Below are 57,051 nucleotides of genomic sequence, written 5' to 3'. Positions count from 1 at the left end.
TCTTGGTCGAGAACCCATCTACCAGGAGCTTCGTCGTTCCGTACAGCCCACACCGACCAACACCACAGCCCCACCGTCAGGTTGAAAAAGGCTCAGTGCCTCGGCGACGGCATCCCGTTCCATCCGCTCGTCTTCCAGGCGCCGAACAGCAGCGCGAGTGAGGGCGGAGACGCCGTGGATTCGTTGCACTGGAACATATCTACGTGGCCGCCATCGCTCAGCGCGGACAGCCTTGGGACGCCTACGCGGCATCGGCCTTTCGGATCAGCATGCCGTCATCCTGCCACGGACTGATCAGCATCCGCACGTGAGTACCGTGAGCCCTACCGGGCCGGGTGTTCCTACTTCCCACCGACATTCATGCGCTCTCCGGACGACGAGTGCTGCCGGAACCCACCAACAACTGTTCCTGCTTGTGGCCTACGCAGCCAATGCCGCGAGAGTCGGTTTGTGCAGTCCGGCGATCGCGGCGGCAAGGTCCCGGTCACGGGCCTTGCGGCCGTGGGCTACGTACGCGTTCCGGGCCGCGGTGAGCTCCGCCGGGCGTGCCGCGTTCAGCTCCAGCATCACCAGCCACCGTCCAGGCCGTCCCCGGCACCAGTGGACGGTCTGGGACGGGGCGCCATCCCGCGCTACGGGACGAGCTCGTCTCGTACCGGTGGTGTCTTCAGCGCAGCTTCGATTGCCTCTACGGCATCTGCGAGGCGGCGGTAGATCTGCGTCGAGAGTCCCGTCCGCTTCAGGCCGTGTTGGAGCGGATCGCGCATGTGCTTCTCGCAGACGACGAAGTCGGCGTACCCGGCCGCACAGGACAGATAGACCATGTCCGTCAGATCGTTCGGGCGCCACGTGGTGCCCTTGTTCAGGTGCCGGCTGTGCAGCATCTCCCGGAAGAGCCCGAGGGCCGGCGACCCTCCGATGGCTCGTACCAGCCCTTTGAAGCCCCATTCTCGGAACAGTTCCTTCGGAACGTCTGCCGCAGCGGCCTCCTCGACCAGCTCCCCTTGTAGATCCTTCAAGAGGTGGACATCGATGGCCCTGCGCTTCTGCTGAGCGTCCTGCTCCAGCCCGTCCAGCCAGTCGCTGAACCGCTGGCTCAGCGCCGTCCACCCGGTGTCCGGTCCTGGCTCCACCTGCTGGGTGTCGAGCATCGAGTCGATGGAAACGGCGGCGGCGAGCAGTGCCTCGTACTGGAAAGTGAACCCGCGCTGGAACCGCGGCGGTCCATCGGGAGCAGCGCGCCGGGTGGGAGAGAAGAGGGCATCGGGGTCGAGGGTGATGACCGGGGCGGAGCGCAGGCTGTCGGAGCGGTTCATGCGGTGGCAGAAGGCATCGTGAAGCTCGTTCCGCCGGACCTGCAGTGGATCGCGCATCTGCCAGCCACGGCTGTACTGCAAGATCGTCAGCCCCAGGGCGTATCGCTTCTCCGTGCTGAAGCGCTTGCTGGTCTCGTAGTAGTGGCCGGCAGAAGCGGGGAGGACGATGCGGCGTTGGTCCACCCAGCCCCTGAGCTTCCGGGCAGCGGCTCGATCCGCCTCGCTGCTCTTCTCGCTGCCCCGGTCGGCATTGCTGAGCAGGCTCCACTGGTTCTGGTCGAGGTACACGACGAGTCGCCCTCCGAGCTGGTCTCCAACTCCTTCCATCGGCAACTCGAACAGAACTCGGTCCCCTGTCAGGGTCGTGGCAAGGAGGGCTCCGTATGCCGGGGTGAAGTCCAGCCTGGCCACGACGCTCGTGTCTTCGAACATGGAGGTGTCCAACGGAAACTGCGCCTCCTTCCCGTCGGAGCGGGTGAAGACGGTGCAGGCCGCTGCGCGATCCATGGTGATCAGCCTGATGGATAGGGTGCTCTCGTTTGCCACGAGAGCAATCCTGCGCCGATTTCCTCAGGATGTGACCTGGTTTGTTTCCGAGGCCTTCGCCGAGCGAGCACGAGGCACCAAAGGCGCCGCCGACTTCGCAGCCGCCTGGTCGAGTCTTGGGGGCAGGTTCGTGTGGGTGTCCGATGGGGCCCACAGTGCTCCGCAAGCGAGCGGCGCACACCGCGGTATAGCCGGTCCTCCCCTGCCACACACGTTCGACCAGGCGGCTTAGTCATCTCAATGTCAGTGCCTCATGCGACGCTCACGACATGGACGAGTGGGATCCGGAGAACGCTGATCCGAGCCAGCAGGTAGGTGCACGGCATCACACGGTGCCCGCTTTCTATCTGCGCAGGTTCGCCAACTCTCAAAACCAGCTGTGGGTCCGCGACCGTAGGTCTCCCAAGCCCGGGCTGCGTAGGGAAAGTGATCTGGCGATCCGAGATTTCTACACGTTCCAGAACGTCCGTGGCGAGCCTGACGGGCGCATGGAGCTACTCCTGCAAAGGGTCGAGGACCGTGCAGCGAGGGCGTTGCGCCGTGTGACTTCCTCCGTCACCTGGGGACAACAGATCACGCCCGCGGATAGGGCAGACCTCTGCATCTTCGTAGCCTTCCAATGCGTCCGGGGGCTCCGCAAACGTCGCGAGATCGAGCTCATGTCAGACCTCTACGTCCGCATCATGCAATTGAACAACCCGGTCGGCTCCGGGCGCCGTGAGGTTGCCGCGTACCGGGACATGCTCCGTGACTTCAGAACTCTCGAGGTGACCAGCCACCCCAACGACCATGTGGGCCTTCTGGGGAAGCTGGCTGAACCCCTCTGTGAGCACCTGCTGCGCAGGCCACTCACGGTGATCGGATTGACCGCCGGGGCATTGCTTACTTGCGACGAGCCCGTCGTCACCTTCGACGACCAGGAGGATCCACCCGTCCCGGTGATCCCTCAGGCGCGACGCCGGACCCGCAGCCGTCGGCGCCGGGGACAACGAGAGATCCAGCAGATGAGATCCCTCATCCAGGTTCAGAGCACCCGGAACCGGGGACTGGCCGGAGCAGATGAGGTGGTCATGCCTGTGGGCCGACGCACCTTGCTGGTCTTCAGTCACCCTGCCGCCAGCATGTCCTCCCATCTCCGGCTGGCTCCGGAAGAGAGCTACGAAGCGGCGAAGGAGGTGAACGAGGGCATCCTGGCCCAGGCGTACTTCATGGCCTTCGCGCATCCCGATGACCGGCATCTCCTCGCCAGCCCTCTCCCCGAAGTCGGCCCGCTCTATCGCCTCGGTGGTGTCCATCCCGAGCAAGCCCGTGTGGCCGGCGCGGCTCCGAGCCACCTCAGACCAGAACTGTTTGGCCGCAACTGAGAAGATTCGAGGCCCAGCAGACAGGCTCACTTCGTCCGCTCCGCCGCAACGCCGAGCGAGGGTCGCGCCCAGTCCACGCTACGACGCAGCGTCGCCTGCCATCTGGGACTCGCGTCGGAGATGTCCTTAAATATCTTAATCGTCAAATTTTGGCTGTAAGTCCCTGATTCGGGTACGGACCCAACATGGAGTCGGCGGGGACCTACTTCATCGCTGCCGAGGGCAGAGGTTGCCTGATGCGGCAGGGGGCCCGGCGCGAGGCTTGGGATTTTCGGCGAGGACCAGCAGGTCACCGTCGCCGGATGATTCTGTGACCGCGTGCCCGAGCTGCACCAGCAAGCCTGAGACCGCCACCTGGACGATGCCATCATCCTGTAACCCGAACCTGCGGAGTGCTTCGAGGGCAGCGAGGACAAGCCGTCGGAAGCCGTCCGATCTGAGCCGCCCGGCCCGCTCGCCGTCGGACAGCACGGTGGCTAACTGCATGGTTTACCCCTGGCGCTGCGACAGCGGCGCCTTGGCGCGGCGGGCGTTCTGGTGTCGGGAGCGCGTCGGCGCGGTCGCCGCCCTGGGCAGGCCCGACTCCGCAGGAGCCGGTGAGACACTGCCCTCCCTCGCAGGGGCGGTGGCCGGTGCCTGTGCAGTACGTCTTGGCCTGGAAAGCCACCTTCGCCGGCTCGCCGTCGGGTAAAGAGGGTGCCAGCGGCTGGGGCCGGTGGGGCTTCCTCTTCGCGGCGGCCGTGCCGCCGGGTCCGGGGCGCTGGGACACGTCTTGTCCGGGCAACGTGGCCAGGGCGCGGTCGCTTCTCGCACCAGCTCACAGGGGCCGGCAAGGGCTACGGCAGAGTCTCGCCGAGGATCAGCTGGCCGACTGCTTCACTCAGGGCGGAGCGTGCCTGGTCGTCGAGTCCGTCGTCCGAGACGTAGTAGTCGATGTCCGAGAGGCTGATGAACTGGCTGAGGCCCACTACGCCCCATTTGGTGTGGTCGGCGACCAACGCTACCTGCGTGGCGGAGGCGATCAACGCGCGGTTTGTCTGTGCCTCGGCGAGGTTTGGGGTCGTCGCACCGGCGCGTTCAGAGACCCCGTGGGCGCCGATGATGAGCAGGTCCACCTGGAGTGAGCTGATCGCCTGATCGGCCAAGGGCCCTACCAGGGAGGCCGACTTCGTCGGGGAGCCGCCGGTCAAGAGCAGGGTGCGCCCTGTGGAAGGGGATTCCGCCCCGTGGGGTCGCATGAGCTCGGCGATGGGTAGGGAATTGGTGACTACGGTGAGGCCGGGCACATCGAGCAGCCGGGTCGCCACCGCGTAGGACGTCGTCCCTCCGGAGAGGGCGACAACGCTACCCGGTTTCACGAGCGCGGCTGCGGCCTCGGCTACTGCTGCCTTGGCTGTCGACTCGAGACCTGCCTTGGTTTCGAAGGGTGGTTCGTCCCCGGTGGTCATCGAGGCCTTGATGGCGCCGCCGTGCACCTTTGACAGTGAGCCGCCGCGGGCCAGCACATCGAGATCACGGCGGATGGTCATATCGGAAACGCCCAGTTGCTCCACGAGCTCGGCCACTCGCACGGCCCCGTCGCGGCGCACGATGTCGAGGATCAGGGCCCTTCGCTGGGGTGCGAGGCGCGCTATTTCCGTCACAGTCTGGGCTCTCTTCTTGCTTGCCGTGCGAGTTTTACCGACACCGACACACGGTAACCCACTTAATCCAACAGTCTACGTTTCGGCGACTTCTCGTTCGATGCGCCGGGCACCTCTTGCCGGGGATACCGGGAACAGGTTCGGTTCTCGATAGCCGGCCGTACGGAATGCTCGGGTCACGGAGGCGCCTATCGCGGCTGCCCGGTCCTCGGCCACCAGCGCGATGACGGATCCGCCGAAGCCTCCGCCGGTCTGGCGTGCGCCGAGCCCGCCCGCGTCCAGGACGGTGTCCACCACCAGGTCGCTCTCGGCACAGGAGATCCGGTAGTCGTCACGCAGCGATGCGTGGCCTTCGGAGAGGATCGGGCCGATCGCTGCGATGCGCCCCGCCCTCAGGTGTGCCACGACATCGGCGACCCTCGCGTTTTCGGTCACGATATGCCGGACGAGGGGCACCAAGTGCGCGGGGAGCGCCCGCCCTGCAGCGGGCAGGTCTGCCGGGGTGATGTCGCGCAACGCGGCAACACCGAGCAAGCGAGCGGCTCGCTCGCATCCGGCCCGTAGTGCCGCGTATGCACCGTCTCCGAGATCGTGCTTGACCCGTGTGTCCACGATCAAGAGGCGCAAGCCCTCTGACTCCGGGGCAAACGGTACCTGTTCGTGGCTACCAGCACGGATGTCCAGGTGCAAGGTCGCTCCGGCGGTGCAGCAGGAGGAGGCCAGCTGGTCCATGGCTCCGCAGGGCACGCCGGCGAATCCGTTTTCTGCCCGCTGCGCGAGCAGGGCGAGCGTCGGTGCGCTGAGGCCGAGCCCGTACAGGTCGTTGTAGGCAAAGGCGACTGCGCACTCGAGCGCGGCCGAGGACGACAGACCGGCCCCGACGGGCACCGTGCTGTCGATGTGCAGGTCGGCGCCTCCGACGCTGTGGCCGGCTTCGCGCAGCGCCCACACGACTCCGGCAGGGTAGGCCGCCCACGTGGTGACCGCTCCGGGCACCAAGTCGGCGAGGGCGAGGTCGTGGACAGGGCCGTCGCCTTGGGCGCTGTGCAGCCGCAGCCGTCCGTCGTCTCGGCGGCGCGCCGCAATCAGTGTGGTCTGCGGAATGGCGATGGGCAGGGCGAAGCCGTCGTTGTAGTCGGTGTGCTCGCCTATCAGATTGACTCGGCCTGGTGCTGCCCAGATTCCGTGTGGTTGGGTGCCGAAGATGCTTCGGAATGCCTCTTTCACGCGAGCTCCTTAAGCGCGAATGCCCAGGCGTCGGCGACGATGGTGTCCAGGTCTGTTCGGCGTGGCTGCCAGTTAAGGCGCTGGCGGGCGCGGTCGGCGGACGCGACGAGCACGGCGGGGTCGCCGGTTCGGCGCGGGCGGACGCGTTGGGAAACCGTGCGGCCCGTTACCCGGCGGACGGAGTCGATCACCTCTCGGACGGTGAAACCTTCCCCGTTGCCTAGGTTGCAGATCAGGTGCTCGCCGGGACGGGCTGCTTCCAGGGCCAGCAGATGGGCTTCGGCCAGGTCGGCGACGTGGATGTAGTCGCGTACGCAGGTGCCGTCGCGTGTCGGGTAGTCGTCGCCGTAGATGTCGATGTGTGAGCGTCTGTGCAGTGCGACTTGGAGGAGAAGCGGAATGAGGTGCGACTCCGGGTCGTGGCGCTCGCCGTGGCTGCCGTGGGCGCCGGCGACGTTGAAGTAGCGCAGGGAAACGGCGGCGAGCCCGTGGGCGGCGGCCGCTCCGCTGATCAGATGGTCGACGGCTAGCTTGGTGGCGCCGTAGGGGCTGGTCGGCGCGGTTTTGGCGTCCTCCGTGATCGGAACGTGGTCCGGTTCGCCGTACACGGCTGCGGTGGAGGAGAACACCAGGGTTCGCACGCTGGCCCGGCGCATGGCGGCGATCAGCTCAAGGGAGCCGACAACGTTGTTGCGCCAGTACTTCTCCGGGTCGCGCACGGATTCGGCTACCTGTGAGGATGCGGCGAAGTGCAATACGCCGGCATATCCGGGGTGCAGGAGGGTGGCTGCCTGGGCCGCGTCGCCCTTGACGAAGTCGGCGCCTTCGGGAACGGCCTCAGAGGTGCCGGTGGTCAGATCGTCGAGCACGGTCACGCGGTGGCCGGCGGAGAGGAGGCTGGCGGCAACCACGCTGCCGATGTATCCGGCGCCGCCGGTAACGAGGTATCGGCTCATGACGCGACGTCCCGCAGACGCTGGGCGGCAGTTTCGGGGACGACATCGTTGACGAAGGATTCCATGCCGGATTCGGCCCCGGCGAGGAACTTGAGCTTGTCCGCCGACCGTCGGGGGGTGAACAGTTCCAGGTGCAGGGCCAGTTCTTGGCCCCCGGTCTTCGGCGCCTGGTGCCAGGCAGATATGTACGGGGTGGGCACCGGTGCAGAGGTGTCCTCCTGGCGGTGGAACAGGCGGTCGAACCTGCGGAGCAGCTCCAGGTATATGCCGGGGAACTCGGCCCGCTCTGCCTCTGAGAGGTGGGTGAGGTCCGGGACGCGGCGGTGGGGGTACAGGTGCACCTCGTAGGGCCAGCGGGCTGCGAAGGGAACGAATGCCGTCCAGTGCTTCCCGGCTATGACCACCCGGGAGGTGGCGGCACGAGCCTCGGCCAGCAGGTCCTCGAAGAGGTTTCCTCCGGTGGCCGCCCGGTGGGCGTCAGCGACGGCGACCATCTTGGCAGTCCGTGGCGGTACGAAGGGGAAGGCGTAGATCTGGCCGTGCGGGTGCGCGAGCGTGACGCCGATCTCAGCGCCGCGGTTCTCGAAGCAGTAGACCTGCTCGATGCCGAATTGGGACGAGAGCTGTTCGGTCCGGTCCGTCCAGGCTTCGAGGACGAGGCGCGCTCGGTTGTCGGTCAGGTCGGTGAAGCTCGCATGGTGATCGGGCGTGTAACAGACCACCTCGCAGCGTCCTGTGGGACTCGCCAGGGAGGGAAAGCGGTTCTCGAAGACGGCCACCTCGTAGTCCGCCGCGGGGATTTCACTGTGGCCTTCGTCCCGGGAAGGACACAGCGGGCACGCGTCGGCCGGCGGGTGGTAGATGCGTCCCTGCCGGTGTGAGGCAATGGCGACCCAGTCGCCTGTCGCAAGGTCCAGGCGCAGTTCAGGCCTGGACTGGACGGGTTCCAGCGGACGCTGGTCGATTGCCTCACGGTCGGCGCTGTTGTCGAGGTCGTAATAGATCAGTTCGCGGCCGTCCGCGAGCTTCGTAGTGGTCTTCTTCACGGAACGCCCGTCTCTTGAAATGGGGGCTATCGGGCCCACAACAAGAATAAACACTAATCAACTATAGTCAACGGCTTGGGGTCGCCCCTCGGCGGAACTCGCACGGCTGACGCCGAGCTGGTGCCGCTCGTACCGTGCCGCGACGCGTGGATCGACAGGCGACAAGGGGCTGCAGCCAAAAGGTGCGCTATGGCAGCTGGCGGACGGTAATGACCGTCCAGTCATCCGTGCACGGCTGGGTTCGCCGTCGTTGCGCCAGAGAAGCGTCACACTCGCCGAGTCATCCGTGCGCATGCAGCGAGGCCCGCCCCTCAGGGGCGGGCCTCGCTGCATGCGCTGTGCCGAGCAGCGCGTGTGGAGTAGCTGATGGGCTGGCGCGTCAGTGTGGCAGTCCGACGGCGCGTTCCCCGCTGCGACGTTGTTGGATGACGACCGCGGCGACGAGGAGGGCGCCTTGGGCGACGTTTTGCCAGAAGGTGTTGATGCCTTCGACGGTGAGGCCGTTCTCCAGGGCGCCGAGCAGGGCGACGGCCAGGAGGGTGCCGCCGATGCCTCCCTTTCCGCCCTTGAGCGCGCAGCCTCCCAGCGCAGCTGCGGTGATGGCCTTGAGCTCGAGGCCCTCGCTGCCTGAGACGGGCTGGCCTGAGCCGGTCCGGGCGGTCAGCAGGATTCCGGCGATGGCTGCGACGACACCGATCAGGGCATATACGGCCACGAGGTACTTGTTGATGTTGATGCCCGCGAGCCGAGCTGCGGTGTCGTTGCCGCCGATGGCGTAGAGGTTGCGGCCGATGTCGGTGTACTTGAGGAGGATGTGCACCGTCAGTGCCACCACCGCAAGGATCCAGATCATCACGGGTATTCCGGCGATCTCGCCGCGCCCGAGGAAGATGAACAGGGGGTCGTTGAGGACGTAGCCCTGCGCGCGGCCGCCGGATACGAGCTGGGCCACTCCCTTGTATGCGGCGAGGCCGGCGAGTGTGGCGATGGTCGGGTTGACGCGTCCGTAGACGATGGCGACACCGTTGACCACGCCGACCAGGATCCCGACGCCGCATGCGGCAAGAATCCCGATATATGGGTTGGACCCGGTGGAGGTGAAGACCATGGCACTCACGACCGAGGCCAATCCGGCCTGGGAACCGACTGAAATGTCCAGACCACCGCAGATGATCACGACCGTCTGAACGATGGCGAGGAGTCCGGTGATCGTTGCGGCCTCACCGATCACCTGGATGTTGGAGAGGCTCAGATAGTTGTCGTTGAGGGCCCCGAACAGGGCCATTACCAGCACGAGGGCACCGATGAGGCTGAGATTCTGACCGCCGAGCGAGGAGAGGAGGTCCTTTCGCGGCTTCGCCACGGGGGCGGATGCGCTCTCGTTGGTAGCTGGGGTTCGGGTCGTGGTCATCGAGCGTCTCCATCGGCGGAGTCGGGGTTCGGTCGGTCTGAGGTGACGGAGGCAAGGTCGTCGGCCATGGCGAGGTTGAGGATGGCTTCCTCGGTTGCTTGCGAGCGGCTGAGCTCGCCGGTGATGCGACCGTTCTGCATCACGACAACCCGGTCGGCGAGTCCCAAGACCTCGGGGAGTTCGGAAGAGATCACGATCAGGGCGACCCCTTCCCGGGCAAGGTCGGCGATGATGCGGTAGATCTCCGCCTTGGCACCGATGTCGATGCCGCGCGTAGGTTCGTCGAGGATGAGAACCTTGGGCTTGCGCAGAAGCCACCGAGCAAGGACGACCTTCTGCTGGTTGCCCCCGGAGAGTTTGCGCACTTCGTGCTCGATCGAGGGCGTACGGACACGCAGCCGGTCGGAGAACTCCTGCGCCACCGCCTTCTCCTGCCGGCTCCGGACGAAGCGCCAGCAGCGCATCCGGTCGAGGCTCACCAGGGATGTGTTGTCCCTGATGGAGCGATGAAGGAACAGCGCCTGGGCTTTGCGCTCCTCGGGGGCGAGGCCGATGCCGGCCCTGATCGCGTCCTTGGGGCTGCGCAGGCGCACGGGTCGGCCGTTCATGAGGACGCGGCCGGACCGGATGGGCTGGTCACCGGCGAGGGCGAGGGCGAGCTCGGAACGTCCGGCACCCATGAGGCCGGCGAGGGCGATCACCTCTCCGGCGCGGACCTCAAGGTCGATGCCGGTGACATCGTCCGTGGTAACGCTTTCCAGGCGCAGGACCACCTCATCCCGGGCAACGTCCTGCCGCACGAAGAGCGTGGACAGGTCGCGGCCGACCATAAGGCGAACTACTTCACCCTCGTTGGTCTTGGAGGCTTGCAGCACCCCCGCAACCGTGCCGTCGCGCAGGACGGCAATGCGGTCTGCGAGGCGGAAGATTTCCTTCATCCGGTGGGAGACGTAGATGATGGCGATGCCCTGGTTTCGGAGCCGCTCGATGAGGGCGAAGAGCGCTTCGACCTCGTTCTCCGATAGCGAGGAGGTGGGCTCGTCGAACGCTATGACCTTGGCGTCACCCGTCAGGGCCCGCAGGATTTCGACCAACTGGCGCTGGGCTGGGGTCAGTTCGGAACCGAGCTGATCGGGGTGGATGACCTTCTCAAAGCCGAGCCGGGCCAGGTCGCCGGTGATGCGGCGCCGCAGCTCCGCTCGGTCGAGCCGGCGTCCCATGCCACGCGGGAGGGCGCCTGCGTAAACGTTCTCGGCGACGGAGACGTGCGGAATGATCTCCGGCTCCTGCGGGATGATGCGGATCCCGGCCTTGCGGGCGTCGTGCGGCGAGGACAGGGCCAGTCGACGTCCGCCCCAGAGGATGCCCCCCTCGGTGGGCTGGTGGTCGCCGGTGAGAATCTTGAGGAGTGTCGACTTGCCGGCGCCGTTCTCACCCATGAGGGCGGTCACCTGGCCTCGGGGGAAGGTGAGCGTGACGCCGCTGAGCGCCTGCACCGCACCGAAGCGCTTGGTGACGTTCTCCACGGAGATATCTTCGCCAGGGCCATCGGCGGAGGCGGCAGCTGATTGCCGCGTGCCGACTGTGGTCATGGAAGCCTCGCAACCTGGGAGTACGTTGCCGGCTCAGCAACGATGCTGGTCGGCGGGATCGTGACAGGGAACGGAGGACGGGTACGGTGCCGTTAATTGCGGGGCCGTACCCGTCTAGCCGCGGGTTGGAATCAACCGCAGGTGACGCCCGCGTCCTTCCAGTTGGACGCGTCGACCATCTTGGTCGGGGCGAAGGCTTCCTTCGGGAAGTCCTTGCCGTTCTTCAGCTTGTCGTACATGGTCTGGACGGCCAGGGCGCCGACGTCCTTGCCGTTGATGAAGAGAGCGGCCTTCATGCCGGACGGCTTGCCCGTCCCCCAGTTCTTGCACGCGAGGTAGGCCCCGAGGCCAACGCCGATCACGTCGTCGGCCTTGTAGCCGGCGTTTGCCAGGGCGGTCACACCACCCTGGACGTTCTCATCGTTACAGCCCCAGACAACCCAGTGCTTCACCGACGGGTTGGCGGTGATCGTCGCGGCGATCTTGTCCTGCGCGCCCGTCGGGGAGTTGTCCGTCGGAACGTCGATGTTCTGCACCGCCGCGCCAGCGCCGGCCGTGAACGCCTTCTTCGAGGCGTTCACACGGTCGGTGCAGACGGTCACGTCCTGCTTCCAGGCCGAGATGGTACGGGTCTCCGCGGGGTTCCAGCCGGCCTTCTTGTACTCCTCGGCGGCCCGCTTGCCGACCTCCCCGCCCATCTGCTCACCACTGAACCCGATACGGGGCACCAGGGCGTCGGGACTGCAGGAGGACGGGTCCGGCCCGGTGCTGCAGATCTGGTCGTCCGACGTCAGGAGCGCCACGTTGGCGTCCTTCGCCAGCTGCACGACCTGCGGACCTACCGCGGGGTCGGGGACGACGAGGATCAGCCCGTTGCTCTTCTGTGAGATGGCCGCCTGCGCCTCGCTGACGGTCTTGTTCGCGTCGGTGCCCAGGTTCACCACCTTCAGGCTGATCCCGAGTTCGTCCGCCTTCGCCTTCGCGCCGGCGGCCTCGCCGATGAAGTACTCCTGGTCCCCCTGCTTCTGGAGGTAGGTCAGGGATATCTTCCCGTCGATCTTGGCCACGCCCGTGGTCTCGCTCTTGGCCTCCTGGCCACTGGAGCATGCCGCCAGGACAAGCATCGTGGCCATGCCCAGAGCCGCTGCAGCTACCGGTCGGCGGTGGTGGTGAATAGACATTTGGTTCCCTTTGCTTGGGCGATCGCGTGGGGGCGATCAGTGGGGCACGCGGGGTGGGATGGGTGCCGGGCGGGCTGTCATCGTGTTCGCCACGCCAAGGCTGCAGGCAGGTCAGTTCCGTCGAGATGGAGGTCTTCCATCTCCTCGGCGACGCCTACTCTCGGCGAGAAACTCGCCAAAGTCGCTCCGTTTCAAACCTGATGCAACAGAGAAAAGCTTTATTTCCGCCACAAGTCAACAGGACGACGCTCGGGTCCTCGATTGATGCCACCTCGTGACCTTCGACGGGGCATCGACCCCACGACGGCGGTCCTGAACTGCATCGGCCCAGTAAAGTGGCGTCAGCCAGCCGGACTTCACCGGAGCCGGTTGGTATACGCAGGCCCCAAAGCATCACTGGGGGGGCGGGTGAGCGCTCTCCTCTTTGCGTACGCCATAACTGTTTAACTCTGTTGGGTTCATAGTGGCGCGCTCGGCTCGACCGATGCGCTCCATCGGCTGCTTTGGCCGGCCGCCGCCGGGATCCGACCGGAGGACCTCGCTGTACCGCCGCGGCTACCGTGGCGAGCGGTGGGTGACTTCGTACTCGCCAGCGAAGTCCCGCAACGAAATTCTCCGTGTGCAGGCAAACAGAGCGGTGATGCGCTTTCGGAGTCGCTGAGTGGGCATCCGTCCCCGGGGGGCCTGGCTTGATCCCAGCCTCGTATCCCGGTCGGCCGCCAGGTGAGGTGGGTGCCAGTCTCGTCAGTGGGACCAGAAGCCGCGCAAGGCCGCCGACCGTGGGTCCCATGGTGCGAAGGAACTCCTTCATTGCCCTAGGCCGGAGACGTAGGGACCGCGAGCGGCCTGCCCCCGCTGGCGGCATTGGGACAAGACGGGGCACCGCTGCCGGCCCTGAGCCGCCCGGTCGGTCGTCTAGCACGGAGGCACCAGGAGAGTCACTTGCGCCGAACTGAGTTGGATCCTCGCGCCTCTGCGATGCCTCGTAGCGTGTTCCGCTCGCGCATCTCGGAGTGCCTCTTCGACTGCCTCCGACTCAGATCCGGCCGTCACCACGAAGGTCTGGCGTCCCATCCGGCCATCCCACGTGGTGAAGTTCCACGTCACCTCGTACCTGTCCCAATCCACGCAGCGCTCCCCGGCGCCTGGACGGAGCGCCAGGACCGCCAGGGAATGCGAGAGGTGGTTGGAGCGCGAAGCCTGGTCCTTCGGCGTAAGACGGGTGGGCTGGGTGAGCTGGATTCGCTCGTTCGACATGACGACTCCTCGATGCGGGGCGCCTTAGACGGTTGTCATGCCGCCGGCTTGCTGCCGCGTCCTCTCTAGGCCCCTGCCCGCCGTGCCAAGGAACCTGCAAGGGGGCGGCGGGAACCGATCAGACGCGGATCCAGACCGTCATCCAACATGTGACGTCTGATGTCTAAATCGACATTTCCGATGACCTGGCCCGATTCTGAGCGCAGACACAGCTAATTGCAAGCTTTTCAAGGGCTAGAGATCTGATGAATTGACCAGGATGGCGTGAGACATCGCATGTCTTAGATCACGCGGCGCTCTCGGAAGGACGCGACGCGGAACAGCGGCTGGCAGGTCCTTGAAGTACCCGGCTGTCGAGATCGCCTGCTGCGGCGGCTCCCTCCGCGGCAGGGCATCACGGCTCGGGCTCCGGGAAGCCATGCTGGTCAGCGCCTGCTTTCACCGATGTCAGGGCCTCGCACGCTCAGCCCAGGAAGGACGCCCCCCGCCAGGCCGCCCCGCCCGCGAAGAGGAGCACGCCGGTGATCGGCTACTCCCACATCCGCTCCGCCCTCGACGACCACTTCTACCGCCTTGCAGCGAAGCTGACGGGTGACAGTAGACCGCCGCCGGCTTCTGGCAGCCGCCGAACGTCTTCTCGCGTCCCGCGGCAGACAGCGCCCGTGAGCGAACTGCCTCGGCCGGGTCCGCAAGGGTGGTGCAATGACGATGCAGACGGACGGACGCCCTTGAGCCGATAGCACGTACCGAAGGACGCCTGATGGATCTTGCGTATCCGGGCCGTTGGGCTGGGCGCTCGACGCCCGAAGGTATTCGCGCATCCGCAGGCCGCCGCAGTACCAGACGCTCGCGCGGGGGATCCCGAGGATGCCGCAGAGCCTCGGCCGAATCGGCGCCGGTGATCGCCCATGAAGGAGCGGTTCACCAGCACGTCCCTCTGGCGACTCACCGGGGCGCCGCGCCGAGGATGTCGCGTTCTCTTGCAGCTCGCGATCCTCTTCCGCGCGGTGGCCCACTCGGCCGGGAGAGGGTCACCGCCAAACCACGTAGCGGTAGGAGGTGCACAATCGGCGCCGGAACGTCGTCCGTTGACGGACCGGATCCAGTTCCGCAGGGCTTCGGCATCACCCCGAGATCAGTTTGACCGAGTTGATCGTCGCTCCGGCTGAGACCAGTACAACGCGACCGCGATGGGTGAGGTCGTGCTTCGTCCCCACTGGGACGCCGTTCACCCTGGACCCTCAAGGCCCGAGTTTCTCGGGTGTTCAAGGCCATGGATTTTAGCCGGCCCTCGTCGAGCCGTCACCATTCGGCCAGGGAGCCATCGCTGCGACGCCAGACCGGGTTACGCCAGCGATGGCCGGTCTCGGCGGCGCGCTCCACTGCTTTAGCGTCGACGTCGATGCCCAGCCCGGGTTCGGTGAGCAGGGCGACGTGGCCGTCCTTGTACTGGAATACGGAGCGGTCGGTGAGGTAGTCCAGTAGATCGGATCCGGCGTTGTAGTGAATGCCGAGGCTCTGCTCCTGAATCAGGAGATTGGGGGTGGCGAAGCCGACCTGGAGGCAGGCGGCCAGCGCGATGGGACCGAGCGGGCAATGGGGAGCAAGGGAGACGTCGTAGGCCTCGGCCATCGCCGCTATCCGTCGTACTTCGGAGATTCCGCCTGCGTGCGAGAGGTCGGGTTGGGCCACGGCGATGCCCTGCTGGAGTACTGCCTTGAAGTCCCATCGAGAGTAGAGGCGTTCTCCGGTTGCGATGGGGATGCTGGTGGAGCGTGCGACTTCGCCTATGTGGGCGCTCATCTCGGGAACCACGGGTTCCTCGACGAAGAACGGCAGGTATGGCTCGAGCAGAGGCAGTACGCGCCGCGCCATGGGGAGGGTGAGGCGGCCGTGAAAGTCCACGGCGATGTCGAAGTCGTCGCCCACTTGCGAGCGGACGCTTGCCACCCTTTCGACGATGTCGTTGACGGCCCGCGGCGTGTCGATGAGTTCCAGCTGGGGAGAGGCATTCATCTTGATGGCCGTAAAGCCCTCGGCCTTGCGGGCAGCAGCTTGCTGCGCGACGTCGGTCGGCCGGTCGCCACCGATCCAGCTGTACACCCGTGCCCGGTCGCGAACGTTGCCGCCCAGGAGCTGCCACACAGGCACGCCCAGGGCCTTGCCTGCGATGTCCCACAGGGCCTGGTCGATGCCGGCGACCGCGCTGGACAGGATGGGACCGCCGCGGTAGAAGCCACCCTTGGTGAGGACCTGCCAGTGGTCCTCGATACGCATTGGGTCCTGGCCGATGAGGTAGTCGGAGAGTTCCTCGACGGCGGCTGCGACGGTGTGGGCGCGGCCCTCGATGACCGGTTCACCCCAGCCGGTGATGCCTTCGTCGGTGTCGATGCGCAGGAAGCACCAGCGGGGGGCGACCAGGTAGGTCCGCAGGGATGTGATCTTCACTTGGATTCCTTCTTGACGGCCCAGCCGCCGTCCACGGTCAGGTTCGTGCCAGTGATGTAGGAGGCGTCATCGGAGGCGAGGAAAGCGACGGCGGCCGCCACCTCGTCGGGGTGGCCCAGTCGCCCCAGCGCCGTGGCGCGGGCGGAGAGCTGGCGGCCTTCCTCGTCCACGTCGTGCCAGTTTTCGGTGAGGATGGGGCCGGGTAGTACGGAGTTGAACCGCACGTCCGGTCCGTATTCGACCGCGAGCTGGCGGATGAGCGCGCAGATGCCTCCCTTAGCCGCGGCGTAGGCGGGGTAGCCGGGCAGGCTGGTCAGCGCGTGCACGCTGGATGAGGCGACGAACGATCCGCAGGTGGTGCGCAGGTCGTCCAGGAAGGTGCGCACGGCCAGGTAGGGCGCTTTGAGGTTGACCGCCATCTCACGGTCCCAGCTGGTGCCGGTCAGCTCATGGGCGGGTGCCTCGGTGTGGGTGAAGGCGTTGCTGTGCACGATGGCCACGGGGCCGAACAGCGTGTGGGTGTGGTCCCTCAGACGGAGCCAGTCCGGCTCGGAGGAAACATCGCAGTACACGAACTCGGCGCGGCCGCCGGCATCGCGAATTCTCTGCGACAGGGCGGTGCCCGCCTCCATCTCGATGTCGGCGAGGACGACGGCGGCTCCTTCGGCCGCCAGTCGTACGGCGCTGGCTGCCCCGATGCCGGACGCGGCGCCGGTAACGACGGCGGTTCGCCCTGTGAATCGCTTCATGGTCGGTCCTTGATCTGCTGTGCGTTGGAGTACCGGTGAACAGGGAGTGTCTGTGTCAGCGGGCGACGTCTTGGCCGAGGAGCAGGTCGAGCTCGGCGCGACGGGGCAGGCCTTCCCAGTCGCCGTGGGCGGCTACGGCGAAGGCTCCGCAGGTGGCGGCGAGGTGTAGGCGGGTGGAGAGGGCAGCGCCGTCGAGGTGGCCGGTGAGGTATCCGGCGACGAAGGCGTCTCCTGCTCCGATCGGATTCACCAGGGTGATCGGGACGATGTTCTGGACGGCCTCGCCCTCGTCGGTGACGGCGTGCGCGCCGTGGGCGCCGAGTTTCAAAACCGCCTCGCGTGGGCCGAGTTCGAGCAGGGCGCGTGCCATGGTGGCGGGGTCGGCCTCGGGGACGATCAGCGTGGCTTCATCTGGGCTGGCGAAGACGATGTCGGCGCGGGTGACGAGGTCGGAGAGTTCAGCTGCGGCGTCCTGGCGGGACCACAGTTTCGCCCGGTAGTTGAGGTCCAGGGAGACGGTCACGCCCGCTTGGCCGGCGAGTTCCACTGCGTGTCGGATCGCGGCGCGGGGGCCCGCGCCGAGGGCGGGGGTGATTCCGGTGATGTGCAGTATGCGGGCGTGCGCGATGAGTTCGGGGTCGATGTCATCAGGGGTGAGGCGGGAGCCGGCGAGCCCGTGGCGGTAGTAGGTGACGCGTGTGTGGTCCTGGGTGCGGCATTCACGCAGCATGAGACCGGTCGGAGCGCTGGCGTCGACACGGGCACGGGTGACGTCTACGGCCTCGCCCCGCAGTCCTTGGAGGATCATCGTGCCGGCGCTGTCAGCTCCGACCCGTCCGGTCCAGGACGCGGTGTGTCCAAGGCGGCTGACGCCGATGGCGACGGTGGCTTCCGCTCCTGCGAACGCCAGGTGAAGGGCTGCGCCTGAGGTGAGGGGGCCGGGCCGCTCGGCGGCGACGACGGCCATGGCCTCTCCGATGGTGACCAAGGCGGTCATGAGCGGATGCCGTCAAGGAGCGTTGCGGCCCGCTCGCGCAGCGCGTCGAGGTCTCCGCCCTCGCATGCGTCTCCGACCAGAGGGCTTCCCATACCCAGCGCATGCGCGCCGGCTGCCAGGTAGGCGGGGGCTTGGTCGAGCCCGATGCCTCCGGTGGGGATGAGCGGGATGTAGGGCAGGGGTGCCCGGACGGCTCTCAGATAATCCGGGCCTCCGATGGAGGCGGGAAAGAGCTTGACCATGGTCGCGCCCTCCCACCAGGCAGCCAGGATCTCGCTTGGTGTCAGGGCGCCGGGGAGTACGGGGACCCCCAAGCGGCGTCCTTCCCTGATGACGTCCAGGCAGGTGGCGGGGGTGATGAGGTAGGTGGCGCCTGCCTCTACCGCGCGCGCCGCGTCAGCGGGGGTCATCACGGTTCCCGCGCCAAGGGCGAGCCCCTCGGGCTTGGACTGCGCGTACTCGCGTAGAGCGGGCAGGACGTCGGGGGTTGTGAGGGTGAATTCGACGGCTGCAATGCCCGCTTGGTGGAGGGTGTCGGTGGTGGCGGCGAAGTGGCGGGGCGTGTGAGAGCGCAGGATGGCTATCACGGGTGCGGCGGCCAGTGCGGTAGCCAGGTCGGTCATGGTGTGGTACCTCGCGGGGTGGTCGAGCGGCTCAGGAACGGTGTGGGGGCGTCGGCGAAGGGCGAAATGGGGAGCCCTTCGGCGCCGGGGCGGCAGATGAAGAGGCGTCCGGCAAGGGGCTCGGCTGAGAGCTGTCGGGAAGTCAGTCCGTCGGCAGCTGTAGTGATCACCAGGAGGTCGAGGGCTGGACCGGCGAATGCGCAGCTGGTCACCTGGGAGACGGGGACCGTGATTACGGCGTGGAGGGCACCGTCAGGGGTGTAGGCCCTGACCTGCCCGGCGCCCCACATGGCCACCCAGACCCGGCCCTCGGTATCGACGGCCAGGCCATCGGGTACGCCGGTGTCGCCGGTGTCGGTGAAAGGCCTGCGGCCCCAGAGTGTGCCGGTGGCCGGCTCGTGATCGAAGACGTCGATGCGGCGGGTCGGGCTGTCCGCGTAGTACAGCAGGCGTCCGTCGGGGCTCCAGCCCAGACCATTGGAGATGGTGACCGAGTCGAGCACGGTCGTCACGGTGCCGTCGGGGTCCAGGCGGTAGAGCGCGCCAGCACCTGGTGTCGTGTCGTACGCCATGGTGCCGGCGAACAGTTGTCCGCCGGGGCCGCACTTGGCGTCGTTCATCCGCCGCGGCTGTCCGTCGTCAGGTATGTCAGGTGCGGCAAATTCCGTGTCCCACCCAGTCTCGTGGATGTAGTGGAAGGCCGTGCCTGCGGCGGCCATGAGGCCGCCCGACGTACACACCGCGACCGCTCCCACGGGTCGGTCAAGGCTCACGGTGCTTCTGGCGCCCAGGTCCGGCAGCCCACCGCGGTCCTCTCGGGCCACCAAAGGAGCCCGGTGGACGAGCCCGGCAGTGATGTCCACCCACAGAAGGTTCTGTGATTTGGCGTGCCAGAGGGGTCCTTCTGTCAGGCGCCCCGGTGGAGGTGAGCAGGGCAGTGCAGACAGTTGCATGGGTTGGCTCCTTGCGTCCGGCGAAACTCTATGACTTCTTCTAACTGATGTAAATACTCGTAGTCCAACCCTTGGAATAAACTGACGCCGAGGGCGCCGGTCTCTGCGGCGTCAGAGTGGAAGGGACCCGCCCCATGGCTCCAGGCACCGCCCAAGACATCCGTCAGCGCAACCGTTTTGACGCGCTACGGGCCGTTTTCGCAGGCCCTGTGAGCCGGCAGGAAATCGCCGCGGCAACCGGGCTGTCCTTCGCGACGGTGGCCAATCTGGTCGCGGAACTCCTGGAGGCCGGAGTCCTTCTGGAGTCCGGGCACGAGGAGTCGAAGGGCGGACGTCCGCGCGCGCAACTCGCGGTCAACGCCCAACGGGGCGCCCTGGTCGGCATCGATGTCGCCGAGACATCCGTACGGGTCGAGCTGTTCGACTTGGCGCTGACTGCGCTGCGGAGCGTATCGCTGCCCCTGCCTCAGGCCGGCGTGAGCCCGGAGGAGGTCATCGCCACCATCGCGGCCGGGGTCGAGGCCCTGATGGACGACACGAACTCTCCCCCGCCCATCCTGGGAGCGGGCGTCTGCGTCCCGGGGCTCGTCGAGCGCGAGGGAGGAGTGTCGGTGTTCTCCCCTTACTGGTCCTGGCGCGACGTACCAGTACGGTCCCTGCTCGCCGAGCGCCTACCCATGCCCCTGTATCTGGACAATCCACTCAAGGCCAGCGCTGTCGCGGAGATGTGGTTCGGTGCCGGACGCGAAGTCGAGAACCTCCTAGTCGTCACCCTGAGATCAGGCGTCGGCGTGGGCATCGCAGTTGACGGAGCGCTGTACCGGGGCGCCACGAACAGTGCCGGCGAGTGGGGCCACACCTGCCTGGTCCCCGGGGGGCGAGAGTGCAGATGCGGTCGGCTGGGTTGTGTGGAGGCGTACGTCAGTACGCGCGGCATCGTCGAGACCGTAAGGGAGCTGGACGAGAGGAGTCCTCTCCTAGATCCCGAGGAGGCGACCGTCGTCAGCTCGGTCGCCCGTGCCTGGACCGAAGGCAACCCCGTAGCCGTGGAGACCGTGACACGGACCGCCCGCTACCTTGGCCTGGCCTCAGCGGATCTCCTCAACCTCTTCAATCCGCAAACGCTGGTACTGGGTGGCTGGGTAGCGGACTGCCTGGGCGAGCCGCTGCTGCGGCAGACCCGCGAGGTCATCGCGGAGCGGGCGCTCCCGGCGACCCTGCAGGCGCTCACCCTGCAGCTGAGCAACGTACCGGGCCAGCCGGTCACGCTTGGTGCTGCCACATTCGCCTTGGAAGGTTTCCTGAACGACCGCGCGACCTTCGGCGCCGTTGCGGCAGGACGCCGAGCCGCGCGGGCGGCCAAAGGGCGGACGTCCTGACAACACGTGCGGTCGAAGCCCGGGCTGCGGCCATCGACTTCAGCGCCTGGGTCTGCGCCACACTGCGCTGCCCGTCGGTGTGCGGGTGCTTTCCCGTAGTCCACCCAGCTGATCCGCGGGCGACCTGTTCAGGCAGCTCGGCGTCGCACCAGGCGGGCTCCGGCCACGTACAGGCTGTCGCTGCTCAGGGTGGTGGCGCGCTCGGCGTACGGGATGCCGGACTTCACGAGGCGCTCCATCAGGGCGAACGGAAGGGCCTGCTCGGCGTCGTCCTCGCGCAGACGGATCAGTGCCGTGTCTTCAGGCCGAGGTCGACGAAGGGACCGGTCTGTACTCGGGTGTGATGGTGGTGTGCATGATGGGCTTCCTTGCCTGGAATACAGGTCTTCCCGATGAGAAGGCGGGCCGGCCCGGACACTCGCCCCAGCCGGCCCTCCGTGCCGTCAACCGTCCCCTCGCCATCGGTGGCGTCGAGCATGCGGAACCGCCCGGGAGATCTCCTTCCCGGGCGGCCTGCATTGCGGGTGTCAGGCGCAGTTCACCTTGGCGTTGGCCCAGTCGGCATGGTCTGCGCTGTTGCTTCCGTCGGCGTTCTCGACGACAAGCTCGAGCAGGTGCGCGCTGGTGATGTCGGCGTCGATGGTGGCCGCTCCGCCGCTTCCGAGGAGCGTCGCCGTCTCGGCCTTCTTGACGCCGTCGGCGTGCACCTTGAACTTCACAGAGCCGGAGTCTCCGACCTCGTCGTCGACGCCGACGGTTGCCGTGAAACGGGTGCACTGGCCTGCGAGGTAGACCAGGACGTTGCTGGCGGCGTGAGTGCCCAGACCGGTGGTGTAGGTCTGACCGGCGATCTTGAGCTGCTGGCCGTCAGCGGCGGCTCGGTTGCCGTTGCTGCGGTTGCGTTCGACCGGTCCGTAGCCGTTCTCCTCCCTGAGGAACGTGAGGGAGCTGACGTCGGTGTCCGACGTCGGGCCCTGAAGGACGATCGAGGGGTTCCGGATGATTCTGGAGTCGAGGATCTGCCGGTCGGTTTGTTCCTGGCGGTAGGTGGCGGTCGTGGTGATCTTGGCCAGGGGCGGGAGTGTGCCGCCCGGTGCGGTGACGTTCCAGGTGGTGGTCATGGAGGCGCCTGCGATGAGGTTCGTTGCGGTGGTGGCGTTGGTTGCCTGAGCCGTCCAGCCGGCCGGCAGGTTAAGGGCAAGGCTGATCCCGGATGCGGCCTGCTGCCCGGCCGGTACGGAGAAGTCCGCCGAGATCGGGAAGGTGGTGGAGGCCTTGGCAGTGTCGGGGGCGTTCAGGGTGAGTGCGGCGCCGGGCGCCGCGGGCATGGCGTAGGTCGTGGCGTTGTAGCCGGGGCCGGCGACCAGGGCGGGGTTCAGGCTGGAGAGGGTGGTGCCGAGGTTCTCCAGGGTCACGGTGCCCAGGCCGCCGGTGGTCTTGTCCTCGTTCCACAGGGCGATGGCGATGGTGTTGTCGCCGTGGGGGTCGAGGAGGCCGTTGGGGAGCGGGAAGACCTTCTGCGGTCCCTTGTGGTTGATGTAGTTGCCGAGGAGCCAGCCGTTGACGTAGATCAGGGCCCGGTACTTGCGGCTCGGATCGTCAGCGATCTTCAGGCCGATGGAGGTGTCCTGGCCGGCGGGCAGGTTGAGGGTGGCCTTGGTGCGGTACCAGGAGACGCCGGGTGTGGTGTCGCGGGTGGCGAGGCCGGTGGTGCTCCAGCTGCTGTCCGGGAAGCCGGGCAGGGTCCAGCCGGCCCGCTCGCCGTAGAGGCCGCCGGTGTTCATCGGGCCGCGGGCGACGTCGACGAGGTCCTGTCCGCCCCGAGCGCCCTGGAGGCGCCAGGTGATGGTGCTCGACGAGCCGCTGACGAGGGCGCCGGTCAGGCCGCGCGCCTCCTTGTTGTAGTCGTTCATGCCGGGGTTCTGGTTGTGGCCGTTGTTCGACACCAGTACGGACACCACGTTGTCGCCAGTCGGCTTCAGGGCGGCGGCTGGGAAGGCGAACGTCCGGGACTTGCTTTCGCTGCTGCCCAGGAAGGTGCCGTTGAGCCAGACCGAGTACACGCCTCCGCCGCCGGGCTGCGCGAAGAGGCTGATGCTGTCGGTGCCGGCGCCGGCCTTGAAGCGGCCGCGGTACCAGGTGTCGCCGTAGTGGTAGCCGTAGTCATCAGTGAACAGCACCGGCAGGGTGACGGGCTTGGTGATGCTGTGGGAGGTGGTCTTGTCGGCCACCTTCCAGGTGGAGTCGTCGAAACCGGGCTGTGCCTCCGGCGACTCCGCCGCGTGCTTCCACTGAGTGAGCGCGGGCAGGGCGGCCGGAGCCGGGCCCGGCAGGTTGCCGACCGCGGAGCCGCCGGCGCCGGGCTGGGTGGCCAGCGGCGTGCCGTTGAAGGTGATGGGGTCCGAACCGTTCGCGAAGACCTCGATGGGCTGGGCCTTGGCGCTGTCTCCGGTCAAGTCGAGGCGTCCGGATTGTGCGGTGGCGGTGCGCAGCAGGTCGCTGCCATATACGAGGACCGGTCCGCTGGAGCTGCCGGCCTTCCAGAACTTCTTGGCGTTCTGGTCGTCGCCCAGGAGCAGCAGGAGGGGCTGGGGGCCGCCGGTGATCAGGACGCGGGCGAGGCCGTTGTGGGTGTAGTTCAGGCGCAGGTCGCCGGTGGCGGGGTCCCAGGTGTTCTCGACGTTTCCGGCCAGGACCTGAACGGTGGGCCGCTGGGGGTAGTTCAGGACGGTCTCGCCGGCTTGGCCGTTGCGGCCGTAGAGGACGGCGGTGTCGCGGCCGTCGATCTTGGCGTGCGTCATGATCTCGGAGGTGGAGTACTGGAGCTGGGAGTCGCCGAGCCGGTAGTCGGCGACAAGGGTCTTGGAGTCGCGGCCGGCAAGGGTGATCGCGGTGTCGGCCTTCTGCGGGACGGCGGCGTAGACCCGCCCGTTGGTGACGTCGATGGCGTCGAAGGAGACGTTCGCCCCGATCGCGGCGGCGTTCTTGGTTCCGGTGACCACGATCTTCAGCTCGTGGGCCCCTGCCTGGAGGCCGTCCTTGCTGAAGAGAACCTTGTCCTTTACCTCCGGACTGCCGTAGCCGTCGACGGAAGTGACCTTGACGCCGTCGAGGTAGACGTCGGCGAAGCCGTGGTTGGCTGCCAAGGAACCGATCCAGCGCACGGCGGTGCCGGTGAAGGGCACGGTGATGCTGTCGCCGGCCGTGGAGGAGAAGGACTCTGTGCGCAGGTACTCGCCCACTGTGTATGGGGCCTCGGCGCCGACGTGCTTCCAGGTGCCCGTGTACTTGATCCGCTCGTCCGTGTCGTCGTGGGTGTAGCCCGTGTGGTTGCCGCTGACGTTCAGCGACATGCGGGCGGACGCGGTGGCGGCGGACGTGGAGTCGGTGTGGCGCAGGATGTGGAACTGGGTGTTGGTGTCGGGGTTGACGCGGGCGGTGCCGGTGATCGCAGGGTTGGTCAGCTTGCTCGCGGGTGCGGCGTCGGTCTTGTTGATGGGGCTGACGCTCTGCAGGAAGTAGCCGATCAGCTTGTTCTGCTGGTAGCGGTCGGTGAGCTGGCGGGGCTCGGTGATGGCCGCGCCGTAGTCGTAGGAGGTGTAGGTGCCCGAGACGGCCTGGCGGCCCCAGTTGGTTCCGCCGTACAGCATGTAGAGGCTCTGCAGGGTGGCGCCGGCGGCGATGTTGTTCTTGTAGAACACCGAGGCGAAGTCTGCGCCCATCTTCTGGCGGCACATGTCGCCGTCCGCCCCGCCCCAGTAGTTGATCGAGCCGCCCTGGAACTCGGGGATGTACAGCGGCTTGCCCGGCCGACGATATCCGGCCATGTTGCTCTGGACCGGGCTCCAGGCCGGGTCCTTGCAGTTGAAGCCGAGGGGGTACTTGTCGACGCCGTCGATGTCGAGGGCCCCGGTGCCCTCGTTGTAGGAATCGAAGTTCGGCGGGTTGGCGTTGAAGTGGATGTGGTTTCCCGTGAGGGGCACGGTGATGCCGTCCGCGCGGGCCTTGTCGCGGATGTGGGCCACGTAGGTGCGGTCGGCTTCCGTGTACTGGTAGAACTCGTTCTCGACCTGATAGGCGATGACCGAGCCGGTGCCGTTCTCCAGCTGGTGGCGGGCGATGATCGGGTTGATGTGGTCGAACCACTGGTCGATGGCGGCCAGGTGCTCGGGGTCGGTGGTCTTCTCCCGTCCCGGTTCGACGTTCAGCCAGGCGGGGTAGCCGCCGCCGTCGACCTCGGCCTGGATGTAGGGGCCGGGCCGGGCGATGACGTAGATGCCGACCTCCTGCGCGATGTCGAGCAGCTTGTCGACGTCGCGCACTCCGGAGAAGTCGTAGACGCCCTTCTTCGGGGAGTGGTATGCCCAGTCGAAGTAGAGGGAGACAGCGTTGAACCCGCCTGACTTCATCTTCTGCAGCACGTCACGCCACAGGTCGGGGCTGGGGAGACGGAAGTAGTGGAACTCGCCCGCCCAGATGTAGGTGCGCTTGCCGTCGATCTTGAGCGAGTATCCGTCGTAGTCGACATCTTGGGCGGAGGCCAGGTTCGTGGGGAGGGCGGCCGGAGCAGCTTGGGCGGGCACGGTGCCCGCGAGGCCGCCGACGGCTATGGATACGCTGACCAGCAGGGCTGATATCGCCCTGGGACCAGTTCTGGGCATCGGATCTCCCATAGATCGGGTCGGGTGGGACCGCCCCTCGCGGGCCGGCAGCTGCTCCGCCCGAGCCACGCCCTCGGAGCTGGGCACGGCCCTGCGACGGCGTGGCGCGATGGAGCGGTCAGAGGAGCGGTCAGCCCCGCCGGCTACCGGTGCGGGGCTCGAAGAGCCTTGCGGGGCTACAACGCCTGGGTTCTGTGGAACCGCTGGATAGCCGCAAGAGCAACATGAAGCACCATGTCCGCTCATTTTCGAACAGAATGGGCCCAGGAAACAACCTGCGTCAAGGCTCAGCGCACCGGAAACCTTCTACCGCTCCACGAGCACTGCCCACTGGGGGGCCAGCCCGCCGCCTGGACTATGAAAGGCACGCCGGCCTCCACGGAGAAGGCGATGAGACCCTCCGCTCGGCCGAGAAGCCTGTCGGACGGAGTGTCGGGGCGGATGGAGCGAACGCCGTCGTCCAGGTGCGAAAAAGGGGCCCACAGGCCTTGTCTCTCGGTGTAGCGGCGCCACGTGACCTGGTGAGAGGCGAGCTCGAAGCCTGCGCCGAACTGTTTCAACTCCTGCATGGACCGAGCGATTACGGGTGGATATCGAAGCGGAGCGCTTCGGTCTGAACCCTTGACAGCTACGGAACCGGACGTTTACCTGTGCGTCACATAGTTTGAAAGCGATTGATTCTGAGTAATCATGTTTATTTGATGCTCAGGGCAACTGTGTGTCGCTCCGAGACTCCGCTAGTGGCGGGCAGGGACCACCTACCCCTGGCCGGGACAAGCTCTCGGCGGCGCCCCCCATCGGTCTCGACCCGCTCCACAAGGTGCCGGAAGGCCATGATCCCTCTCAGCAGTCACGGGGATCCTGGCCGGAGAGCACCCAGGCGAGCGGCACGGATAGCCATCGGATGGCCACCTTCAGGCGGTAGTCCGAACCATTCGCACCACGCACATGGGAACGAACATGAGCAGACACCGCACCACGGCCGGCCGGCGAATCACGGCCGCAGCATGCACGATCATGATCGCCGCCGCTGGTCTCTTGACCGCCACGGCCCTCCAAATAGCCGTCGCCCCTCCGGCCGCGGCGCTCGACAACCAGCTCGGACGCACTCCGCAGATGGGCTGGAACAGCTGGAACGCCTACCGCTGCGACATCAACGAGGACAAGATCAAGGCAGCGGCGGACGCCCTCGTCGACAAGGAACTCAAGGCAGTCGGCTACACGTACATCAACGTCGACGACTGCTGGCAGGCGGGGCAGCGCGGCGCGGACGGCAATCTGCAAGCCGACCCCGTTCGCTTCCGGTCAGGCATCAAGGCACTCGCCGACTACGTCCATGGCAAGGGGCTGAAGTTCGGGCTGTACGCGACCCCCGGCAGCCGGACCTGCGCCAACATCTGGGACCACTATCCAGGCCAGCTGGGCAGCCTCGGCCACGAGGAACAGGACGCCAAGACCTTCGCCTCGTGGGGTGTGGACTACCTCAAGTACGACTGGTGCAGGGCGAACGAAGACAACGTCGACGCCGAGCAGGCTTTCACCAAGATGCACGACGCTCTTACCGCGACCGGTCGGCCCATCTTCTACAGCATCCACCGCGAGCCCCAACTGCCCGTCGATCCGTGGCGCCCCGCCGTGGCCAACTCTTGGCGCACCACGTCCGACATCTTCGACAACTGGCGCAGCATGATCGGCAAGGCGCACGCCAATCAGCCGCTCGCCGATCTGGCCCGCCCGGGCGCCTGGAACGACCCCGACATGCTCCATGTCGGCAACGGCGGCATGACCACCGCTGAATACCGCACCCACATGAGCCTCTGGGCCGAAATGGCCGCTCCCCTCCTGATCGGCACCAACCTCTCGAACGCCAACCAGTCCACCCTCGACATCCTCGGCAACGCCGACGTCATCGCTGTCGACCAGGATCCCCTTGGCCGACAGGGGACCGTCGTCTCCTACACCGGCGGTCTGGTGGTCATGGCCAAGCCGCTGGCAGACGGCTCCCGGGCCGTCACGCTCACCAACGAGGGCGAAGCACCGGCCACGATCACCACCACGGCCAAGGCGATCGGCCTCGGCGGAGCCTCCAGCTACCGGCTGAAGGACCTCTGGTCCAAGGCGGTCACCACCTCGACCGGCAATATCAGCGCCACGGTGGCACCACATGACACCGTGATGTACCGGGCCACACCTGAGAGCAAGGTGGCTCCCCCCGCCGGAGTTCACCAGCTCTCCGAGCTGGGCTGGGCGTCGGCGGTGACCGGGTGGGGGCCGGTCGAGCGGAACCTGAGCAACGGTGCGAAGGGCGCCGGGGACGGCCGGACACTGCAGATCAACGACACCACGTACACCAAGGGTTTGGGCGTCCACTCCAACTCCGACATCACCTACTTCCTCGGCGGCCAGTGCACCTCTCTGACCGCCAAGGCTGGCGTGGACGACGAGGTCGCAGCCCGCGGCTCCGTGATCTTCCAGGTCCTGCGCGACGGAGCCAAGGTCGCCGACACCGGCAAGCTGACCGGTGCCGACCCCGCGAAGGCCATCTCCGCCGACCTCACCGGCGCGCAGGAGGTCACCCTGCGCGTCACGGACGCCGGCGACGGCCTTTACTACGACCACGCTGACTGGGCTGACCCTGTCATCAAGTGCGGCCCGGGCTCCGGAACTCACGACCTTTCCGAGCTGGGCTGGGCGTCGGCGGTCAACGGATGGGGCCCGGTTGAGCGGAACCTGAGCAACGGTGCGAAGGGCGCCGGGGACGGCCGGACACTGCAGATCAACGACACCACGTACACCAAGGGTTTGGGCGTCCACTCCAACTCCGACATCACCTACTTCCTCGGCGGCCAGTGCACCTCTCTGACCGCCAGGGCGGGCGTGGACGACGAGGTCGCAGCCGGCTCCGTGATCTTCCAGGTCCTGCGCGACGGAGCCAAGGTCGCCGACACCGGCAAGCTGACCGGTGCCGACCCCGCGAAGGCCATCTCCGCCGACCTCACCGGCGCGCAGGAGGTCACCCTCCGCGTCACCGACGCCGGCGACGGGACCTCCAGCGACCACGCCGACTGGGCTGACCCCGTCATCACCTGCGGCGCATAGCGTCCATGAACCCCGCGCCGTATCACCGTTCCCCCGACGGTGGTACGGCGCGGCTTGCAGCCGGGGCAATGCCGCAACCGACGAGAAAGCCAATGAACTTGGGTGATGCCGGCTCTGTTCGCCTGACGCCGGGTCAGAGGCAGATCCACGGGCATCACAGTGGCCGCCCAGCAGGTCAACGGCAGAGTTCGGCCATACCACCACACCCCGCTGACATCATTTTCCGTGAGCCTCCACAAAATGTGGACCAGAGCCCGTTCTCGCCTGCCTAGCCAGGCACCCGGGTGACAGTCGGCTTCTTGAGAGTGCGGGCGACGTGGTGCTCGAAGGTGGGTGCCGACAAGGCGGGATCCTTAGCGATGTCCTGGTTCGCGGCACGGACAGCAAGCAGCCGGTCGACCTGCTCCTCGCGGCGAACGCTCTTGTCCGTAGGGCGGCCGCCCCCGGCGGAGAGGCGAGCCGACCGCTATCGCTGGACCTGCTGGCAGCATGCGGCGTCGGAGATGGCACGGAAAAGCAGTGCATATGTCGTGAGCACGTTCCAGCACCTGAAACGCTTCGGACACCGCCACACCGAGTTGAACGCGGCAAGCCTGCTCCGCAACGCGAGCGGCCACTCAGGCGTCGCTTCTTCTGGCTGCGGTGTGGACTGGACAGCCTCAGGAAAGCCCAGCTCGTCCAGCAGCGCGTCGAACAGCTCCTCCACGAAGGGCTCCTGTGCGTGCAGCAGTTCCTCGATTCGAGGCAGCTGCGCCGCTGCGGCTGACACCAGCTGCTGACGCCCACATGAGGGCGCCTTCGGCATCGGCCGGCACTCCGCATCGAGCTCTGCACGCTTGTGTCCGATGGCCTCTTCGATGTCCGGGTGGCTATCCACAGGCTCACGTCGTCCACGTCCTCGGGTTCCTCGACGAGGGGGCCCACGGCGTTGTCCAGGTTGAGCCATGCCTGCCAGCGGCGCCCATCGGTGTCCAGGCCGGTCACGAGGGCGACACTGCTGTCGGAGACATCAGCGACGCAAGCCGGCGCGCCAGTCCATTCCACCAAGGCGATCAGGTAATCGTCCTCCCAGACGCCATGCTCCAGCTGCAGGGTCTGCCAGCCGCCCGGTCGCGGCTGCCACTCGTGCACGTCGTCCCTCAGCCCTGGAGCGGTACTGCCGAACAGGGGTGCTTCCAGCAGCGCGCGCTCGCTGCGCGCAGAGATCAGGTTCTCTCTGATCAGCCCATCGACCGGTGCCCCGTGGCGGATTCATTCCTTCACCGCTCCTGCGGTGAGGCCTCGGACGATGTGTGTGCCTGCGAAGGCGAAGAGCACCATGGTGGGCAGGATCGTCAGGACGGCGGCCGCGGACATGAGACTCCAGTCGATGTCGAAGCTGGAGATGAATCCGCTCAGCGCTGGGGGCACGGTCTTGTTGTCATCGCTGTTCATCAAGGTGACGGAAAGGAAGAGTTCGTTCCAGCACGTGACGAAGTTGAAGATGAAGGCCGCCGTGATCCCAGGCTTCATCACCGGCAGCAGGACGCGGAACAATGCTCCGGTCCTGGAGCAGCCGTCGATCATTGCCGCTTCCTCGAGGCTGTCCGGTACGTTCTCGAAGAAGCCGCGGAGCATGACCGTGCAGAACGGGACGCAGAGCGCGATGTAGACCAGCATGAGGCCGAAGCGGTTGTCGACGAGACGCAGGTTGGTCATCAGGAGGTAGAGGGGTCCCAGGGCGATGAAGGCGGGGATCATCTGCGTCACCAGGGCCGCCATGAGCAGGGTCCCTCGGCCTCTGAACCGGAACCGCGCCAGCACGTACGCGGACAGCGTCGCGGCGGCGGTGGCCACTGTGCCCGCGACGGTCGCTACCAGGAGGCTGTTGACGAAATAGGTGCCGAAGCGCGCCTTGTCGAACAGCTCGGTGTAGCTGTCCAGCGAGAAGTGGCGCGGCCAGTAGTCCAGCGGGAAGCTGAGCACCTCGCCCGGGCGCTTGAACGAGGTGATGGCGATCCAGTACAGCGGGAAGATGGTGACGAGGAGCCAGAGGGTGAGGAAGACGGCTTTGAAGGCCCTGCTCAGCGGGGACTCATAGCCCAGCGGTGCCTCGTGCCCGCTCATGCTTTCGCCTCCTTGCCGCGGGTAGCGGTCAGGAAGAAGACGGAGAACACCATGAGCGCCGCGAGGACAAGCAGGGCGAGGGCGGATGCCTTGCCGTAGTCGCCTTGCTGGGTGATGGCGATCATCCAGCTCGACACGATGTGGGTTTCGTTGTTGGGACCGCCGCCTGTCGTTCCGAAGATGATGTCCGGAAAGTTGAAGATCCAGATCACCCGCAGGAGCACGGTCAGCACCAGCGTCGTGCGGATGTAGGGGATGGTGATGTGGAGCAGGGTTCGTGCCCTGCCGGCGCCGTCGAGCGCCGCGGCCTCGTAGATCTCGTCGGGGATCGACTGCAGTGCGGCGAGGATCATGATGGCGAAGAATGTGACGCCGTACCAGATGTTGGCGATGATCACGGCCGCCATGGCGGTTTTCGGGTCGGCGAGCCACGGTACCGGTTCGTCGATGACGTGAGCCTTCATCAGCAGGTCGTTGACGACGCCGAACTCGCTGTTGAACATCCAGCGGAACAGGATGCCGATCAGGAAGCCGGAGATGGCCCAGGGGAAGAAGACCAGGGCCTGGTAGAGGCCACGGAATCGGAACTTTCGGCGCATGTACAGCGCCAGTGCGAAGCCGATCACCAGCTGCGGTAGGAGCGATGCGATCACCCACAGGGCCGTGTTGGCAAGGATGGTTCCCCAGGTGGGGTCGCGGAACAGCGCGGCGAAGTTCCCGAAGCCCACGTAGGAGGTGTCCGTCAGGTCGTTGAGGTTCCAGCGCCGGAATGCCATGTGCGTGCCGGCCAGGACCGGATAGTAGGTGAAGGCCGCGACGAAGATCACCGCCGGCGCCAGATACAGAGCGATCAGCGCTCCGTGCCGCGGCGTGAACTCGCGCTTGCGCCGTCTCCCGGCTGCGGGCTGCGCGAGGGTTGTGCCGCTCTTGTCCCTGGGAGGTTGCCGCTCATCGTGCGGAGGAGTCTGGCGCCTGCGCATGTCAGCTCTGCTCGCTCTTCCATTTGGCGGTCCAGTACGCGTCCCAGTCGGCGAGCATTGTCTTCGCTGTCGTCTTGCCGAGGAGCAGTTTCTGGACGTCGGCGTCCCCCTTCTGCGTCCACTCGGTGAACCACGGCACGTCGCGGGGCTGCGCCACGGTCAGGTACGTGCGCGGGTTCTCGTTCATGGTCACGTAGCTCGCCCAGGGGCCGGTCTTGTAGAAGGGGTCGTCGGCCGCCTGCTTCAGGATCGGGATGAGGCTGTTCTTCCGTGTGAAGGTGGCCGATGCGTCTCCTTCCGAGAGGAACTTGACCAGCGCGACGGCCTCGGCCTTGTGCTTGCTTCCCTCGGCGACCCCCCATCCTGCGGTGGCGAGGGGCTGCACCGCCTTCCCGGTCGGGCCGGTGAGGAGCGGGGCGGTCGTCCACTGTTTCGGCGTGATCGAGCTGGATTCGCGAAGGGTCGCGATCACTTCCGGGTCCTGGAGCAGGAAGGCAGTGGAGCCGTTGGAGAAGCCTTCGACCATTTCGGGATATCCCCAGGCCACGGAGGACGGCGGTGAGCCCTCCTTGAAGAGCCGGAGGTAGGTGGCGAGCGCCTCTTCGGCCTCAGGAGCGGAGAAGATGGTGCTGCCGTCGGACAGTTTGTAGCCGTTGGCCGGGTCGATACGGTCGGCGACGTACGCCTCGATGATCGCCGCGGCGTTGCTGACGGCACCGGGGCCGCCACGGAAGGCGTAGCCGTAGCGGCGTTTCCCGGTGTCCTGGATGGTGCTTGCCTGTTCGAGCAGTTCGTCCCACGTCTTCGGCGGCTGGTCGTAGCCGGCTTCCGCGATGAGATCGGTCCGGTAGAAGAGGCTCAGGCCGTAGAAGCCGTACGGTACGAAGTAGGTTTTACCGCGGGGGTCGGTGGCGGCTTCGGTTGCGGCCGCGGTCAGGTTCTGCCAGCCGGACCAGCTCTTCAGGTCACCGCCCATGTCGTGCAGCCAGCCGTTGTTCGACCACGACCCGACCGTGATGTCCCGGACCTCCAGCGTGTCGACACTGCTGCCTGACTGCAGCATCTGCTGGATCTTCTGGTCCGCCTGCGACGTCGGGGGCGACACCAGATTGACCTTGATCTTGGGATTCTTCTTCTCGAAGTCCTCAAGGAGGTTCCTCAGCACCTCGGTGCGTGCCGGGTTGGTCAGGCTTTCGACCATGTTCAGGGTGACGGTTCCGTCGGCCGTACCTTCACCCCCGGAGCAGGCGGTGGCCGCCGTGGTGAGTAGGAGAGCCAGGGCGGCGGCCGTGATCTTGTGTTTCATGACTGGTCTCCATGGGATGCGGCATAGGCCCACGCCTTCAGGACGGGGACGCAGCGGTCGGCGAAGTACTCGAAGTCCGCTGCCGTGTTGTAGACGTGAGTGGAGATGCGCAGGTAGCCCTGCCCACCGAAGCTGGTGAACGCCGCTGCCACGTTCAGCTCGCGTGCCACCCGGTCACGCAGCGCATCGGCTTCGGCGTGCGTGGCGGCCAGTGGGGCGGGCACCCGCACGAGCCGCAGAGCGTTGACCGGCATGCCGACATCCGTGCGGCAGTCCTCGCCCGTCGCCTCCGACAGAGCGGTGGCGACGGTCTGCTCCGCGTAGTCGGCGAGCTGCCGCATGTAGGTACGTGCGGTCGTCCATCCCCACGCGTCTTCGATGAAGTCGATGGCGGCCGGCGCTGCCAGGTAGCTGGTGGCGTCGCACGTCCCCTGTGAGTCGAAGCGTTCGGGGAAGGGAAGCTTCGCCCCCCAGGAGTCGATGAGGGGAAAGAGTTCATCGCGCAGCCGGGAGCCGGCCACCAGGACCGCGGCACCGCGGGGCGCGCAGGCGAACTTGTGCAGGTTGCCGATCCAGAAGTCGCAGTCGACACCGTTGACTGGCTCTTCGGCCAGACCGGGCACGTGAGCGCCGTCCACCAGGACCGGGATGCCTCGCCGGCGGCCCTCTGCGGCGATCCGCTCCACCGGCATCCACCGGGCGGTCGCAGAGGTGATGTGGTCGATGACGATGAGACCGGTGGCCTCGTTAACTGCTGAGGTCACCGCTTCGTAGGCAGTGTCGGCGTCGGCGTCGAGTGGCACGTGGGCCGTGCGCAGCGAACCTTGCCAACGGCGGGCGAGACGCTCGGCCCCCATGGTCACCGCGCCGTACCCGTGATCCGTGACCAGCACCTCACCTTCGGCACGAACGGGCAAGCTGGTATAGACCACACTGGCGCCCCCGCTGGCGTTCGGGACGAATGCCAGATCGGCGCTGCGCGCCCGTAGGAACCTGGCTACCTTCTCGCGCGCGGCGGCGATCTTCTCGGGCAACGAGGGGAACCACTCCCCGGGGGACGCCTCCATCTGACGACGCAGGATGCTTTGCTGCGCTTGGGCCCGGAGTGGAACCGCACCGTACGAGCCGTGATTCAGGTGCGTGATCTTCGACGACAGCGACCAAGCTGCCGCGGCCGGCCGGCCGTCGGCCATAGCCAGCGGGCTCGGCGCCGTCACGCGATTCGGCAGGCTCACGAGACTCCTCATTCGCCTTGACATCAGACGTGCACCAAAAGACATGTGATGGTATCTGGACAGCATGGGACAAGCGGTGCCAGCGTGGCAACAATTTGGCCACATTCATCAGATGAATCATAAATGCGTATGATGACTAGAGGAGCAAGTGGGGATCGCACCGGTTTGGAGAAGGCAGACATGTCCGCAGTCGACAGAGCGTTCCACGGCCTGCGCCACATGATTTCCAGTGGCCGTCTCGGGCCCGGGGAGCGTTTTCCCCCCGAGGGTGACCTGTGCGACGAGCTGGAGGTGTCGCGTGGCTCTCTTCGGGAGGCGGTGCGCATGCTGGGGGCTCTGGGCGCGGTCGAGGTGCGGCACGGCTCCGGCACGTTTGTTTCGCAGCTGCGGCCGGAAGACCTCCTGGGGCGCCTGTCCCTGACCGTGGAGCTCCTTCCCCTCGATGGGCTGCTTGAGCTGTTTGAGGTCCGGCGTGTGCTGGAGGCGCATGTGATGGCCAAGGCTGCGGCGCGGATCACGCCCGAGGAACTCCAGGTTCTCTACGGTTTCATCGAAAAGATCGAGGGGTCTGAGGATCCTGTGGAGTTCGCCGACGCGGACCATGGCTTCCACGCGGAGATCGCCCGGATCGGTGGCAGCCGTTCGATGGAAGCCCTACTCACTGTCTTCCGTTCCCGTTCGCGTCACTACCGGGTCTTCGCCCTTCCTGAAGGCCCGGAGTTCAAGCGCGGCGGAGATGAGGACCACCGGGCCATCATGGCCGCTCTGGCCGACCGGGACCCGACCGCCGCTGCCACAGCTGCGGCCGCCCACATCGCTCGCAGCGAGCGCTGGCTGCGTACCACCCGGCCTCCTGTCATCGACGACGACGCCCGGGACTAGCGCAGGTACGAGCGACCTCCGGGCAGAATCGTCGTCCGATCCCACCCGGAGGCGCCGACGTCACCGCCCTGCGGTCAGCACGTCAGCTTGGCGTCGACCCAGTCGGCGTGGTCGTAAGCCGTGCCGTCGCCGGCGTCGGTGACCACCAGACGCACACTGTGTGCTCCTGTCACGTCCGCGGTGACCGGCTGCGCGGGCATCGAGTTGTCCACCACACCCGTGGCGGCGATCTTCCGGTCGTCAGCCCAGACCTCGTAGGTGACGGTGCCCTTCGTCCCCGTCTCGTCGTCGAGACCAACCGACGCCCGGAGCGTGGAGCATTTGCCTCCGAGGTAGAGGTGTACGACGCTCGGGGCGTTGGCGCCCAGCCCCTTCTTGTAGGTCTGGCCGCCGATCGTCAGCGGCTTCCCGTCACGTGCCTCGCGTCCACCCACGCTGAGATCCCTCTCGACCGGACCCCAGCCGTTGCTGCTGCTCACCCACGGCATGTCGCTGACGTAGCTGAGGCCGGCCTGCGGTGGTACGACAACACTGACCCGCACCGGGTATTCGCTCTTGACCTTCCCCTCCTGAGAGCCGTACGCGGCGGACAGCACGAGGTCGTAGTCACCGGGCCTGGTGCCGGCGGGCGCCTTCACCTTCCAGCCGGTGGTGAAGGTGATGCCGGTGGACAGCTTGCCGGTTCTTGTCGGTGTCGTCGGGCGGATGTCCCACCCCTGCGGGCCGGACAGCTGCACCGAGACCGCCCGCGCCTTCTCGCGGCCATGGTTGGTCAGCGTGGCGCTCACCTGGGCCGGCTGGTCGGTTCGCGCGAACCAATCACCTATGGGGCCGAGCTCCACCGCGGGCGGATAAAACTCACCCCGGCGCTCGGGTGAGATGCGGAGCAGCACGGTGCCGTGCGCGGGCACGGTCGCAGCGATGGTGCCGGCCGAGCTGGAGTCGCTGTGGGCCCACAGGTCGCGCACGCGGTAGTTGCGCGCCTGCGGAAGTCCAGCGGCCAGGGCGCTGGTCTCGATGCGCTGGGGCCGGTCGGACTCGTTGAACAGCGCGACGGCACGGCTTCCGTCGGACAGCTCCTTGACGACGACCCACCGGCCGGCCTCGGAGCTGATGACCGCGCCCTGCCTGCCGAGCGCGTCCTGGTCTACGGCGATGACCTCTCGGTTGGACAGGATCTCGAAGGTCGCGGCGTCCGCCTTACGCAGATCGGTCCCGATGAGCAGAGGGGCCGCCATGACAGACCACATGGAGAACTGGGTGCGGTACTCCGTGTCCGTCATCCCGCCGTTTCCGACCTCGAGCATGTCGGGATCGTTCCAGTTTCCCGGCCCGGCGTAGGCGTGGAGCGGCAGGTTCCTCTTCATGATCGACAGCGTGGAGCCCCAGCTGTCATTGATGTCACCGGTCGTGCGCCACAGGTGACCGACGCCCGCGGCCCATTCCCAGGGCCTGGACTCTCCCCACTCACAGATGCTGAAGACGATCGGCCGGCCGGTCGCCTTCAGGGCGTCGTGCATGGTGGTGTAGCGCTTCTTCGCGTCGACGCCCGTGTTGTAGCAGTTGTCGTACTTGAGGTAGTCCACGCCCCAGTCAGCGAACTGGCGGGCGTCGCTGTACTCGTGGTTCAGCCCGCCCGGGAAGCCGAGCTTGTCGCACGTCTTCGTGCCGGCGCTGGTGTAGATGCCGAACTTCAGGCCCTTGGAGTGGACGTAGTCGGCGACCGCCTTGATCCCGTTCGGGAAGCGGACCGGGTCCGGGACGAGCTTGCCGGCCGCGTCGCGCTTCGGCAGGGCCCAGCAGTCGTCGAGGTTGACGTACTCGTACCCCGCGTCCTTGAGCCCCTTCGTGACGAAGAGGTCGGCGACGCCCTTGATCATGGCTTCGTCGAACTCCGCCCGGCAATGGGTGGAGTTCCAGTTGTTGAAGCCCATCGGGGGCGTCAGGGCCAGGTCGGTGCCTGGGGCGGACAGACGTAAGGGGCTCGGCGGCGCCGGGGCCGGCTCCGCGGCTCCGGCAGGGGCAGCCTGGACCGCCCCGACGAGGGCTGCGCAGGCCACACCGAGCACAAGGCCGCGAACGCGGACAGAGGGAAGTGCACGCACGGATGTTCCTCCGTTCGTGAAGGTTGGGGGATGCGCTTGAGCGCGGCGCCGACAGTACGGGCCCTGGCGGCCCGCGCGCTACACCTCAGACCAAAATCAAACAGATAACAGCGTGACTTTACGGTCGAATCTGTGGCTTCTGAGGCCTCCCGCGCGTCGCTGACCTGCGGCAACCGCCATCCCTCTCGCACCCACCACGCAGCGGAGACATATGATGTTCTGCATGACCAAGGACAAGTCATCCAATGTCTAGCCAGAAACTCTTGTAAACGAGCCCGCTGCAGCGCAGAATCGAGGCCTAGTCATCCTAAGTGTTGACAAGACGTCTGACCTCCAGTGGGAGAGCTGAGCCGTATCGACGGTTGCAGCGCCCTCACTGGTCGCGCGCTACGTCGGGTGGGAGCCTCGAGGCGCAGGCGCGGGATAACAGGTCAGCGGCACAGCTGCCCGGGGGGCCTGCACCGAGGAGTCGCCATGTCGAACAAACTGACTCGGCTCGCTGAACCCACTCATTACGCTCCGGAGAGCGAGACCCGGCACTCTGCCGATTTCTCGCGCCTCACAGAGGGCGGGGCACTGCGCCAATATGCCGTGTGGTACGTGGAGAAGTATGAGGTGACGTGGACGTTCATCACTCCGGACGGTCGGGCGGGGTGCCAGACGTTCGTGGTGGCGGCCGCATCACATTCCGAGGCGCTCGGCGAGGCACTTCGCGAGGCACGAACGGAACGCGCCGTAATGCATCGGCAAGGGGCCAAGATCGATCCCTACGGCGCAAAAGTCGCCCACCTGCAGCCCCTTCTGTAGCAAACGGTGCTGCACAGATGCACAGCACCGCTCCGGGGCCGTCGGCGGGACGAGCTGAACCTGCACATGGGCCGGGCCCCGCGCGGTTCGGCCGCGCGCATCCCTGGAACGGGTCGTCCGTCACCTCCGGTCAGAGCCGAATGCGGCCAGCCGCATCAGTTCCCGTCCTCGGAGCGCCGGCTGTGCGAACTCGCCGACGTACTGCCATCGCGCGCTGCTGCGCTGTCGGACGGCACCCTGTTGCCTCCAACTGCCGCGGAGCGGGCGGAAGTCACAGCAAGGTCTCGAAGTAGGGCGATTCGCCTGAAAGGCTTGACGAACGTCCAAGCTGAGCCTTTACGTGTGTGTCATACGTTTGAAATTTGATCGATTCTGGGTGATCGTGTTGTTGGGCCCGGGACGAGCGCGTCACAGGAGCCCTCCATGCACTTCCCGCGAATCCATTTGGCTGCCGTCGTCGGAGTGGGCGGCACACTGGGGCTTGCGGCCTCCCCCACGGGCCGCAAGCCCACCGCCTCTCCGTCATCCGGGGGCGAAGGTGCCAGGACAAAGGCTGCCGAGCTGAGTATTAACCTCAAGGTCGCCAGCCTCGGCAACGACGCCGACAGGGCCATCGGTGGGGTCCAGGACGAGTTACCCACAAGTCGAACGGCCTGATCATCGTGATGCTCGACCGGGCAGTAGGTCAGCAGATTGTGCAGCCGCCACGGGTGGGGACGTCCTCCTCCTGACGTCCCACGACCAGATCTGCTCGACCGGCCCATCACCCACGGGCTGCTCCAAGAACCTTGATTCGTGGATCGGGTTCAGCGGAACCTTCGTGAGCGACAAGGTAGGCACGGCCGCGAGGAGTACGTGAGGGCCGGATCGAATGGGTGATCGACAGCGCGTTCTGTAAGGCTGCGGGGCGAAGAGCCAGAAGTTCGACGTCGCCGCGGACAGGACCTCCACCCGGTTGATACGACAGAGCCGTTGCCACCTTCCCCGCGACCCCGATGTGAAGAACGGGATTGTCCGGGCGGCAACAGCGGGAACGTCCGGGGCGCCGTCACCGCCTTTAGGACGCCGGCGTCAAGACCGACACATCATCGGCTTGGGCTTGGGTGCCCACTTGGCCTGCGGGAACGGGAGTCTGGCAAGCTCTCCGGCAAGAAGGCTGCGCTGGTCATCAACGGCAATAGCGTTGGTGTCATGGCCGTGGATGTACGGCGAGCTCAGAGTCCCCAAGCCGTTCCCGTTCGGGGCTTTCGTCCCCCGCTGTGATCGACGTCAGCCACAGCTGGTGGATCGCCGGCACCACCTGTAGCTGACCACGCATCACTTTCGGGCCTTCCCTGGCCCATGTGCCGCCGACCGGGATCCCGGCTGGCGGCACCTCACCTCCCGCTCGACCGAGGTCACCATCATGAGCAGAGCGCACGGCTCGCAGGACGGCACGTCCGGCAACCGCCTGGATGCTGCTGGGATTCCTGACCGGAGAGCATCCCGCATTTGTCCGTCGTCAAGAATGTTCCGCGCGCTCTCCCGCCGGAGAGAAGTGAGCGCCTGGACCTCCGTGAGCCGGCCCGCCTTATTACCGGCCGCCCTGACACCGGCTTGCCGCGTCACCACAAGCGGCAAGCCAAACTGACGGTCACTCGCCCCGACCGGCGATCTGGGCCTGCACGGCGACCGGCCCGCCGCCGTGCTGCCGGTTCCCCGTGGCACGGCAGCACCCTGTTCACCCAGTCCCGCTTCCGCTGAGCCGCTCTAAGAGGGGTGCGTCCGCGGAACGCTGGTGCATCTCTCGCAGGAGGCAGGACACAGGAAACCAGTAAGGGGCAGGAGAACACCGGCGTGGGCCCGACGAGGCCGCTCTCACCCATGGGCGGAAATTCAACGGTGGTCGTATTCCTTCTCCCGTGAGCTGACGTCAGTTGATCTCCGGAGTAACGTCCCTGACTTTCTGGCGACTGCCGAGCCCCTTCGATAGGGCCGCTCAGTGCCCCTCCGAGAGAGGGCCTCGCGCGAATTTCGTCGTCTGCTCGGGACAGATGACGGAATGATCCATTCCGCGAAAGTCATTTCGTCATCGAACCAGTACCGTCACCCCCCTTGACGATGACGGTTAACGCAGATTTCATGTGTTGCAACCCGAGTGGAAATGTTCGTTCCTGTGGGTTTGGCTTGCCGAGTTGGACCACGTCATGACGAGGTCAACCCTGGTTACCCCTCCCCCGGCGGCTGCCAGATCCAGAGGCGGCATACCTCCCCCCATCCCGGGCTGTCAATCACAGCTGTGCCCCTCCCACATTTCAGGAGCTTTAATGAGCAGCTTGATCCCCTCTGGCTTCGCCAGAAGCAGCGTCGGTCTTCCGGCCCTCGCCACCGTAGCGGCGCTGGTCTGTTCGGTTGCCGGCGTCCAGATCGGCGCCGCCCCCCAGGCCGGGGCCTCGACCCTCGCCGAAGAGGTGGCCACTCCCCCGATGGGCTGGAACACCTGGAACTCGTTCGGCTGTGACATCGACGAGGAGCTCATCAAGGCGAGCGCCGATCGCATCGTCACCTCGGGGATGAAGAGCGCCGGCTACGAGTACGTCGTGGTCGACGACTGCTGGATGGACCCCGAGCGCGATGCCCAGGGCAACCTCCGCGCCCACCCGGATCGCTTCCCCAATGGCATGAAGGCGCTGGGCGACTACATCCACGCCAAGGGGCTCAAGTTCGGCATCTACCAGGTTCCCACCGAGCGGACCTGCGGACAGCGCAACAACCAGTTCCCCGGCTCCACCGGCAGCTTCGAACATGAGGTTCAGGACGCCAAGAGCTTCGCGGCCTGGGGCGTCGACTACCTCAAGTACGACTGGTGCGACTACGATTTCGCGCTCTCCAAGGCCTCTGACCCCTCCAAGAGCCAGCAGGAGAACCAGCAGGCCGAGCTGGCGTACCAGAAGCAACGCTTTACCATCATGCGCGACGCCCTCGCCGCCGCCACCGCCGGCGCCGCGGCCGCCACCGGTAGTCCCGAGCGGCCGATCGTCTACAGCATCAACCCCAACAGCTTCCACAAGGACAAGACGGGGGCCACCTTCGACTGGAGCGGCATCGCCAACCTCTGGCGCACCACGGAGGACATCAAGCCGGCCTGGGACACCAACAAGGTCAACGGCTACGCCATGGGCGTGCTCAACATCGCGCGCATCAACGGCCCCCTCGGGGGCCAGGCCGGACCGGGGCACTGGAACGACCCTGACATGCTCGAGGTCGGAGTCCGGAAGGGCACCGAAAGTCTCACCCCGGCCGAGGAACGCAGTCACATGTCTCTCTGGGCCCAGATGGCCGCGCCCCTCATGGCCGGCAACAAGCTCACCGAGATGACGCCTGAGGTTCAGCAGATCCTCACCAACCCAGACGTGCTCGCGGTCGACCAGGACAGCCTCGGCAAGGCGAGCAGGACCGTCGTCAGCTCCGGGACCCAGCTGGTGACCATCCGCGAACTGGCGGGCGGCGACCAATCGGTGACTCTCACCAACCTCGGCGCGGGAGAAGCCACCGTGAGCACCAGCGTCGCCGAACTCGGCATCGCTGGGGCGCCCTCCTACAGCGTCAAGGACCTGTGGACCGGGGCAACCACGACGACCACCGGAGATCTCTCCGCCACCCTTCCCGCACACGCCACCGCCATGTACCGCATCACACCCAGCGGTGCGATCAGCGCCAACCAGGCCCTCCCGGGCAGCGGCACCTATGAGATCGCCTCGGCGACCGCCCTCGCCCAGGTGCTCGACAACCCCGCTTCCTCCACCGCCAACTTGACGCAGATGGTCACCTGGCAGCGCAAGCACTCCACCAACCAGCGCTGGGCCCTCACCGCCAACACCGACGGTACTTACGCACTGAAGAACAGCGCCTCCGGGAAGTGCCTGGACGTCGACAATGTGTCTAAGACGGCCGGGGCGAAGATCATCCAGTACACCTGCAACAACCAGTCCAACCAGAAGTTCACCCTCACGCCCGCCGGCAACCACACCTACAAGCTGATTGCCAAGCACAGCAACCTCGCCGTCACCGCCTCCGGCACCATCGACAAGTCCGCCCTCACCCAGCAGGCCCCCGCAGCCAACCAGACCTGGTCCCTCACCCGCACCAGCTGACACCCCACGAGTACGACCAACCGGCGGTGGTCTTCAAGGACACAACAACCTTGAAGACCACCGCCGTCACCGTACGCCGAGCGACTGAAGCGCGTCCGACCTGCTACGGATCTACATCAGCGGTGAACGCCTGCCCCGCAGTGGGAGGCGTTCACTGAGGACGGACCGACTGCCAGAACGCTGTGAATTCGGCGCGGTCAAGGTCACCGTGGACTGGGCCGGAGCTGCCACTGCCCGGCTGTTGACCAGGGCCTTGGCCCAGCTGACGCACTCCGCCAGAGCACCGATCACGCCCCCAGCGGGTCGGCGTCATCGGCCGTTTCATCTACTTGGAAAACACGGAAGGAAAGTCGTGGCCGCGAACCCCGGGCTGCATGCCGTCACGGCAGCCACTGTTACCGCAGTCGTCCTGGTGGCTCGATACTGGGCGACCCGCAAAATGAGGCAAGAACAACAAGGCGCCAGTCGCGCCAGAGCCTACGGACGCCAGACGACGCCCGCAGCCACCAGCACAGACACCAAGCACGAGCGCACGGCCCCATTGCAGGCCTCGCTGCTCGACCCGGCTCTGCGAGAGACAGACGCCTACCTCGAGCAGTACTGGAAGAAGATCAGGTCACTTTACCCAAGCCCACGGGGAGAGCGCTGGCACCGTGAGCCCGGCTGAGGACCTATTCCCGCACGTCTAGGACAGGTACGCCCGGGTGTCGAGTTCGGTAAGGAGAACTTCGGGACTGATGGGTCCTCGGCGTCCTGGCCCTCCCCAGGGGAGGATGCTGCGCGGCACAGCCCGTCCACCCTCCAGCGGACCGCCCCTCGGCATCGAGCGCCGCGCCACACAGAGGACACCGTTCACCGGGCACCTGCGGGCATGTCCGGCGCGAGGTGGCGCAGTGTCAGTGGCCAGTTCTGATTCCCCGCTGGCGGCCACTTAGCGGGGAGCTATCTGGCCGCGATTGTCGCAGTGGGTGATCAGCATGGCGGAGCCAAAGCGGCAATACGCGTCGAGCGCGATCAGGCTGACTGGCCGCGGACGGAGATGTAAATCCGACGGTGGTCGAGCGCACGGTGAGCCATCCGCAAGAGCAGTACGGGCTTGAGGGATGTCTCCTACTTGCCGTTCCTAGGATCTCTAGGCTAAAACTAGGAGTCCTAGGAACGCGAGGAGGGCGACGCATGGTGCGGGCTGGGCTGACGGCAGAGCGGGTGACGATCGCGGGTGCCGAACTGGCGGACGAGGTCGGGCTCGACCAGGTGACCATGTCGCAGGTGGCGCGGCGGCTCGGCGTAAAGGATGCGAGTCTCTACACGCACGTCCGCAATCTGGAGGATCTGCGCGGACGGATCGCGCTGCTGGCGGCGGACGAGAAGACCATCCGCATCGCGGAGGCGACCACCGGGCGGGCGGGCAAGGACGCGCTGGTCGCGTTCGCCAACGCCTGGCGGGAGTACGCCCACGAGCATCCGGGCCGCTACATGGCCACGCAGACCCCGATCCGGATCGACCCGGAGCTGGCCGCGAAAGCGTCTGGACCGCGCCGCGCGGTCGAGCTGACCTACGGCATGCTGCGCGGCTACGGACTGACCGAACCCGACCTGACCGACGCGGTCCGGTTGCTGCGCAGCACGTTCCACGGCTTCGTCGCCTTGGAGGCCGCGGGCGGGTTCGCACACGAGCGTTCACCGCAACAGTCCTGGGTCCGCACCCTCGACGCCCTCCACACCCTGCTGGAGCACTGGCCCCCGTCCCGAGAAGGAGACTCATCGTGACCGCCCCGACCATCGGCACCCTGCGCGTGAACGGTGCGAACCTGCACTACGAAGTGCGCGGCCAGGGCCCGCTCCTGCTGCTGATGCCCGGAGGGGCGGGCGGTGCGGCCTCCTGCGACGGCATTGCCGACGACCTGGCCGCCGAATACACCGTCGCGACCTACGACCCGCGCGGCATGTCCCGAAGCACGCTGGATGACCCCGAGGTCGAACAGCACGTGGCCGAACACGCCGACGACGCCTCCCGGATGCTGGAAATGTTGTCGCCCGGTGAGCCCGCCCGGGTGTTCGGCTCAAGCTCGGGCGCGATCGCCGCCCTGCACCTGCTCACCGCCCATCCCGAACGCGTCGCACGCCTCGTGGCGCACGAACCGCCGGTGGTGGAGGTCCTGCCAGACGCCTCCGAACACCGCGCGTACATCGCGCGCGTACAGGCAACGTTCCACGCAGAGGGGCTCATGCCGGCGATGGCCGTGTTCGCCGCGGGTCTGAAGAAGGGAGGCGACACCAGCGAGCCGAAGGCCGAGACCAAGCTGCCACCGCAGGCAGCAGCACGGGCCGAGCAGACGATGGCCAACCTGCCGTACTTCGTCGGACGCATCGTGCCGAGCTTCATGTCCTACGCCCCGGACGTCCACCAGTTGGAGGCGCAGTCGGACCGGCTCGTGCTCGCCTGCGGACAGGACTCACGCGGCGAGCTGCCCTACCGTCCGGCCGCCTTCCTGGCGGAGCAACTCAGTACGGAACACCTACACTTCCCGGGCGGGCACACCGGCCTGACCACGCACCCTGCCGAGTTCGGCGAGCTCCTCAGGAAGGCCTTCCGAGCCTAAGACCGAATCAGACTCGCCAGGGTTGGCGCCCACCGAAGGTGGTCACTGAACGTCACATCCGCAACTGGCCGTACGTGGGGAGATCCTCGTGGCCGCTGTCAGCGCAGGAGCTTCAGCTCGCGGGGGTCTGCCGTCCACTCGCAGCCGGACCCGTCCAAAGGCCGCATGTGCGCTGTCCGGGACGTGGTGCGGCCCGTCGTCTTCGCTGTGCGTACGAGTACGGTCGCGACGGTGCCGGTGCGGCCCGTGGCGGGGTGTACGACCTCCCGTCCCAGCAGCCGGTGAGCGGTGTCTTCCCGGATCCACATGTTCGCTTCTTTCCAGATCACGTCCGTCCCTCCTGCGTGTCGGTATCGGGGGTGGGACCGGGGCAGGCGGATGGCGGGGACTCCGTGCTCTCTTCCACCCGCGGTGACGGCGCGGGCTCGGTGTCGTGCTTGCCTCGCCCGGTTCTGGGCAACGGCGGGTTGCCAGAGGGGAGGCCTGGTCACGGGTTGTGCTGGAAGAGGTCGCTGGCGAGCCCGAGGAGGAAGCGGCAGGTGCGGGCGAGCTCTTGGAGTTGTACATAGGCGGCTTCGGCTTCCTCGGGCAGACCACGCTCCAGTACTCCGCGTACGAAGTTGATGGCCTCCGCGATCAGCTGGTCATCCCTGGTTTCGGGCGGATGACTGGAGGATGCGGTGAGGGCGGGCAGGAGAAGGGCGAAGTGGCCGCTGAGCCAGCTCATCCACAAAGCACGCAGGGCGGCGGACGGCAGGGCCTCGCGCAGTTCGAGGATGAGCGAGACGCTCTCGCTGATCACCACGGTGTCGAGCGGCAGTCCTGGTACCGCGTTGACTTCGCTCACTACCTGAAACGGATGGGCCTGCACGGGTACGGTCACGTTCCCTCCCTTGGTCCTGGGCCTGGCCAGCCCTGCTGATCTCCAGTCAGAACCCTTGCCTGGACCGTAAAGGGGGGTGCGGGATGCAACGAGGACACATCCGAGGACATCTCGCGGGAGTACCGTCGTGAGTCACTGCTTCCGCTCGGGCGGGCGCTGTTTCGTCCGCAAGCCGTATTGGGGGTCGCGATGTCCCAGAGCCCGGGGAATCCCGCCTTCCGTGCCGCGCGTCTGCAGCGGGGCTGGCACAGCCAGAGCGACGTCGCCACCGCGTACACCGCTCACGCCGCCCTGCTCGGCGAGGAGGCCGGCGTCGACGTGCGGCAGGTGCGTCGGTGGGAGTCGTCGAAGCCCGGATGGCCCAACCGGCAGGCCCGACGGATTCTCCAGTCCATGTTCGCCTTGTCCCTCGAAGAACTCGGCTTCACCCCACCCCGGAACGGCAGTGACGACACCACGACCAGGCCCGAGGAGGACGGGGTGCACCGGCGGCTGCTCATACGGGGGGTGCTCGGCGCGGCGCCCGCACTCACACTCGGCAGCGGACCGGACCGGCTGGCGGCCGCCGTCGCCCACGCCCGCCGCTTCGGCGACCACAGCCTCGCCGGTCATCTGCGTGCAGCTCTCGACAACATCGCGCGTGCCGACAACAGCACCGGCCCCCGCCACGTACTGCCGGCCGCGATGGAACTCCTAGCCGTCATCGACACCCTCGCCCGCGAGGCCACCACCCCCGTAAGGCGCGAACTCCTCGGGGTCGGTGCGCGGGCCGCCGAGTTCACCGCGTGGCTCCACCGCGACGCCGGCTCCCCCGCACACCTCACGGTCTTCTTCCACGACCGGGCCGCGGAATGGGCCACCCTGACGGGCGACGGCCCGATGCACGCCTACGTCCTGCTGCGCAAAGCCCAGGCCACCGACCGGCATGATCCCGCGCGGATGCTCGACCTCGCCCAGGCCGCGGCCCGCGGGCCCTGGACCCTGCCGCCCCGGGCGCGGGCCGAAGCCCTCCAGCAGGAAGCCCGAGCCCTCGCGCTGACCGGCGCCCCCGCAGACACCGTCAACCGCACCCTGGACGACGCCCACCACGCCCTCGACCAGGCCGGCACCGCCGAACCCGCGTCCTGCACCGGACCCCTGTGCGCCGGATACACCCTCGACCGGCTGATGGCCCAGAGCGCCATCAGCCACCGCGAAGCCGGCCAGCCCGCCCAAGCTGTCGACGTCCTCCAGCAGCACCTCGCCCGCGGGGTGTTCGCCGCCAGGGACCGGGCGTTCTTCACCGCGCACCTCTCCGGTGCGCTGGCCGCCGCGGGCGAGCCCGACCAGGCCGCCACCACCGGTATGACCGCGCTCCGACTCGCCGCCACCCCCGGCTTCGGCCAGGCGCTCGGGGAACTGCGCCGCACCGCCGCGCAGCTGCGCCCCCACGCCCGGCGCCCCGCCGTACGCGAACTACGCCAAGCACTCACCGCCCTGACCACCTAAACGGTCAAGAAGCCCGCCACGTGCTCGATGACCTGCGCCTGCCACGCTTGCGTCTGCGGATCGGCATAGTCAGGATCCTCATGGACGGCGAACCCGTGCTGCGCGCCGTCCAGCTCCACCAACTCCGCCGGGCCGGCGAAGAGTGGCAGGTAGCGGCGGGAGGACTCCACCGGCACAAAGGTGTCCTTCGTACCGTGCACCAGCAGCACCGGCGCGTGCACCGCGCGGAGGTAGACCTCGGGGTCCAGGAAGAACACCTCGTTGTGCAGGGCACGCCCCAGCTCGAACGGCGACTTCTCCGTATAGCCGCGCTCATCCAGGTCCCGGGCGGCGGTGGTGGAGATGTAGTCGCCGTCGAAGTACGGGCGGCTATCGACGTATCGGTCCCGGTAGTCCAAACGCGGATTCAGCAACACCAGTCGATCGACCTCCCGCGGGCGCGATCCGGCGTACAGAGCCGCGGCGCCGCCGGAGAACGACGCCGCGATCACGTGCAAGGGGCGGTCGAGGCCTGACTGCTCACGCAACTGATCAGCGGCTGCCCTGATGTCGTTGGCCACACCCGCCATCGTGATGTCCGCCGGCCTGCCGCCACTCGCCCCGTGCGCCCGCAGATCGAACCGCAGCGACACCAGCCCGGCCGCCGCCAACCCTTCGGCCAGCCGGGTGAAGAAGCCGCCCTCCTCCCGGGTCACGCCCGCGCCGTGCACCAGCACCGCCAACCCAGCCGTCGCCCTTCCCTGCGGCGCCCTCACCGTCCCCGTAAGCGCCGTACCGTCCAGGGACCGGAACCGAACTTCCCGCTCTGAAGCCATACTCCCGATCGTAGGCACCAGCCCACGACCCCGGCAGCGAATCCACTGCGACTGCCCAACGTGGCTCACCACGGCGCCCTGCCCACCCGGGCCACCGCCTAAGGCCGTGTCCTATGTGGTGAGGCGGACGAGTCGTTTGTAGCAGCAGATGGCGGCGGCGAGGCCGAGGAAGGCCAGGTAGTTGCGGGGGTGGCGTTCGTAGCGGTGGTTGAGGCGCCGGTAGCCGGTGAGCCAGGACATGGTCCGCTCGATCACCCATCGGCGTCGACCGAGCCGTTCGGAGGACTCGACGCCCTTGCGTGCGATACGCACCCCGATCCGTTTCCCGCGTAGCCATTTACGCAGGTGGGGAACGTCGTAGGCCTTGTCGGCGTGCAGGCGCTGAGGCTTGAAGTAGCGGCCTCGGTGGGGGTCGTGTCTCGTTTGGTGACCCATGATCATGGGCTTCAGCCCGAGGCTGTCGTGGGTGTTGGCCGCGGAGATGCCGACGAGGAGGGGCAGTCCGTTCGCGTCCGACAGGACGTGCATCTTGGAACCCGGCTTGCCCCGGTCCACGGGGCTCGGACCTGTGAGTTCGCCCCCTTTTTAGCCCGAACATGGGCGGAGTCGAGGACCGCTCGGGAGAGATCGAGGAGGCCCGCGTCGTCGAGACGGTGCAGGATCTCCTCGTGGAGCCGGCCCCAGACTCCGGCTCTCGACCAGATCAGGAACCTGCGATGGGCCGTCGACTTCGATATCCCGAAGCACGGCGGTAGCGACCGCCAGGCGCATCCGCTGACCAGCACGTAGATGATCGCCGCGAACAGCGTCTCATCAGGCGTGTCCTGCGTCCCGCCACCCTGTGACCGCACCTTCGACGGTGGGATCAGCGGCCTCGCGATCTCCCACAGCCCGTCCGGAACAATCCAACTCCAAGTACCCCGCCCCATACCGAGTGTCCCGTCTCAAATGATCTGGTCTGCGAGTAGGACTGTGACCTGCGGCGACCAGATCAATTGAGACGCCGAGGTGCCGAAAATCTCAGGGGATCTGGTCCTGGAAGCTGGGATGCGCGGTGTTGTCTCAGCTGATCTGGTCTGTCCCTGCTGTTTCGAAGTGATACCAGCTTTGGGTATTCAGCCATGACTGGTAGTCCCTGAAGATTCTTGCGAGGCCGTCGGGCTGCTCTCGTTGGTCCAAGAACTCGCCCAAGAGCTGGAAGAGCGTCGCGACGGCCTCGATGTCGGCGTGGGGCGTGAGCGGATGGATCCATCCTGCTGGGGCGAGGTGGCGAACGAGAGCAGGCCAGGTGAGGTCGTGCCCCCTGCCGAGCCGGACGACCAGCCATTCGTGAAAGCCGGCGAGCATGCTTCAGGAGGACCCGGCGTCGCAGCCCAGGACGAAGGCGGTGGTGGTCGCGAAGGAGCCGTCGATGCCATGCATCGCGGGCTGTTGGCGAATGGCGGCCAGCAGGCCGCGGTGGTTCCTGATGACGTTGACTTGCAGAGCCTGATGGGTGGCCCCGAGGAAGTTCCCCGCTGTACGCCGTGGGGTGCCGGCGACGCCGTTGGGGTTCGTGAGCGGATGACCGACGAGGAAGCGGCGCACGGTGGCATAGGAGACGTCGGCGTCGTGCTCGTCCAGCAGTCTTTCCCAGATCAGACGGGTGGGAGGGAGTTGGCCGCCGTTCGTTGCCGCGTATTCGTCGAGGATGGCATCGAGGGCGGGCCGGATGCGGTCCAGGACCGGGTTCTCCTTGACGGTGCGCGGCTTTCGGGGCGGGGGTGTCGGGGAGGCGAGGGCTTGCAGAATGGTGCGGCTGTGCACGTGGTGCCGTTTCGACAACGCACCGACCGACAGGTGTTCCGTGTGGGCATCGCGTCGAATGGCGGCGAAGAGAGCGGGCTTGTCCGCGCTGAGGGTGACGTGCCTTTTGGGCTTCTCCGGCTCGTCGGACTCAGCCGATTTCCTCGGAGCCAGGTCTGGCAGTGCCCGTTCGAGCGCGTCTTGCTGACGTCCGGTCACTGCAGCGAGCCGATCGCCTCGGGGGCGACCTCCGTAGCCGTAGTCGGGTGGCCCGGCCAGGTATCCACGCAGGTAGCTGGGCTTGAGGTGGTTGGCGCGAGCCAGTCGGCGGATGTAGGAGTCGGTGCTCTCCCCGCTCTTGGGGCGGGGCCGGGCCGGCAGTGGGAGGGGCCGGTCGCCGTCGTCAACGCTGGTGGTCACGAGGCCGATTTGGTCTTGCGGGTCTGGGCTGCGCGATCGAGTTTGACCCGTTCCAGCGACTTCCGGGTGATCTTCTCGGTGCCGTCGAGGATGGCGTCGATGGCGGCCCCGCGAATGAGGTGGGACAGGCTGCCGATCATGCCGCCAATGCGTTGGTGGAGGTAGTGGGCCAGTCCTTCGAGAGTCTTGGGCCGGTGGTAGTGCAGTCGCAGGGCCTCTTCGAAGGTGCTGACCAGGCCGGTCCACTCCGTGGTGCGGGGGAAGGGAATGGTTTCGATGACCGCGAAGCGCCCGGCGATCTGCCGCCCGCGGGTGCCGTTGAACAACCCGTTCGCCTCCAGGTCCACCCCCGCATAGACGAAAGTGGCCGGGATCCGCTCCGAGAAGTACTTCAGCGTGTCCGAGACCTCGGCACCGTTCCTGGTCGCCAGCGAGAGATTGTGGAGCTCATCGACACACACGACACTCACTCTCGCGTCGATCAGGACGCCGCAGACGGCCTCGATTACGTCGGTGATGTTGGCGCGGGTGGTGACGGGAAGGCCCAGGAAGCGGGCGAACTCGACGGCCAGCATGCGTGAGGTCGCGGCGGGCGGGACGGTGACGTAGACCACCGGGATCCGGCCGTCGACGCCGGGGTGCTGGCGTCGGTCGATGACCTCGATGGTCTTGCCGAACTGGGTGAGTGCGGTGGTCTTGCCGGTCCCCGCCGCGCCGGACAGGATCAGGCCCCGGCGGGCGCTGATCGCGTGCCGGTTGAGCAGGGTCAACCGCCTGCCGGCATGGACGACGGTGCGCAAGGTGGAAGTCGCGGCAACGGTCAGGCGGGTGTGGTAGTCGAGGCGGGCGTCGTCGTAGTCGAGTCGGCCGTCACCGTCCAGGTCGGTGAGTTGGTTCTCGGTCAGGAGGTCGGGAGGTGCCGGGTCCTGGGTGGTGAACTCCCGCCAGCCCTCCAGGGTGGTGAGGTAGCGGTGCAGGTCTTCGCGGTCCAGGGCGCGTCGCCATCCGTGCTGCCGACCTGGGTCCGTGTCCTGGCCGGGGGTGGGTCCGGTCGCGGTCACCATCGCTTGTCCGCCTCCTTGAAGGGGTCGAAGATGCCGAGCGGGATGACTTTCGCGATCGGCTCGTCATCTGTGCTGTCCACCGCCTCATCACCATGGAGGGACAGCTCGTTCTCGGTGGCTGGTGGTAGTTCTGGCCTGGGTGGACGTGGACCGGTGCTCTCGGCGGCGGCTCGGGTCCTGGCGGCGACGCGCCGGTCCCGCTTGGATGGCCACGCGGCAGGTTCGTCGTCCTGGTCGGTCGGTCCCTGGTTGGCCCTGATCAGCAGCTTGGCGACGGCCTGGGCGATCTCCTGTTCGGTCGGTGTCGGGTTGCCCTTGCTCCGCAGGTCGGCTGCCGCGTGGTCCCAGGCCAGGTCGCCGAAGGGCTGCGGGACGCTGCCGAGGTGCTTCCAGGAGACCGGGATCCAGCCGGCCTCCCAGTGGTGACGCATCCAGATCCAGGCGGCGTCGTAGGGGTCGCGGTGGATCTCCCACAGGTTCCGCTTGCGTGTGACACCGGAGGGCTGGCGCCGGAACGGGGTCAGATCGGGGCAGTCGTAGATGCGGTTGTTGATTTTGATGCCGTAGGAGTTGACGGCCCGCCAGGTGGCTGGCAGCAGTTCGACGTAGTCGTCGCCGCTCAAAGCGAGGGGGACGTAGCCGGCGCTCTCGACCAGGGCGGCGTACTTCTGGTTCGGGGTGAAGGTCCGGCTGGGAACGCCCGGGTCGCGGAGCCCGTCATGCGGCCGATTTTGCCACTTGGCGACAAGCCACTCGTCGAGAAATTCCTGGATCTCCAGCATCGACCACAACGGCTCGTCCTCCACGTCCCGGCCGCGGTGCTCAGCGGTGCGACCGAGGTAACCGGGCAGGAACTGGCAGAACAGCGTGGCCACAGATTCAAGTGTGCGTTCGATATGGGGCTTCTCCGCCGGGGAACGCGGGTGGCAGGGCTGGAAAGTAATCTCCAGAGTGCGGCAGGCGGAGCGGAAGTTGTCCGAGATGAACGCCTTGCCCCGGTCGCAGACGATGGTCTCCGGGATGATCACTGGCCGAGCCGCGGCGTGCCCGAGGCGCTCGTCCAGGGTCAGCAGTCTGCGGTGCGGCAGTACCGAGCGGGACATCGACAGAGCCTGGACCCAGCCGGGCCGCATCGGCTCCGGGGTCAGCGCGCGGGCCAGCAGCAGCGAAGCATCCACCGACTTGGTGGTCGGCCGCACCACCGCAGCGGCAACGGTGCGCGTCGCCAGGTCGATCAGGGCGCAAAGCTCGACCCTCCCGGGAACCCCGTGGTCCAACCGCACCAACACGTCCAGCGGGGTGGAGTCGATCTGCATCAGCTCGCCCGGCGCCGCGACCGACTCGTAGCGGAACGGCCCCTCGGGCTGGTCGGCCAACGAGCGGCGGGTGCGGGCCGAGCCGGTGACATGGACCCCGTGCGACAGCTTGTCGAAGAGCCGGTAGAACGTGGCCCGCGACGGCATCTCCACCACGCCCTGGCCGTGCTCGGCCTCCAGGATCCGCCCGGTCCGCCAGCGCGCGTGCTCGATCGTGCGGGTGGAGGCCGGGATGCTCTCGCCGATCGCCTGGCGGATCGCGGCCACCACCCGCGGATCGGCCCGGCCGACCAGCGAGGCGTGCGGGGCGAGCCGGTGGTCCACCACCGCCGCGATCCCGTCGGCCTCGTACTGCTGGCGCTTGCGCTTCACCGTCCGCGCCGTGACCTCCTCACCCGACGCGATCAGCTCGGCCGCCTTCGCCTGCTCGCGTTGCGCCAACGAACGGCAGGCCGGGTCGTACTCGGGCTTGACCCGGGCCCCGGCCGGGGCGTCGGGCCGCAGCCCGGTGAGGAGTTCGACCAGGTGCCGCTGCCACCACAGGGCGCGCTCGGCCACCGGCCCGGGCAGACGCTCCAGCAGCGCGGCCGAGCCCAGCGCTGTGCGGTCGCCGGCCCCCAGGACCGCGAAGTCCTCGGCTGACTGCAGGTGGACCTGGTCGACGAGCATGCCGGTGCCGTGCGTGTCGGCCAGCCGGATCCGCATCCCGGTCAGGCCGACCACGGTATAGGTGTGCTCCTGGAACCTGACCCGGTCACCGAGCCGCAGCCTCCCGGGCCGCGCGGACGTCACGGCCGGTCCCGGGACGCCAGGTGCACCAGCGTGTCGGTGCCCAGCGGGGCCGTCACCAGGTCTGCCGTCAGTTCCTGCTGCCAGAGCAGGTGGTAGAGCACCGGCAGCACGGCCAGCCGGTCGCCGACGTGCTCGGCCCCGGCGAGCAGGGGCTGGGGTTCGGCGAAGACTTCCCGTAGCCGGTCAGCCGATGGCGCGTGATAGCAGCGGCCGTGGCGGTAGCGGGACAGCCAGCGCAGGTTCACCCGGTAGGGCTGGTGCAGGTCGCCGACGTGACGAAACTGCCAGCCCACCTCCTCGCAGACCCGTGCGGTGAACGCGAAGACCTCGGCGGTGTCCTCGTCGACCAGGTCTTCCGGTCGCACGTCGACAACGACACCGGTGCCGTCCCGTAACCGGACAAAGTAGTCCGGGGTATGCCCTCGCTCCCGCTCCCCGTCCGTCCAGGTGAGTCGGAAGGGCTGCGAGGACAGCGCGACGACAGCGGGATCGAAGTCCAGCGCCATCGCCGCGTCCCGCTCCACCCACGACTCGTAGCCCACCTGGGTCCGCGAGGTCGCCGCCCAGTACTCACCGGTGAAGTTCTTCTGCCCCTTGAACGAGGCGAACGACCGCGCTGGCGAGGCCAGCTCGAACGCCTCGGCCCAGCAGCGTGCCAGTGGCTCGGAACGCTCGACACCGTCAGCGTCGACGAACCCGACCTCGATGCCTGAGGCGTACTCCGGGGCAGAGGCCCTCAACGCCGATCCGTCCATCGACACCCCCAGCCGCGATCTCCCCGTCACTGCGAGGGTGATGCACCCCGTGGGGCCCATGGCAGAGAGCTGGTTGCCGTCACTCAAAAAGGTGACAACCCGTCTCAAACCATCTGGTCGACGCAGGCCAGCAGGGACTTGACGACTCCGTGCCGGGCCGTGGCCGTGGCCGCTGGGGAGCTCACTCCCGGCTGGAGAGAGGAGCGCGTAGTTCGACGCGCAGTCGGATGGACGTGTCGATGGGCAGTCCCAAGCCGGCGTGGCGAAGATCCTTTGAGTAGCGTGCGATGAGGTCCAGATCCCGTAGTTGCCGCTGGAGCTCGGAGGCGAGTGCCTCGTCCGTGTCGACGGGGAGTTCGTCTTCTTCCTGATCGGCCAGGTACTCAAGGTGCTGGTCGATCGCCTCAACCGCCCGGCTGCTGGTCCAAGCGGCGAATTCCTGGCAGGTGAACAGGTAGGCATGTGCGGCATACAACGCCGCCGCTGCAGCCGACTCGTCCGCGTCATCCGGCCCCTCCTGGCCGTCGTTGTGGCAGTACTCGCTGAGCATGTATTCGCCGACACTGCGCTTGACGGCCGAGAAGGCCGTCGAGTCGCCGAGGACGCCCTCCCATACGGAATTCAGCAGAGGTCGCAGGCTCACGGTGAACGGCGCCTGCTCGTCCTCGGGCAGTGCCTCGTGCCAACTCATCAGGCGCTCCGCGACACCGGCGGCGAACACACCACGCTCGCCGGACGACACCGCCTTCAGCCGCTCCTCCACCAGCGCGGAAAGCTCCCGCCACGTATCCATTCGAAGCCACCCCAGATTCGCGATGCCAGCGTGCTCACGCCAGCCGAGGCGATCATCGCAGTCACCAGTGACAGCTCCACCCGTGAGCCCTCAGCGGCCCGTACTCTCGTCGACGCCGCTGTGTCCCACTCGCGCTTCTGGCTAGTCTGCGGGCATGACGGAGCACCCCGGATTCGGCACGATGCTGGCGTGGCTGCTGGACCACAGAGAGCTCGGCGCGCAGGAACTGGCCGACCGCGCCGGGCTGAACGCAGACGAGGTCCGCGCAGTGCTCGCAGGGGACAGCCCCGGCGAGGAACTCCTCCGACGGCTCGGGCCCGCACTGGGCTTCCACGCCGTCGATCTGTTCATCCTCGCGAGGCTGGCGGTCCCGGACGACATGGCGCCGCTGGACGCCACGGCCGCGATGTGGGTGAAGAACACGGTGACGGATGCGGTGCGTCTCCCCGCAGCGGGACGTCGTGAACTTCTGCAGCTGGTCCGCTCACTGCCGCAGGAGGAACGGTGTTCCAGCTTCGCCCCGAAGCCGCTCGTGCCCCTCGCCGGCGGTCCGGGCGCTTGGGTCATCCGCATGCTCCAGTACCGCAATCTGAACTGGACGGGCATGGCGATGACGCTTGCGTTCGTGACGCCCACGTACCTGTCGGCGGCCACTTATGGTGTGATCGGGTCTGATCGCAAGGAGTTGACCCCGCGCTTGGTGACGGACTTCGCTGCCCTGCTGGGGATCGACGCCCGCGACCTAGCCGCGCTGACGGGCGTCATTTTGACTGAGGTGCCACCGCCTCCGGCCCCGGAGGCGGTGGATGCCGCAGCACTGCTGTGGGAGGCGCGGCGTCTATCCGCTGCCCAGGCACGACACACCTTCGATTTGGCACGCTCCATGCGGGGTGACTCCTACGACGCGCACCTCATGGAACCGCCCGGATTCGACACCTGCTGACAGTCCCGGCGGACCAGATCATCTGAGACGCCGAGTGAATCGGACCAGATCATTTGAGACCGGGACCAGATCGCCTGAGACGGGACACGTCGTGACACGAGGGCCGGGCGGCATCGAGCTGAGCCGTGGCACGATAGTTGTCACATAGGCAGGCTTGTTTTCACCGGCACGGCCGCAGGTGCGCACGGGTGAGACTTTGGCAACGACGACTTCGCCGCGCTACACGGCATCAACGACCGGCCTGCGGGTCCGGAGTGAGCTCCGGCCGTGTGGAACCGGGCGCTCGGGGCCGCGCGTCCCCCCGTACATGCTGATCGTCCTGGGGATACTCTTCGCCGTCGCGCCCGCCGTCGTCTGGATGACGATCGCCCGCACCCGCCCTGTCGGCTTCGCGATCGGCGGCACGCTGCTCGCCGGAGCCGGTCTGCTGATCAGTGTCCAGCAGGGCTGGATCCACGCCCCCGGGCCCGACGCCCATCTCGTGTTCACGGCCCTGGCGCCTGTGCTCATCGCCTGCGGTGCGGGACTGGAAGGCCGGCACGAGAACTCCCCTCCCCCGGAATGGATTCCCCGCCGCAACGGAGCGATCGGCTTCCTGGGGATGCAGTTCGCTCTCACCCTCGTGGTCGGCCTCCTGTATGCGCTGATGATCAGTGAAGGCTCGGACGCCCCGCCGTCCAAGGCCCTCCCCTCATTGCCGCCAGGCATCAGCATGGTTGACGAAGGCACCAGCTGCGGTTCCGGCGGCTGCTGGCGCGTTGCGACGGTGGCCAGCGGGGACGGCCTGTCCCGCCCGGAGATCATCCGCGAATTGGGCCTCCAGCAGGAGAGCTGCCGTTCCAGCGGCTGGCTGCTCGACTGGCGTGACGTGTGCGTCGGAGCCAGGGACAACGGCGAGAACGTCACCATCTACGCCGGCTGGGGATACTGAGAGGCCGTTTCCGGTCGGTCACGGTGATCCTCAACGAGGACCTGTGACAAGCCGCGTGCCTCAGTGGCTGTTGTCTTTCCGGTCGTGGCTGTGGTGTTTCCGCTGGTCAGGAGTAGGAGCGGTGGGTCGGTGGGAGGGTTGGCCTGTTGGGTTGTTGTTCTCCGGGAGGTCGTGGATGCCGCCGGTTTCTGGGTTGCTGGAGGAGCGGCAGCTCGCTGCTCGTCGTCGTGTGGAGAGCTTGCGGGAGGAGGCCGACCGCGTCCAGGCCGAGCTGGTAGTGGCCGAGCAGGACTGGAAGGAGTGGGTCATTGCCCGCTCGCGGGTCGGCGAGGTCCTCGGTCCGGGCGGTGCTGGAAGTGCCGCTCCGGATTCCACTGTGGGTCTGCGAGAGACAGGTCCGCAGTCCGGGCCGGCGAAGCCGAAGTCGGTGGTGCCGGTGTGGCACGAGAGGTTGCCCTGGT

The 57,051-nt window shown here is 67.1% G+C and carries 42 protein-coding genes and 1 pseudogene; 12 read left to right on the top strand and 31 right to left on the bottom strand.

Features of this window, described 5'->3' with window-relative positions; genetic code table 11:
• Positions 1-420 precede the first annotated feature (420 nt).
• Together ACIQV3_RS37725 and ACIQV3_RS37720 are read right to left on the bottom strand one after the other, a co-directional pair.
• Entirely contained in the window at positions 421-567 is a 147-nt protein-coding gene (locus ACIQV3_RS37725; protein ID WP_403721045.1) for a hypothetical protein, read from the bottom strand.
• 65 nt (positions 568-632) lie between these two features.
• Entirely contained in the window at positions 633-1,862 is a 1,230-nt protein-coding gene (locus ACIQV3_RS37720) for a hypothetical protein (RefSeq protein ID WP_403721043.1), read from the bottom strand.
• A gap of 269 nt (positions 1,863-2,131) precedes the next feature.
• Between ACIQV3_RS37720 and ACIQV3_RS37715 the strand changes: the two genes are divergently transcribed.
• A complete protein-coding gene (locus tag ACIQV3_RS37715; RefSeq protein ID WP_403721040.1) occupies positions 2,132-3,226 on the top strand; it encodes a DUF4238 domain-containing protein in 1,095 nt (364 codons plus the stop codon).
• An 836-nt stretch (positions 3,227-4,062) separates the two neighbouring features.
• Here the strand turns inward: ACIQV3_RS37715 and ACIQV3_RS37710 are convergent.
• From ACIQV3_RS37710 to ACIQV3_RS37655, 12 genes are all read right to left on the bottom strand, one after another.
• On the bottom strand, positions 4,063-4,869 hold the full coding sequence (locus ACIQV3_RS37710) for a DeoR/GlpR family DNA-binding transcription regulator (protein ID WP_403721038.1): 807 nt from the start codon (positions 4,867-4,869) through the stop codon (positions 4,063-4,065).
• 75 nt (positions 4,870-4,944) lie between these two features.
• Positions 4,945-6,096 carry a galactokinase gene (gene galK, locus ACIQV3_RS37705; RefSeq protein ID WP_403721036.1) on the bottom strand — a complete coding sequence of 384 codons (1,152 nt, stop codon included), beginning with the start codon at positions 6,094-6,096 and terminating at the stop codon, positions 4,945-4,947.
• The gene (gene galE / locus ACIQV3_RS37700; protein ID WP_403721034.1) at positions 6,093-7,052 is read right to left on the bottom strand and encodes a UDP-glucose 4-epimerase GalE; all 960 of its coding nucleotides are present in this window, start codon (positions 7,050-7,052) and stop codon (positions 6,093-6,095) included. Before galE ends, galK begins: the two co-directional genes overlap by 4 nt.
• Entirely contained in the window at positions 7,049-8,098 is a 1,050-nt protein-coding gene (gene galT / locus ACIQV3_RS37695; protein WP_403721031.1) for a galactose-1-phosphate uridylyltransferase, read from the bottom strand. Before galT ends, galE begins: the two co-directional genes overlap by 4 nt.
• 379 nt (positions 8,099-8,477) lie before the next feature.
• Complete coding sequence (locus ACIQV3_RS37690; RefSeq protein WP_403721028.1) at positions 8,478-9,509, bottom strand: ABC transporter permease; 1,032 nt, start codon at positions 9,507-9,509, stop codon at positions 8,478-8,480.
• A complete protein-coding gene (locus tag ACIQV3_RS37685) occupies positions 9,506-11,035 on the bottom strand; it encodes a sugar ABC transporter ATP-binding protein (RefSeq protein WP_403721024.1) in 1,530 nt (509 codons plus the stop codon). Before ACIQV3_RS37685 ends, ACIQV3_RS37690 begins: the two co-directional genes overlap by 4 nt.
• A 197-nt stretch (positions 11,036-11,232) precedes the next feature.
• The gene (locus ACIQV3_RS37680) at positions 11,233-12,234 is read right to left on the bottom strand and encodes a substrate-binding domain-containing protein (RefSeq protein ID WP_403721021.1); all 1,002 of its coding nucleotides are present in this window, start codon (positions 12,232-12,234) and stop codon (positions 11,233-11,235) included.
• Positions 12,235-14,841: 2,607 nt separating this feature from the next.
• A complete protein-coding gene (gene dgoD, locus ACIQV3_RS37675; protein WP_403721018.1) occupies positions 14,842-15,987 on the bottom strand; it encodes a galactonate dehydratase in 1,146 nt (381 codons plus the stop codon).
• Positions 15,984-16,736: an SDR family NAD(P)-dependent oxidoreductase gene (locus ACIQV3_RS37670; protein WP_403721016.1), complete on the bottom strand. Its 753-nt coding sequence runs from the start codon at positions 16,734-16,736 to the stop codon at positions 15,984-15,986. Before ACIQV3_RS37670 ends, dgoD begins: the two co-directional genes overlap by 4 nt.
• A 55-nt stretch (positions 16,737-16,791) precedes the next feature.
• Positions 16,792-17,733 carry a sugar kinase gene (locus tag ACIQV3_RS37665; RefSeq protein WP_403721013.1) on the bottom strand — a complete coding sequence of 314 codons (942 nt, stop codon included), beginning with the start codon at positions 17,731-17,733 and terminating at the stop codon, positions 16,792-16,794.
• Positions 17,730-18,356, bottom strand: a complete 627-nt coding sequence (locus ACIQV3_RS37660; RefSeq protein ID WP_403721009.1) for a bifunctional 4-hydroxy-2-oxoglutarate aldolase/2-dehydro-3-deoxy-phosphogluconate aldolase — start codon at positions 18,354-18,356, stop codon at positions 17,730-17,732. Before ACIQV3_RS37660 ends, ACIQV3_RS37665 begins: the two co-directional genes overlap by 4 nt.
• Complete coding sequence (locus ACIQV3_RS37655) at positions 18,353-19,309, bottom strand: SMP-30/gluconolactonase/LRE family protein (RefSeq protein ID WP_403721006.1); 957 nt, start codon at positions 19,307-19,309, stop codon at positions 18,353-18,355. The genes ACIQV3_RS37660 and ACIQV3_RS37655 overlap by 4 nt, the downstream gene beginning before the upstream one ends.
• Positions 19,310-19,518: 209 nt before the next feature.
• On the opposite strand from ACIQV3_RS37655, the gene ACIQV3_RS37650 reads away from it, so the two are divergent.
• On the top strand, positions 19,519-20,688 hold the full coding sequence (locus ACIQV3_RS37650) for an ROK family protein (protein WP_403721003.1): 1,170 nt from the start codon (positions 19,519-19,521) through the stop codon (positions 20,686-20,688).
• A 527-nt stretch (positions 20,689-21,215) separates the two neighbouring features.
• Here the strand turns inward: ACIQV3_RS37650 and ACIQV3_RS37645 are convergent.
• Positions 21,216-25,349 (bottom strand): beta-galactosidase, encoded by a 4,134-nt coding sequence (locus tag ACIQV3_RS37645; RefSeq protein WP_403720999.1) that lies wholly within the window; start codon positions 25,347-25,349, stop codon positions 21,216-21,218.
• 1,017 nt (positions 25,350-26,366) lie between these two features.
• Here ACIQV3_RS37645 and ACIQV3_RS37640 point away from each other — a divergent pair.
• Positions 26,367-28,448, top strand: a complete 2,082-nt coding sequence (locus tag ACIQV3_RS37640) for an NPCBM/NEW2 domain-containing protein (RefSeq protein ID WP_403720996.1) — start codon at positions 26,367-26,369, stop codon at positions 28,446-28,448.
• Between the two features lie 466 nt (positions 28,449-28,914).
• On the opposite strand, the gene ACIQV3_RS37635 is transcribed toward ACIQV3_RS37640, so the two are convergent.
• From ACIQV3_RS37635 to ACIQV3_RS37615, 5 genes are all read right to left on the bottom strand, one after another.
• Positions 28,915-29,325 carry a hypothetical protein gene (locus ACIQV3_RS37635; RefSeq protein ID WP_403720992.1) on the bottom strand — a complete coding sequence of 137 codons (411 nt, stop codon included), beginning with the start codon at positions 29,323-29,325 and terminating at the stop codon, positions 28,915-28,917.
• Positions 29,326-29,699: 374 nt separating this feature from the next.
• Positions 29,700-30,554, bottom strand: coding sequence for a carbohydrate ABC transporter permease (locus ACIQV3_RS37630; protein ID WP_403720989.1), 855 nt, complete (start codon positions 30,552-30,554; stop codon positions 29,700-29,702).
• The gene (locus tag ACIQV3_RS37625; protein WP_403720986.1) at positions 30,551-31,534 is read right to left on the bottom strand and encodes a carbohydrate ABC transporter permease; all 984 of its coding nucleotides are present in this window, start codon (positions 31,532-31,534) and stop codon (positions 30,551-30,553) included. Before ACIQV3_RS37625 ends, ACIQV3_RS37630 begins: the two co-directional genes overlap by 4 nt.
• A 1-nt stretch (position 31,535) precedes the next feature.
• The gene (locus ACIQV3_RS37620) at positions 31,536-32,840 is read right to left on the bottom strand and encodes an ABC transporter substrate-binding protein (RefSeq protein ID WP_403720983.1); all 1,305 of its coding nucleotides are present in this window, start codon (positions 32,838-32,840) and stop codon (positions 31,536-31,538) included.
• On the bottom strand, positions 32,837-34,033 hold the full coding sequence (locus tag ACIQV3_RS37615) for an aminotransferase class V-fold PLP-dependent enzyme (RefSeq protein WP_403721052.1): 1,197 nt from the start codon (positions 34,031-34,033) through the stop codon (positions 32,837-32,839). Before ACIQV3_RS37615 ends, ACIQV3_RS37620 begins: the two co-directional genes overlap by 4 nt.
• 222 nt (positions 34,034-34,255) lie before the next feature.
• Here ACIQV3_RS37615 and ACIQV3_RS37610 point away from each other — a divergent pair, with 222 nt between their 5' ends.
• Complete coding sequence (locus tag ACIQV3_RS37610) at positions 34,256-34,957, top strand: FadR/GntR family transcriptional regulator (protein WP_403720980.1); 702 nt, start codon at positions 34,256-34,258, stop codon at positions 34,955-34,957.
• A gap of 74 nt (positions 34,958-35,031) precedes the next feature.
• Here ACIQV3_RS37610 and ACIQV3_RS37605 read toward each other — a convergent pair whose 3' ends face one another.
• Positions 35,032-37,062, bottom strand: a complete 2,031-nt coding sequence (locus ACIQV3_RS37605; protein WP_403720978.1) for an NPCBM/NEW2 domain-containing protein — start codon at positions 37,060-37,062, stop codon at positions 35,032-35,034.
• Positions 37,063-37,536: 474 nt separating this feature from the next.
• Between ACIQV3_RS37605 and ACIQV3_RS37600 the strand changes: the two genes are divergently transcribed.
• The 4 genes from ACIQV3_RS37600 to ACIQV3_RS37585 all read left to right on the top strand — a co-directional run bounded on the left by ACIQV3_RS37600 (position 37,537) and on the right by ACIQV3_RS37585 (position 44,605).
• Positions 37,537-37,869: a hypothetical protein gene (locus ACIQV3_RS37600; RefSeq protein WP_403720976.1), complete on the top strand. Its 333-nt coding sequence runs from the start codon at positions 37,537-37,539 to the stop codon at positions 37,867-37,869.
• A gap of 2,306 nt (positions 37,870-40,175) precedes the next feature.
• On the top strand, positions 40,176-42,002 hold the full coding sequence (locus tag ACIQV3_RS37595) for an alpha-galactosidase (RefSeq protein WP_403720973.1): 1,827 nt from the start codon (positions 40,176-40,178) through the stop codon (positions 42,000-42,002).
• Positions 42,003-43,178: 1,176 nt separating this feature from the next.
• The gene (locus tag ACIQV3_RS37590; protein WP_403720969.1) at positions 43,179-43,772 is read left to right on the top strand and encodes a TetR/AcrR family transcriptional regulator; all 594 of its coding nucleotides are present in this window, start codon (positions 43,179-43,181) and stop codon (positions 43,770-43,772) included.
• Complete coding sequence (locus ACIQV3_RS37585) at positions 43,769-44,605, top strand: alpha/beta fold hydrolase (protein WP_403720966.1); 837 nt, start codon at positions 43,769-43,771, stop codon at positions 44,603-44,605. The genes ACIQV3_RS37590 and ACIQV3_RS37585 overlap by 4 nt, the downstream gene beginning before the upstream one ends.
• Before the next feature lie 98 nt (positions 44,606-44,703).
• Here ACIQV3_RS37585 and ACIQV3_RS37580 read toward each other — a convergent pair whose 3' ends face one another.
• A complete protein-coding gene (locus tag ACIQV3_RS37580) occupies positions 44,704-44,934 on the bottom strand; it encodes a hypothetical protein (protein WP_403720963.1) in 231 nt (76 codons plus the stop codon).
• Between the two features lie 158 nt (positions 44,935-45,092).
• A complete protein-coding gene (locus ACIQV3_RS37575) occupies positions 45,093-45,488 on the bottom strand; it encodes a DUF6415 family natural product biosynthesis protein (RefSeq protein ID WP_403720959.1) in 396 nt (131 codons plus the stop codon).
• Positions 45,489-45,677: 189 nt separating this feature from the next.
• Here ACIQV3_RS37575 and ACIQV3_RS37570 point away from each other — a divergent pair, with 189 nt between their 5' ends.
• Positions 45,678-46,976 (top strand): XRE family transcriptional regulator, encoded by a 1,299-nt coding sequence (locus tag ACIQV3_RS37570; RefSeq protein WP_403720956.1) that lies wholly within the window; start codon positions 45,678-45,680, stop codon positions 46,974-46,976.
• Here the strand turns inward: ACIQV3_RS37570 and ACIQV3_RS37565 are convergent.
• The 8 genes from ACIQV3_RS37565 to ACIQV3_RS37530 all read right to left on the bottom strand — a co-directional run bounded on the left by ACIQV3_RS37565 (position 46,973) and on the right by ACIQV3_RS37530 (position 54,716).
• Complete coding sequence (locus ACIQV3_RS37565; protein ID WP_403721049.1) at positions 46,973-47,692, bottom strand: alpha/beta hydrolase; 720 nt, start codon at positions 47,690-47,692, stop codon at positions 46,973-46,975. The two genes, ACIQV3_RS37570 and ACIQV3_RS37565, sit on opposite strands and share 4 nt — an antisense overlap.
• 210 nt (positions 47,693-47,902) lie before the next feature.
• Positions 47,903-48,720 (bottom strand): IS5 family transposase gene (locus tag ACIQV3_RS37560; RefSeq protein WP_403720954.1). Its coding sequence is split into 2 segments (ribosomal slippage): positions 47,903-48,378 and positions 48,378-48,720, totalling 819 coding nucleotides; the frame shifts between segments, so codons are not numbered across the junction.
• Positions 48,721-48,853: 133 nt separating this feature from the next.
• The gene (locus ACIQV3_RS37555; RefSeq protein WP_403720952.1) at positions 48,854-49,138 is read right to left on the bottom strand and encodes a hypothetical protein; all 285 of its coding nucleotides are present in this window, start codon (positions 49,136-49,138) and stop codon (positions 48,854-48,856) included.
• Positions 49,139-49,141: 3 nt separating this feature from the next.
• Positions 49,142-49,795, bottom strand: coding sequence for a hypothetical protein (locus ACIQV3_RS37550; RefSeq protein ID WP_403720950.1), 654 nt, complete (start codon positions 49,793-49,795; stop codon positions 49,142-49,144).
• A 197-nt stretch (positions 49,796-49,992) separates the two neighbouring features.
• The gene (locus ACIQV3_RS37545; RefSeq protein WP_403720948.1) at positions 49,993-51,060 is read right to left on the bottom strand and encodes a TniB family NTP-binding protein; all 1,068 of its coding nucleotides are present in this window, start codon (positions 51,058-51,060) and stop codon (positions 49,993-49,995) included.
• Positions 51,054-53,045 carry an integrase gene (locus ACIQV3_RS37540; protein ID WP_403721047.1) on the bottom strand — a complete coding sequence of 664 codons (1,992 nt, stop codon included), beginning with the start codon at positions 53,043-53,045 and terminating at the stop codon, positions 51,054-51,056. The genes ACIQV3_RS37545 and ACIQV3_RS37540 overlap by 7 nt, the downstream gene beginning before the upstream one ends.
• Positions 53,046-53,164: 119 nt before the next feature.
• Positions 53,165-53,908, bottom strand: coding sequence for a TnsA-like heteromeric transposase endonuclease subunit (locus tag ACIQV3_RS37535; protein WP_403720945.1), 744 nt, complete (start codon positions 53,906-53,908; stop codon positions 53,165-53,167).
• Between the two features lie 196 nt (positions 53,909-54,104).
• Positions 54,105-54,716 (bottom strand): hypothetical protein, encoded by a 612-nt coding sequence (locus ACIQV3_RS37530; RefSeq protein WP_403720942.1) that lies wholly within the window; start codon positions 54,714-54,716, stop codon positions 54,105-54,107.
• Positions 54,717-54,870: 154 nt separating this feature from the next.
• Between ACIQV3_RS37530 and ACIQV3_RS37525 the strand changes: the two genes are divergently transcribed.
• The 3 genes and pseudogenes from ACIQV3_RS37525 to ACIQV3_RS37515 form a co-directional block, all read left to right on the top strand.
• Positions 54,871-55,659: a hypothetical protein gene (locus ACIQV3_RS37525; protein ID WP_403720940.1), complete on the top strand. Its 789-nt coding sequence runs from the start codon at positions 54,871-54,873 to the stop codon at positions 55,657-55,659.
• A 307-nt stretch (positions 55,660-55,966) separates the two neighbouring features.
• Positions 55,967-56,590, top strand: coding sequence for a hypothetical protein (locus ACIQV3_RS37520; RefSeq protein ID WP_403720938.1), 624 nt, complete (start codon positions 55,967-55,969; stop codon positions 56,588-56,590).
• A gap of 175 nt (positions 56,591-56,765) precedes the next feature.
• Positions 56,766-57,051 (top strand): annotated as a pseudogene (locus tag ACIQV3_RS37515) (hypothetical protein); the annotation flags it as partial.

It is taken from the genome of Streptomyces sp. NPDC099050 (assembly GCF_044759865.1).
Taxonomy (GTDB): domain Bacteria; phylum Actinomycetota; class Actinomycetes; order Streptomycetales; family Streptomycetaceae; genus Streptomyces.
The sequence above is the reverse complement of the archived record's forward strand: the minus strand, read 5'-3'. Positions and strand labels throughout refer to the sequence as shown.

Bases quoted from the DNA above. Each gene is read 5' to 3' on its own strand.
- ACIQV3_RS37725 (WP_403721045.1), bottom strand. From the start codon at position 567: ATGCTGGAGCTGAACGCGGCACGCCCGGCGGAGCTCACCGCGGCCCGG.
- ACIQV3_RS37715 (WP_403721040.1), top strand. From the start codon at position 2,132: ATGGACGAGTGGGATCCGGAGAACGCTGATCCGAGCCAGCAGGTAGGT.
- galE (WP_403721034.1), bottom strand. From the start codon at position 7,052: ATGAGCCGATACCTCGTTACCGGCGGCGCCGGATACATCGGCAGCGTG.
- ACIQV3_RS37690 (WP_403721028.1), bottom strand. From the start codon at position 9,509: ATGACCACGACCCGAACCCCAGCTACCAACGAGAGCGCATCCGCCCCC.
- ACIQV3_RS37680 (WP_403721021.1), bottom strand. From the start codon at position 12,234: ATGGCCACGATGCTTGTCCTGGCGGCATGCTCCAGTGGCCAGGAGGCC.
- ACIQV3_RS37670 (WP_403721016.1), bottom strand. From the start codon at position 16,736: ATGAAGCGATTCACAGGGCGAACCGCCGTCGTTACCGGCGCCGCGTCC.
- ACIQV3_RS37665 (WP_403721013.1), bottom strand. From the start codon at position 17,733: ATGACCGCCTTGGTCACCATCGGAGAGGCCATGGCCGTCGTCGCCGCC.
- ACIQV3_RS37660 (WP_403721009.1), bottom strand. From the start codon at position 18,356: ATGACCGACCTGGCTACCGCACTGGCCGCCGCACCCGTGATAGCCATC.
- ACIQV3_RS37655 (WP_403721006.1), bottom strand. From the start codon at position 19,309: ATGCAACTGTCTGCACTGCCCTGCTCACCTCCACCGGGGCGCCTGACA.
- ACIQV3_RS37645 (WP_403720999.1), bottom strand. From the start codon at position 25,349: ATGCCCAGAACTGGTCCCAGGGCGATATCAGCCCTGCTGGTCAGCGTA.
- ACIQV3_RS37640 (WP_403720996.1), top strand. From the start codon at position 26,367: ATGATCGCCGCCGCTGGTCTCTTGACCGCCACGGCCCTCCAAATAGCC.
- ACIQV3_RS37630 (WP_403720989.1), bottom strand. From the start codon at position 30,554: ATGAGCGGGCACGAGGCACCGCTGGGCTATGAGTCCCCGCTGAGCAGG.
- ACIQV3_RS37625 (WP_403720986.1), bottom strand. From the start codon at position 31,534: ATGCGCAGGCGCCAGACTCCTCCGCACGATGAGCGGCAACCTCCCAGG.
- ACIQV3_RS37620 (WP_403720983.1), bottom strand. From the start codon at position 32,840: ATGAAACACAAGATCACGGCCGCCGCCCTGGCTCTCCTACTCACCACG.
- ACIQV3_RS37615 (WP_403721052.1), bottom strand. From the start codon at position 34,033: ATGGCCGACGGCCGGCCGGCCGCGGCAGCTTGGTCGCTGTCGTCGAAG.
- ACIQV3_RS37610 (WP_403720980.1), top strand. From the start codon at position 34,256: ATGTCCGCAGTCGACAGAGCGTTCCACGGCCTGCGCCACATGATTTCC.
- ACIQV3_RS37600 (WP_403720976.1), top strand. From the start codon at position 37,537: ATGTCGAACAAACTGACTCGGCTCGCTGAACCCACTCATTACGCTCCG.
- ACIQV3_RS37595 (WP_403720973.1), top strand. From the start codon at position 40,176: ATGAGCAGCTTGATCCCCTCTGGCTTCGCCAGAAGCAGCGTCGGTCTT.
- ACIQV3_RS37590 (WP_403720969.1), top strand. From the start codon at position 43,179: ATGGTGCGGGCTGGGCTGACGGCAGAGCGGGTGACGATCGCGGGTGCC.
- ACIQV3_RS37570 (WP_403720956.1), top strand. From the start codon at position 45,678: ATGTCCCAGAGCCCGGGGAATCCCGCCTTCCGTGCCGCGCGTCTGCAG.
- ACIQV3_RS37555 (WP_403720952.1), bottom strand. From the start codon at position 49,138: ATGCTCGCCGGCTTTCACGAATGGCTGGTCGTCCGGCTCGGCAGGGGG.
- ACIQV3_RS37545 (WP_403720948.1), bottom strand. From the start codon at position 51,060: ATGGTGACCGCGACCGGACCCACCCCCGGCCAGGACACGGACCCAGGT.
- ACIQV3_RS37540 (WP_403721047.1), bottom strand. From the start codon at position 53,045: ATGCTCGTCGACCAGGTCCACCTGCAGTCAGCCGAGGACTTCGCGGTC.
- ACIQV3_RS37530 (WP_403720942.1), bottom strand. From the start codon at position 54,716: ATGGATACGTGGCGGGAGCTTTCCGCGCTGGTGGAGGAGCGGCTGAAG.
- ACIQV3_RS37525 (WP_403720940.1), top strand. From the start codon at position 54,871: ATGACGGAGCACCCCGGATTCGGCACGATGCTGGCGTGGCTGCTGGAC.
- ACIQV3_RS37520 (WP_403720938.1), top strand. From the start codon at position 55,967: ATGCTGATCGTCCTGGGGATACTCTTCGCCGTCGCGCCCGCCGTCGTC.